This is a genomic window from Streptomyces sp. NPDC051218 (assembly GCF_044455475.1).
GTDB lineage: Bacteria > Actinomycetota > Actinomycetes > Streptomycetales > Streptomycetaceae > Streptomyces.
Genome location: NZ_JBITEU010000005.1, coordinates 115,344 through 171,843 on the forward strand (window position 1 = coordinate 115,344; position 56,500 = coordinate 171,843).

Here is a 56,500-nt window from a genome sequence, read left to right on the forward strand (position 1 = left end):
GTGCCGGGATCGTCCCACCTGGCCCCGGTCGAGCAGCCCGCGGCCGTCACCGACCTTCTCGTACGCCACTTCTCCACCGCCTGGCAGCTCGCGCCCGACGCCACCGGGACGCACGCGGCGATCAGCGCACCGCCGGTCAAGCCGGTGCTCGCGCCGCCGATCCCCGTCTTCCCCGTGGCCGAGATCGGCCCCACGGAGCAGCCCGAGGCCGTGGGCGGCGGACGCCCCGACCCGTACGAGGCGGGGATCAAGGTCCGCCGCGAGGTGCTCGGCGACGCGCACGTGGACCGCGCCCTCGCCGCGGCCGACGACTTCTCCACGGACTTCCAGGAGCTCGTCACGCGCTACGCCTGGGGCGAGGTCTGGAGCAGGCCCGGCCTCGACCGGCGCTCCCGCAGCTGCGTCACCCTCACCGCGCTCGTCGCGGGCGGCCACCTGGACGAGCTGGCCTTCCACACCCGCGCGGCCCTGCGCAACGGCCTCACCCCGCAGGAGATCAAGGAAGTCCTGCTCCAGGCGGCCGTCTACTGCGGCGTCCCCGCGGCCAACTCCGCCTTCAAGGTCGCCCAGGCCGTGATCCGCGAGGAAACCACGCCCCAGGAGTGAGGCGTAGCAGGATGGGGACATGACGACTGCCGCGAAGCGCATCAAGCTCACGAAGAAGACACACGCCTGCGTCCGCCTGGAGCGGAACGGCCGGAGTCTCGTCATCGACCCGGGCGGCTTCAGCGAACAGGACGCGGCGCTCGGCGCCGACGCGATCCTCGTCACGCACGAGCACCCCGACCACTTCGACGAGGACCGGCTGCGCGCGGGCCTCGAGGCCAACCCCGCCGCCGAGATCTGGACCCTGCGCTCCGTCGCGGAGAAGATCTCGGCGGCCTTCCCGGGCCGGGTGCACACCGTCGGGCACGGCGACACCTTCGAGGCCGCCGGGTTCGACGTGCAGGTGCACGGCGAGCTGCACGCCGTGATCCACCCGGACATCCCGCGCATCACGAACGTCGGTTACCTGGTGGACGGTTCGGTCTTCCACCCGGGTGACGCGCTGACCGTCCCGGAGCAGCCGGTGGACACCCTGATGCTGCCGGTGATGGCGCCCTGGAGCAAGATCTCCGAGGTCATCGACTACGTGCGCGAGGTCAAACCCCAGCGCGCCTACGACGTCCACGACGCGCTGCTCACGGACCTGGCCCGGCCGATCTACGACTCGCAGATCGGGTCGCTGGGCGGCACCGAGCACCTGCGGCTCACGCCGGGGGAGTCCGCCGAGCTGTGACCGGCGGCCCCGGGGCTGTCAGTGGCGCCCGGTAGGTTGGGAAGCATGCGCATTGCCACCTGGAACGTGAACTCGATCACCGCTCGGCTGCCCAGGCTCCTCGCCTGGCTGGAGAGCAGCGGTACGGATGTGCTGTGCATCCAGGAGACCAAGACCACCGCGGAGCAGTTCCCCGCCGCCGAGCTGCGCGAGCTCGGCTATGAGTCGGTGGTGAACGCGACGGGCCGGTGGAACGGCGTCGCGCTGGTCTCCCGCGTGGGCATCGACGACGTGACGACCGGACTGCCCGGCGGCCCCGACTACGACGGCATCCAGGAGCCCCGCGCGATCTCCGCCACCTGCGGCCCGGCCCGCGTCTGGTCGGTCTATGTGCCGAACGGCCGCGAGGTGGACCACGCGCACTTCGCGTACAAGCTCCAGTGGTTCGAGGCCCTGAAGGCCGCGGTCGCCGCCGACTCGGCCGGCGACAGGCCGTTCGCGGTCCTCGGTGACTTCAATGTGGCGCCGACCGACGCGGACGTCTGGGACCCGTCCCTCTTCGAGGGTGCCACGCACGTGACGCCCGCCGAGCGCGCGGCGCTCGCGGCGCTGCGCGAGGCAGGCCTCTCGGACGTCGTGCCGCGCCCCCTGAAGTACGACCACCCGTTCACGTACTGGGACTACCGCCAGCTCGGCTTCCCCAAGAACAGGGGCATGCGCATCGACCTGGTGTACGGGAACGAGGCCTTCACCAAGGCCGTGACGGACTCGTACGTGGACCGTGAGGAGCGCAAGGGCAAGGGCGCATCCGATCACGCGCCGGTCGTGGTCGACCTCGACGTGTGACACAGCGGTGAGCGGGTGCGGTGACGGCCGGAAGAGACACCTCCGGCCGCCGCCCGTCCCCTACGGCTCCAGCAACCGCAGATCCACCGACTCCGCGATCGCCGCGAGCCCCGCGTCCCCGGGGTGAAGATGGTCCCCGCTGTCGTACTCCGCCCGGATCCGCGCCGGATTCGCCGGGTCACGCAGCACCGCGTCGAAGTCCAGGACGGCGTCGAAGTCGTCGCCGCCCCGCAGGTAGGCGTTGACCTTCGTCCGCTCGGCATCCGCCGCCGCCGTGCACAGTGATTCGCCCTGGCAGGGCGCGATCGTCGCGGCCACCACCCGCAGGCCCCGCGCGTGCGCCCGCCCGGCGATCTCGCGCATCCCGGTGATGACCTGATCCGCCGACGCGCCCCACCGCACGTCATTGACCCCCTCGAAGACGACGACCGTACGGGCCGACGTCTGGGCGAACACATCCCGGTCCAGGCGGTGCAACGCGCTCACGCCGCCCGTGTCCGTGGAGACCCCGTCGCCGGGGTAGCGGTCCGCGATCACGCGGTTCGCCGAGATCCCCTGGTTCAGCACGCCGAAGCGCGGGACCTCGTCCTGCTGGAGCAGCCGCGTCGCCAGGACGTTGGGCCAGCGGTGGTTCGCGTCCTGCGTCGACTTCACGCCGTCCGTGATGGAGTCGCCGAGCAGCACGACCGATCCGGGGCCGCCCGACACGTCGACGCCCGTGAGCAGCGGCCAGGTCGAGATCGTCGAGGTGTACGCCGCCGGGGAGCCGTCCGCCGCGTGGTCGCCGGGACCGCTCACGTACGAACGCTGAATGGCCTGGCTGTGGACGGGCGCGGTCGTCACCGTCTCGGGGAGGTGGAAGCTCACCAGGAGGTTCGTGTCCTCGGGCACATCGAAGTCGAGCGGGTCGCTGAACGCCTGTGCCCCCGCCGGGAGTTCAGTGCCCTTCTTGCCCCGGAAGGACAGCGGCACGGGCTCACCGCGCGCCCCCGCCCCGGACCCCTGGACCGCCACCGTCGCGCTCCCGATCCGTACCGGAGCCGAGGCGAAGGTGTTGTCGAGCCGGATCCGCACCCGGGGCCCGCCCGTACTGGTGTGGACGACGAGCCGCACGGTCCGGTCGGCCCACGGGCCTACCGCGGTGTACCCGGCCGTCGACGTCGACCAGCTGCCGGTCCACCCCTTCGCCGGCTGCCGCACGGAGAGCGCGAAGACGTGCAGATCCGGGGCGCCCGGGTCCTTGGGCAGGGTCACCGACGTGACATCGCGCCCACGCACCACCGGCACGGTCACGACGTACAGCTTTGCCTTCTCGGCGAGTTGGCCGCCCGGAGTGTTCACGTGCGGCAGCGCGACCGCCTTCGTGGCGAGCGGGCCCGCGCGCCAGTCCGGCGCCGTCAGACGGTACGTCCCCTTCGAACCGTCCCCGTAGCGCACCGTCCCCGTGCCGCTCGCCTCGCCGCCCGTGCCCGCGACCAGGAAGGCCAGGGCGTCCCCGCGCCCGCGCACCCGCACGGACTGCCCGTCGGCGCGTACGTTGTCCCGCTCGCCCGGCTCCGTGCGGGGCAGGGTGAGCCGCGCCCCGTCCACGGCGAGCGAGTGTCCCGGGGTCCAGCCCGCCGCGTCGAGGTCCCGCGCGGAGAGCGAAGCGCCCGAGCCGTCGAAGTCCGCGTCCGCGGGTCGCGCGTCGTCACTGACCGCCCTGTTGTCGAAGAGCCGCTCCAGAGGGAGCGGCCCGGGTCTGTGCGGGGCGGCTTGCGCCGTTGCCACGGGGACGGCACTGGCGAGTACCACCAGTACGGCTGCCGCTCCCCATGAACGTCGGCCTGGACGTTGGCGCATGTAGACCCCCGGGGCTGTAGCTGACGTGACGACAGGTGCGCCATGAAGCTAAGGAGGCCGGGGAGAAGCGTCAATGAGGTGCGCGTGAACATGACCCGAACTCACCGCGATGCCGGTGTCGGGTGCGGCTGAGCGGCTCGCACCGGCAGTTCGCCGACGCGTCGGGGCTACTCGCATGATTCCGTGATCAACTGACGCAAGTTACATTCGTTGGACCGGGGAGCAGAGGCACCCTCACGGAGAGGCCGATCATGAACATCTCCTTCTTCGACAGGTGGCGCAGGCAGTCCGCCGACCGGAGCCCAGGACTCGCCTCGGTGTTCGACGAGGATCCGGCCGGCGTGGCCGAACTCCTTTCCGAATGCGAGCTGCTGCGTTCCCAGGCAGCCACCGCCGGGCTCGAACTCGACGACTCCCCGGCCTCGTTGACGGCGCTCGACCAGCTCCTGCCGCGCTGGCGCGACGATCCCGAACTGCTGCCGTGGCTCGGCAACGACGCGGGTCTGTACCTCGGTTCGGTCATCGTCCGCCGGGTGCCCGGCGCCACCTGGCACGTCTGGCCCGGCGGCAGCCCCGTCGTGTGGCTCCCCTCGGGGCGGGAGATCCAGGTGGTGGAGGCGGGGCTCGACTGGGCGGTGCAGGGCGCTCCGGAGCTGTCCCAGGTCTACGCGGAGGCGTCGGAGTCGTAGCCGCGGGATGACGTAAGTGCAAATACGGTTAATGCCCATAAGAGCGTGTCGTCCAGTAAGTCCCGTTTTCACGTGGATAGTTTGCGCGGACCGACACCGCTGAGAGTGGGCAGGGCAGGGCATGGCCGTCGATCCGCTGATCGAGCTGCGTGATGTGAACAAGTACTACGGGGAGCTGCATGTCCTCCAGGACATCAACCTCACCGTCGGCAAGGGGGAGGTGGTCGTGGTCATCGGCCCGTCAGGGTCGGGGAAATCAACGCTCTGCAGGACGATCAACCGGCTGGAGACGATCCAGTCGGGAGCCATCGCACTGGACGGGCAGCCACTTCCCGAAGAGGGCAAGGCCCTGGCCTCGCTCCGTGCCGACGTAGGCATGGTGTTCCAGTCCTTCAACCTCTTCGCGCACAAGACAGTGCTGCAGAACGTCTCCCTCGCACCGGTCAAGGTGCGGGGCAAGAAGAAGGACGACGCCACGCGGCGCTCCCGCGAGCTCCTGGACCGGGTGGGCCTCGCGACACAAGCCGACAAGTACCCGGCGCAGCTCTCGGGCGGCCAGCAGCAGCGCGTGGCCATCGCACGCGCGCTCGCCATGGAGCCCAAGGTGATGCTCTTCGACGAGCCGACATCGGCCCTCGACCCCGAGATGATCAACGAAGTGCTCGAGGTCATGCAGGGACTCGCCCGTGACGGCATGACCATGGTCGTCGTCACCCACGAGATGGGCTTCGCCCGTTCGGCCGCCAACCGCGTCGTCTTCATGGACGCGGGCCGCATCGTCGAGGACCGGGCCCCCGAGGACTTCTTCAACAACCCGGAGAGCGACCGCGCCAAGGACTTCCTCTCCAAGATCCTCAAGCACTGACGGGGGGACAGGCATGATGCGTACGACACGTCTGCTCGCGGCGCTCGTCCTCGCCGCCTGCGCCGCGACCGCCTGCGGCAAGGAGGGCAGCCCCCCGGTGAAGGGGCCGCAGCCCGACGAACTGCCCAAGTACCAGGTGGCGACGGGCTTCACACTGCCGCAGTCCAGTACCTGGAAGAAGGCCAAGAGGCGCGGTCACCTCGTCGTCGGGGCCAAGGAGGACCAGCCGTTCCTCGGCGAGAAGAACCCCGCCACGGGGCAGTACACCGGCTTCGACATCGAGATCGCCAAGATGATCTCGGCCTCGCTCGGCTTCGACCCGAACTCGATCCGGTTCCGCACGATCGCGTCGGCGAACCGCGAGACCGCCCTGCAGAACGGGCAGATCGACTACTACGTCGGCACCTACACCATCAACGACCTCCGCAAGAAGCTCGTCGGGTTCGCCGGCCCCTACTACATGGCGGGCCAGGGCCTGCTCGTGCGCACCGACGAGGACGACATCAAGGGGCCGCAGGACCTGAACGGCAAGAAGGTCTGCTCGGCGGCAGGATCGACCCCCTACCAGCGCATCCAGAAGGAATACCCGAAGGCGATCCTCGTCGCCTACGACACCTACTCGGTCTGCGTCGACAACCTGCTGACCTACCAGGTGGACGCCGTCACCACCGACGACGCCATCCTGATCGGGTACGCCGCCAAGGTGCCCGACGAGCTCAAGGTGGTCGGCAAGCCGTTCTCGAAGGAGCCCTACGGCATCGGCGTCCCCCGGAGCGACAACGCCCTGCGGTTCGCCGTCGACGACGCCCTCGCGGCCCGGGAGAAGGACGGCGACTGGAAGAAGGCCTACGACGCCACCCTCGGCCTCTCCGGGGTCCCGGCGCCCGAGCCGCCCGCCATCGACCGCTACCCGGCGAGCTGAGGAGGCGTCGTGGACGTACTGACAGACAACTTCTCCACCTTCGGTGAGGGGTTCCTCGGGACCGTCGAACTCACCGTGTACGCCTCCATCCTGGCCCTCGTGCTCGGCTTCGTCATGGCGTCGTTCCGGGTGGCGCCGGTCGGCTCCTTCCGGGTGTTCGGCACGGCCTGGGTGACGGTTCTGCGCAACACCCCGCTCACGCTGCTCTTCTTCGCGGTGCTGCTCGGGCTCCCGCGCTTCGGACTCGTCCTGCCCTTCAAGGTGTTCGCCGTACTCGCACTCGGCTGCTACACCTCCGCCTTCATCTGTGAGGCACTGCGTTCGGGCATCAACACCGTCCCCAAGGGCCAGGGCGAGGCGGCCCGCAGCCTGGGGATGACCTTCGGACAGACGCTGTCCATGGTCGTGCTCCCGCAGGCCTTCCGGTCCGTCATCTCACCGGTCGGCTCCAACCTCATCGCACTGGCGAAGAACTCGGCGATCGCGGGCGCGTTCAGCGTCACCGAGCTGCTCGGCACGTACAAGACGCTCAGCGAGCTCGGCTACAACATCATCTGGACGTTCGTCTGGATCGCCGTCGGCTACCTGATCATCACCCTCGCCATCAGCGCCATCTTCAATGTCCTCGAAAAGCGCTGGGGAGTCGCCCGATGAAAGCCCTCTCCCACGATTCCACCGCCCTCTACGACGTGCCAGGCCCGAAGACCGAGCGCAGACACAAGCTCTACGGACTGCTCTCCACCGTGGTGCTGCTGGCCCTGTTCGGCTGGATCCTCTACCTGCTCTTCGACACCGACCAGTTCACCGAGACGAAGTGGATGCCCTTCGAGTACAAGGGCATCCAGGAACTCCTCCTGAGGGGCCTGGGCAACACCCTCAAGGCCTTCGCCATCTCCGCGGTGCTCGCGCTCGCGCTCGGCGGGCTGCTCGCCATGGGGCGGCTGTCCGAGCACCGGCCCGTGCGCTGGCTGGCCACGCTCCTCGTGGAGTTCTTCCGCGCGATGCCGGTCCTGGTGATGATCTTCTTCGTCTTCGTGGCGCTGAAGGTCCAGGCGCTGCCCGCCCTGGTCACCGGGCTCACGCTCTATAACGGCTCGGTGCTCGCCGAGGTCTTCCGTTCGGGCGTCAACTCCGTGGACCGCGGGCAGCGGGAGTCGGCGTACGCGCTCGGCATGCGCAAGACACAGGTCATGAGTTACGTCCTGGTGCCGCAGGCCCTGCGCGCCATGCTGCCCGCCATCATCAGCCAGTTGGTGGTGGCCCTGAAGGACACCTCGCTCGGCTTCTTGATCACCTATGAGGAGTTCCTCCACGCCGGGAAGCTGATCGCGTCGAACCTCGACTACGATCTACCTTTCATCCCCGTGGTTCTGGTGATCTCGCCGATCTACATCGGGATGTGCATGCTGCTCTCGTGGTTCGCCCAGTGGGTGTCCAAGCGACAGCGGCGCAATCCCAAGACCGAGGCCGCGGAAGTGGCGCCGGCCGAACCAGGGACGCTGCTGCCGGGTCCGCAGTAGCTAAAGGGGCCAGGGCCCGACCCGGCAGCAGCCGGTGATCACTGTTCGCGCAGCGGGACCGACACGTACGACGGGTCGGACGCGGGCGAGGAGAAGGTCAGCTGCGAGCCGGACGGGTTGTGCTCGATGTAGAGCGGGTCGACCGTGTCGACCACCAGGGCGAGCTTGTGTCCTGCCGGGACGTCGTAGGCCGTGGAGAACAACTCCAGGTCCACGCCGAACGGTTGGCCGGGGGTCTTGCCGTGGAAGGTGTACGGCGCGTTGCTGACCAGCTTGCCGAGGCCGAGCGGGCCCACGTCGTAGAGGTACGCGACGAGGGTGCCGCTCTCCTTGGTGCTGGAGAGCGTGGTGTGCAGCTTCGCCGTCCCGCGCACCCGCTGGGCCGTGTCGTACCTCTCCGACTGCCAGACGCCCGCGTAGCGCCGCGGAAGCAGCGGCATGGAGGCCATAGGCGGGATCTTGAGGAACTGGTCCAGGGTGTTCGAGAGCAGCACGGTGCCGCCGTTGGCGCCCGAGTCGACGTTCGTGCGGAGCGTGGTGGAGCCCGCCAGGTCGATCTTCTTCCGCGTCGCCCCGACGGACTTCCAGTCGGGGTAGCCCTCGTAGCCGCCGGTCGAGCGGGACTTGAGCTGGATGGGCTGCTCGGTGTCGACGCCGTTCTGCTCGCCCTTGAGGTAGCGGTCGAACCAGCGCTGGGTCGAGGTCCAGGTGTCGTTGGGCAGCCCGAACAGGCCGGTCAGCTCGGCGGTCGCGTGGTCGCCCGGACGGAATTCGAGGCGCTTGGGGCCCGTCAACTGTTCGTAGAACTCGGCGTATTGGTTGGGCGGGAAGATCGTGTCGCCCCAGGCGTTGCCCAGCATGACGGCCGCGCCGTTCTTGTTGATCTGGTTGATGTAGGTCGCGGGGGAGCGCTTGGCGCCCCACGCGATCATCTCGTCCTCCTTGTCCAGGTTGGACGCGAGGAAGTCCTTGAGCGTCTGCTGGAGTTCGGGGCTCGGGCGGCCCGTGAGGATTCCGGCGCCGCCGAGCAGTCCCGCGGCCTGGCGGTGCTGGGTGCGCCCGCTGTAGATGGAGTCGATGAGGTCGCCCCAGCCGCTGAGGGCGGCCACGGCCTTGATCCGCTTGTCGTGCCCGGCGGCGAGCAGGCTGATGCCCGCGCCGTACGAGACGCCGCCCATGCCCACCTTCGCGGGGTCGGCCGGGGTGTTGGCCAGCGTCCAGTCGATGACCTTGGAGGCGTCCGCGATGTCCTCGGGGCCGCCGGTCTCGATCTCGCCGCCGGACTGCCAGAAGCCGCGCGAGTTGTAACTGACCACGACATAGCCGGAGTCGGCGAGCTTCTGGGCCTGCGCGACGTACTCGATCTGGGGCATGGCCCAGCTGGTGGGCAGCACGATCGCCGGGAATCTCTGCCCCGCCGTCGCGCCCTTGGGGGCGAAGACGTTGGCCTTGAGGATCGTGCCGCCGTCGCCGGGGATGTCGACGAAGCGTACGTCTGTGGCGCTTGCCGCCTGTGGAGCGGCCGCCGGGGCAGCCTGGGCGGCCGGGGCGAGGCCGAAGGCGGCGCCGGCGACGAGAGTCGCCGACACGGCGCCCACGGTGGTCGTACGCAGAGCCTTGCGCGGTTGTCCCACGGGTCACTCCTTACTCGTGCAAGCAAAGTGACCCGACGGTAACCTCGGGGCTTTACCGGGGGTAACCCGTCGGTAAGTTACGCCCCGGTAACGATTGTTGAGTGATCTACTTCAAGGCGGCCGGTCAGCTCAGCGCGCTCTTCGTCTGCCAGTCGGCCCACGAGATGTTCCACTCGCCGTAGCCGTTGCCCGGGTCGGGCACGCCCTTCGAGCCGCTGCCGGAGACCTCGAAGGGGTCGCCGACCCGGACCTGGCCGTAGAGCCAGGAGGCGTCGCCGTCGCTCATGCCGATGCAGCCCGAGCTGTGGTTGGTGTTGCCGAAGTACGAGGCGTTCCAGGGGGCCGCGTGCGCGTACATGCCCGACCAGGTCAGGCGCATCGAGTTGTCGACCATCTTGTCGTAGGCGTCACCGAGGCCGACCGTCTCGGAGCGCATGTTGATCGTGCCCTCCTTGGCCATCAGGACGGACGTGCCGCCCCAGGACGCCTTGTCACCGCCGGGGGTGCCCGCCGACATCGGGACCGTCCTGACGCTCTGTCCGTCGCGCACGAGCGTCGCCTGCTTGCTGTCGAGGTCGACCTTGACCTTCTGGGCCTTGCCGACCGTGAAGCCGGTCGCGTAGTCGCGCACGAACCAGCCGCCGCCGGTGCCCGAGTCGATCCCGCCGAGACGGGCGTCGAGCTTCACCTTCGTGCCGGACTCCCAGTACTCCTTGGGGCGCCAGTCGACGCGGTCCTTGCCGTCGTAGTTCTTGATCCAGCCCCAGGACCCGGTCGTGTCGTTGGAGGTCGTCACCTTCAGGTGCCTCTCGACCTCGGCCTTGTTCTTCACCGGGTGGTCGAAGACGACCGACAGGGGCTGCGCGACGCCGACCGTGGTGTCCTTGCCGGGCGTCAGGGACAGCTTGTTCACCTGCTCCGGGGCGGCCGTCCTGAACGATGTCCGCGCGCTACCACCCTCGTCCGTCGTCGCCTTCACCTTGTACGAGGTGCCGGGCACCGCCTTGCGGTCCGAGGTCCAGGTGGTGCCGCTCGCGCCGACCTTGCCGGCCAGCTTCGCACCCTCGGAGTCGGTGACCTCGACCTGCTTCAGCTTGCCGTCGGCCAGCTTCACCGTGACCGGGGAGCCCGCCTTGGCCTGCTTGCCCCGCAGGTTGACGGATATGTCCGGCTTGGCGGCGGCCGTGTCGGCGGACGCGGGGGTGCTGCCCGAACAGGCGGTCAGGGCGGCGGCCAGCGCCGCGAGGCCCGCGGCCGTGACCGCGGCCCCGGCGTGGCGGGAGCGTGTGGGGCGTCGACGGCTCTGCGAGCTCAGGGGCCTCAAGGGAACGTACCTCCGTGCGAATGTGGAACTGCACGGTGAGAGGGACAAAGGTCCCGGTGGGTTGCCTCTTGCCCCGAATTTCCCGACTAGGTCACAGAGGCGGCCTATGGGACGGGCGTGACGATCGGTGCGCGGTGACCGCTCGCCTACTTGGCGCGATGGGACGTGCGGGGCGGAGTGATCGCGGGCGCCGGGGCCTGGGCGGCGCGGGTGACGTCACCGACGAGCTCGACGACGTCGGGACCGTACGCCTGGGAGTTGACGACCTTCAGGAGCAGGACGAAGGTGTTGGCGCCGTGCTTGCGGGCGAGGCGCTCGTGGTGCCGGGCGAGATAGCGGGTCGCCGCCTGGTTGGTGATCGCGCGCTGGCCGCAGAAGACGAAGACGGGTCTCGCCTCCTGGTCCTGCCCCGCGGTGAGCCGCGCGAGGATCACGTACTCCGTGATGCCGCCCTCCATGCGGTAGCGCTCGCTTCCGATCTGGAAAGCGCCGCGGTCCGGGCCGGGCTCCGGGTCGGTGTTGATGCGCACGCCGGGCAGCAGGGAGTGCATGTGCGCGGCCATGCGGCGGTTGACGGCCGGGGAGCCGACGCAGAACTCCGTGCGCTCGCCGAAGCTCTGCTGGGCGGCGTCGTGCGCGACGAGCTGGGCGTGCGCACCGCAGTCCTTGATCAGAGCGGCCAGTTCGAGCAGCGCGAACACGTCGTGGCGTACGACGGTGAGCTCGGGGCCGCCCGCCTCGCGGTTCACCACGAGCAGCGACTCGGCGTTCTCGGGCAGCCCGAAGAAGGCCTGCTTGCGGCGGAGCTTGCGGCGCCAGAGGTAGGTACGGGCGAGCCAGCCCAGCACGGCGCCCAGGCCGGCCGCGATCAGGCCGAGGACGATGTTGCGCACGTCTTCAGTCATGGGGGCGCATGCTAGCGGGCTCTAGGACCCGTGTTCGAGGGGGTCCTGACGTGGCAGGGGAAGCGAAGTTACGCTGCGCGGACGGTTGTTGACTGGAGGTACGAATGCGTCGTGCTGTCGTACGGAATCTGACGCTATTGGCGGTCGGAGGGGTATTGGTGTCGGTCGGAGCGGCCGTGCCCCCTTCGTCTCCGCGCACCGCTGAAACGGCTTCGAGGACCCCGGAGAAGACACCACTCGCCGTCGGTCATGGCGGCGCCGTCTCCAGCGTCGACCCGGATGCGTCCGCCGCCGGGATCGAGGTCCTGAAGAAGGGCGGCAACGCCGTGGACGCGGCGGTCGCCACGGCGGCGGCCCTCGGCGTGACCGAGCCCTACTCCGCGGGTGTCGGGGGCGGCGGCTACTTCGTCCACTACGACGCCAAGAGCCGCAAGGTCAGCACGATCGACGGGCGCGAGACTGCCCCGCTGACCGCCGACTCCGGCCTCTTCCTGGAGGACGGCAAACCGATCCCCTTCGCGGACGCCGTCACCAGCGGCCTCGGTGTGGGCACACCCGGCACCCCCGCGACCTGGGAGTCCGCGCTCGACAAGTGGGGCAGCAAGCGGCTCGGCACGCTCCTGAAACCCGCCGAGCGGCTCGCGCGCGACGGTTTCACGGTCGACGGGACCTTCCGTTCGCAGACCGAGTCGAACCAGCAGCGGTTCGCCGACTTCCCGGCCTCCGCGAAGCTGTTCCTGCCCGGCGGTGCGCTGCCCGTGGTCGGCTCGACGTTCAAGAACCCCGACCTCGCGAAGACGTACGAGGAGCTGGGGCGCAAGGGTGTCGGTGCGATGTACCGCGGCGGCATCGGCAAGGATGTCGTACGGACCGTGAACAAGCCGCCGGTGGACCCGGCGTCCGGGCGGGTGGCCCGGCCCGGCGACCTGTCGGCGAAGGACCTGAAGGCCTACGCGACAAAGCGGCAGGCGCCGACGAAGACCTCCTACCGGGGCCTCGACGTCTACTCGATGGCTCCCTCGTCCTCCGGCGGCACGACCGTCGGTGAAGCGCTCAACATCCTTGAGCGGACCGACCTTTCGAAGGCGTCGAAGAAGAAGTACCTGCACCGGTTCATCGAGGCGAGCCGGGTCGCCTTCGCCGACCGCGGGCGGTGGGTGGGCGACCCCGCCTTCGAGGACGTACCGACGAAGGAGCTGCTCTCGCAGAAGTTCGCCGACTCGCGGGAGTGCCTGATCCGCGACGACGCGACCCTGAAGAGTCCGCTCGCACCGGGCGACCCGCGTGACCCGGCGTCCTGCAAGTCCGGCGACAAGGCGGCCCCGACCACGTACGAAGGGGAGAACACGACGCACCTCACGGCTGCCGACAAGTGGGGCAACGTCGTCGCCTACACCCTGACCATCGAGTCGACGGGCGGCAGCGGGATCACCGTGCCGGGGCGCGGATTCCTGCTCAACAACGAACTGACCGACTTCTCCTTCGCGCCGGCCGACCCGGCCGTGCACGACCCGAATCTGCCGGGCCCCGGCAAGCGGCCCCGGTCCTCGATCGCGCCGACGATCGTCCTGGAGAAGGGCAAGCCGCTGGTCGCGCTGGGATCGCCCGGCGGTGCCACGATCATCACCACGGTGCTGCAGACCCTGACCGGGTTCGTCGACCGTGGCCTTCCGCTCGTCGACGCGATCGCGGCGCCGCGCGCCAGCCAACGCAACGCCGCGCAGACCGAGTTGGAGCCGGGGCTCTGGGAGAACTCGGTGCGGGCCGATCTGGAGGCGATCGGGCACTCCTTCAAGCAGAACCCGGAGATCGGCGCGGCCACCGGGGTGCAGCGGCTGCCGGGCGGCAAGTGGCTCGCCGCGGCGGAGAAGGTGCGACGTGGTGGCGGATCGGCGATGGTGGTGCGCCCGGAGTAGACGGTAGGGGAGAGCGGGCGGGCCCTCGCGGGCCCGCCCGGTGGATTCAGCGGGCCGCGCAGTTCTGCTCCAGCTCGTTGGCCGCCCAGCGGATCGGCCCCTCCGGGTCGTCGTGCAGGTAGCGCAGCACGGGCAACGCCGCGCGTACCGCAGCGAGTTGAGCGTCACCTCGGCCGCCGCGTGCCTGGTGGACGTCCGCCAGGTCCGCGATCAGGAGGAGCAGCGTGCTGCGGGCACGGTTGTCCGGGTCGGTCATGATCTCGACCAGGAACGGGATCGCCGGGACGGCGGCGGTCGATGCCGCCTCCTTGGAGACGAGGAGGCGGTAGAGGTCGTGGACCGCGTCCATGGCCGTCTTCTTGTCGTCCGACGTCACCTTGCCGATCAGCTCGGGGACCATGTGTCCCGGCCCGCGCGCGGTCCACAGCGAGCCCCAGTCGACACTCTCCAGGCGTAGTTGTAGATCGCGGTGCGGCCACAGCTTGTCCAGGTCGAGGCGGAGCGCGGCGGTGGAGTCGGCGTCGGTCACGCGCAGGATGCCGCCCGCGCCGTCCGTGCTGTCCGCGTCCAGGCCCAGGAACTTGATGCCGGTGCCGAGGCGGAGGTTCGCCACCGCGTCGGACGCCAGGTCCCAGACGCGCACCAGGCCGTCCGCCCAGGCCGCGGCGAGCGCGGGTCCGGTGGGCAGGACCGCCGCGGCGAGTGAGCTCACCGGGGTGCTCCTGCGGGCGAACGGCGCGCGCAGCGGCTTGCGGCGGGTCGACCAGTAGCGGATCACGCCGTGCGCGTCGCCGCTCAGGACCAGGCGGGTGCCGCTCGCGAGCTCCAGGCAGGTCACCGAGGTCACCGGGGCGCGATGCAGGGCGAGGGTGATGGTCTCCGGGTCCTCGTCGTCCGTCTCGCGGACGTGCACGCAGCCTTCCGTGTCACCCGCGACGAGCAGCGTCGGACCCTGGAGCGAGGCCACCGCCCTCAGCGTGCCCGGTGCCTCGACGAGCGAGGCCGCCGCTCCGGCGACGACGGGCGGCTGCGGGTACTCGCGGGTCAGGACCGTCCACCGCCCGCGCGGGTCGGCGTCACCGGCGGAGAGTGAGACGGGGTCCAAGTCCTCCAGCGGCAGCGGCACTTCGGCCGGCGGCCGGATGTCCTTGTCCGTCCACTCAAGGCCCAGCGTGCGGGCCACGTCGAGCAGCGCAGCGCGGGTACGGCCGTTGAGCACGATCTTGAAGTCGGCGCCGGGGCCCCGCCCATGACGTATGACCGCGTCCGGAGCGCCGTACGAGAGTGCGTCGGTGCCCATCTCCTGCCAGGGCAGCAGGCCCAGTTCGCGGTACGAGGCCTCCAGGCGTCGTACGACCTCGGGGTCGGCGTCCACGGTGTCGCGGCCGAAGCGCAGCGTCCAGCCGTAGTGCGCGGGCATCCGCTCGAAGGCGAGCTGCATCAGGAACTCGGAGAGCGAGCGGCTCTGCGGCACCCACTCGCCGCCGACGCTCACGACGACCGGCGGGTCGGGGAGTTCGGCGTCGGCGGCGAGATAGCCCCACTCGTGGGCGTAGTGGTACTCGGACATGAACACGCATACGCGGGTGTCCGCGAGGTGTGTGTCCGCTTCGAGCTCGGAGATCCTGGGCGGCCACTGGGTGTGGACCCAGTACAGGCGGGGGTTGAAGGCGAAGGAGTTGAGCGGGGAGTCCCACCATTCGTTGAGCGCCTGGGGGACCGGCAGGTCCCAGTCGACGCCGTGCTCCTTGTTCTCGCCGCCCCAGCGGGAGTGGCCGGGCTCGCCACCCGGGTCCTCGTAACCCCACTCGCGCTGCACTTCCGCCAGCAACGACCAGCGGGAGCGCCCCTGTTGGCGTGCCAGTCGGTCAGCGAACTGTCCGTAATCCATGATCTCGTGTGTCACCGATGCATCGTACGGATGATCTACGTGACAGATGTCTTCGCGGCGTCACAGGGCGGTGAGGATGCGCGGGCCTTCGTGCGTGATCGCCACCGTGTGTTCCGCGTGGGCCGCGCGGCTACCGTCGTTCGTGCGCAGCGTCCAGCCGTCCGGGGCCGGGTGGTAGTGGTCGGTGCCGCCGCTGATCACCATGGGCTCGATGGCCAGGGCCATGCCGTGCTTCAGGGGCATGCCGCGGCCCGCACGGCCTTCGTTCGGGACGCCCGGGTCCTCGTGCATGCTGCGGCCGATGCCGTGGCCGCCGAAGTCTTCCGGAATGCCATAGCCCGCGTCCCTGCACACCACGCCGATCGCGTGCGCGATGTCGCCGATGCGGTTTCCCACGACGGCCGCGGCGATGCCGGCCTCCAGGGCGCGCTCGGCGGTCTCGATGAGGCGTACGTCCTCGGGGCGTGGCTCGCCGACGGTGAAGCTGATCGCCGAGTCGCCCACCCAGCCGCCGAGTTCGGCGCCGAAGTCCGCGGAGAGCAGGTCGCCGTCCCGCAGGCGATAGCCGGTGGGGATGCCGTGCACGATCGCGTCGTTCACGGACGCGCACAGGACCGCGGGGAACGGCGTGGGGGCGAACGAGGGGCGATAGCCGAGGAAGGGTGAGGTCGCGCCCGCTGTGCGCAGCACGTCGTGCGCCACCTCGTCCAGCTCCAGCAGGGAGACACCGACGTCCGCGGCCTCCCGTACGGCGGTGAGGGCCTGGGCGACGATTCGGCCCGCTTCGCGCATCGCGTCGATAGATGTGTCTGTCTTGAGTTCCACCATGCCAATTACTATACCGGTATGAGAATGGTTTCCGCGCGCGGTCGGGACTAGACTGACCGCATGGTGCGGACCCCCCTGACCCCAGAAGAGCGCGAACGCGGCGAGCGGCTCGGCCGGCTCCTGCGCTCGGCGCGCGGTGAGCGGAGCATGGTGGAGGTGGCCGCGAGCGCCGGTCTCTCCGCCGAGACACTCCGCAAGATCGAGACGGGGCGGGCCCCGACGCCCGCGTTCTTCACCGTGTCGGCGCTGGCGGTGGCGCTCGGCCTCTCGCTGGACGAGGTGGCCCAGGCGTGCGCGATGGTGCCGGTCTAGCCGACGCCGCTACGCCGGTCTGGCCGACCCCGCCGCGCCCGGCGGGGCGGCCGGAAAACTGCGTGTAGTCGTCCCGTAACACGTCTGGTGTTATCTTCCGCACCGGAAGACTCCAGGCTCCATGGGGCGGTGCTGGCTCGGATGGCAGTAGGGCAACTCCCTGAACAGGTACGGGATTTCGCGAGGTACCTGAGAGATCTCCTGGCGCGGCTCGATCCGGGCGCCGGGTGGTGCGGCGTGTTCTGGTCCCGTGACCCCGAGGGGATGCAGGCCTGCCTGGACGGCGCGGAAGTGCCCCCCTGGGATGTGGTGGAGGCGCTGCTGCACGACCTGGCCACGGCGTACGGGGCGCAGGCCGCCGAGCGCGAGACGCGGCGGGCGCGAGCGCTGCACGCGGCTTCGCTCGCCGCGTACGACGCGCGGCCCGGGGGTCATGGGCTGCTCGGTGAGCGCCTCGACATGATGCTCACGGAGCAGCGGTTCGCCGTGGAACGGCAGGCGGAGCTTGGCCGCTCGCTCGCGGTCGCGGCCTCGCAGGTCGAGGTGGAGCAGCTCAACCGCGATCTGGCCTGGGTCCGCGACGACCTCGAGCGTGCGACCGCGCGGTGCGCGGAACTCCGGGAGCGCATCGAGGGGTTGGACCGGGCGGGCCGCCCGCAGTGGGTCGACTTCGGTGCGCCGGTTTCGGACGACTTCGCGGCGGTGGAGGCGGACGACTTCGCGGAGCGGGACCTGGACCTGGACTCGAACCCGGAGCCGGCCCAGGGCGCCGGCGCACCCCGTGTCCCCAGGCAGGGCCGTAAGTCACGCGACCCCTCCCGCCGCACGCGCCGCCCCCGCGGCGCCCGTTTCGCGGGGTTCACCGGGGTGGACGACGGCGAGGGAGCGGAGGGCCCCGGCCCGGTCACCGTACCGGCGACGGCCGTGCAGTCGCCCGCCGCCAACAGCCCGCGCGGTGCGCGGTTCGGGCCTGCCGCCGAGGAGCCGGGCGCCCCCGTGGTCCGAGACATCGCGGAGCCGGACCGTGACGACGCCGGGCGGGCCACCGCCGACGCCGTCGCCGAACTCATCAAGCTCCGTGGCGAGGGCCGCAGCGGCGAGGCGCACGGTGTGCTCGTCGAGGCCGCGGGGTGGCCCGCGTCCCGCCTGCCCGTGTTCGCCGGTGAGCTGCACCGCGCGGGCCTCGGCGCCGACTGGTCGACGCTGCTCTGGGAGGCCGCGTCGCTGCCGCCCGACCGGCTGGTCGCGCTCGCCGACGCCCTCGCCGGAGCGGGCCGCGCCGAGGACTGCCGCAAGCTGCTGCGGCAGGGCGTGTCCCGCCCCGCCCCGGAGATCGCCGAGGCCGTGCTCGCGCTGATCGACGCGGGCCGTGAGCGCGAGGCCCGCGCCCTGCTCGACGCCTACATCCGCGTCCGTACCCCCGAGGACACGGCAGGCTGCGCCCACACCGATCCGTACCGCCTCATCCCGCTGCTGCTCCAGGCGGCCCAGGGGGTGTCGGACGAGAGCCACTGGGATCTCGTGCACGCGCTGCGCGTCGCCGGATTCAGCACCTGACGCGCCCGCTCCGGCTGCGCGTTCAGCGCCGCTTCTCGTCCGGTTGGGTGCGAAACATGATCGACTCTGCCGGTTAACGGCGATGGTCTTGCCCAGCCCGTCGGGGAGGCTTACGTTTTCCTGTCTACGCACCAAGTCTACGGGCGTAGAAGCTCTCTGACGTCCCGTCGAAGGAGCAGCTCATGGCCAACGTCGTACGCGCCGCACTGGTCCAGGCAACCTGGACAGGCGACACCGAATCCATGATTGCCAAGCACGAGGAGCACGCCCGCGAGGCGGCCCGCCAGGGTGCGAAGATCATCGGTTTCCAGGAAGTGTTCAACGCCCCCTACTTCTGCCAGGTGCAGGAGCCCGAGCACTACAGGTGGGCCGAACCCGTGCCGGACGGGCCCACGGTCACGCGGATGCAGGAACTCGCCCGCGAGACCGGCATGGTCGTCGTCGTCCCGGTCTTCGAGGTCGAGCAGTCCGGGTTCTACTTCAACACCGCCGCCGTCATCGACTCCGACGGCTCGTATCTGGGGAAGTACCGCAAGCACCACATCCCGCAGGTCAAAGGGTTCTGGGAGAAGTACTACTTCAAGCCGGGGAACGCCGGCTGGCCCGTCTTCGAGACGGCGGTCGGCAAGGTCGGCGTCTACATCTGCTACGACCGCCACTTCCCCGAGGGCTGGCGGCAGCTCGGCCTGAACGGCGCGCAGATCGTCTACAACCCCTCCGCCACGTCCCGCGGCCTCTCCGCCTACCTCTGGCAGCTGGAACAGCCCGCCGCGGCCGTGGCCAACGAGTACTTCATCGCCGCGATCAATCGCGTGGGCGTCGAGGAGTACGGCGACAACGACTTCTACGGCACGTCGTACTTCGTCGACCCGCGCGGCCAGTTCGTCGGCGAGAGGGCGAGCGACAAGACCGAGGAACTCGTCGTCAGGGACCTGGACTTGGGGCTCATCGAGGAAGTACGCCAGCAGTGGGCGTTCTACCGGGACCGCCGCCCCGACGCGTACGAAGGACTGGTACAGCCGTGAGTGACCTCCACACCCGCCACAAGGCCGTCCTGCCCGAGTGGCTCGCGCTCTACTACGCCGACCCGCTGGAGATCACCCACGGGGATGGCCGCCGCGTCTGGGACGCCGACGGCAGGCAGTACCTCGACTTCTTCGGCGGCATCCTCACCACCATGACCGCCCACGCGCTGCCCGAGGTGACCAAGGCGGTCAGCGAGCAGGCCGGGCGGATCATCCACTCGTCCACGCTCTACCTCAACCGGCCGATGATCGACCTCGCCGAGCGGGTAGCGGGCCTCTCCGGCATCCCGGACGCCCGGGTCTTCTTCACCACGTCGGGCACCGAGGCCAACGACACGGCCCTGCTCCTGGCCACCGCGCACCGCCGCTCGAACCAGATCCTGGCCATGCGCAACAGCTACCACGGCCGCTCCTTCACGTCCGTCGGCATCACCGGCAACAACTCCTGGTCGCCCACCAGCCTCTCGCCGCTCCAGACGCTGTACGTGCACGGCGGCGTCCGCAGCCGCGGGCCGTACGCCGCGCTGAGCGACGCCGAGTTCATCGAGGCCTGCGTCACCGACCTGAAGGACATGCTCGGGCAGGCGCGCGGGGGAGTGGCGGCGCTGATCGCGGAGCCCATCCAGGGGGTCGGCGGCTTCACCTCGCCACCGGACGGGCTCTACGCCGCCTTCCGCGAAGTCCTGTGGGAGCACGGCATCCTGTGGATCTCGGACGAGGTGCAGACCGGCTGGGGGCGCACCGGTGACCACTTCTGGGGCTGGCAGGCACACGCCGAGAACGGGCCACCGGACATCCTGACCTTCGCCAAGGGCATCGGCAACGGCATGTCCATCGGCGGCGTCGTCGCGAGCGCCGAGGTCATGAACTCCCTCGACTCCAACTCCATCTCGACGTTCGGCGGCTCACCGGTCACCATGGCGGCCGGCCTCGCCAACCTCACGTATCTCCTCGAACACGACCTCCAGGGCAACGCGCGCCGCGTCGGCGGTCTGCTCATCGAGCGGCTGCGCGCCATCTGCGCCCAGCTGCCCGTCGTACGCGAGGTGCGCGGCCGGGGCCTGATGATCGGCATCGAACTGGTCAACCCCGCAACGGGCGAGGCCGATCCGCGGACGGCCGGCGCCGTGCTCGAAGCGGCCCGCGAAGGCGGCCTCCTCATCGGCAAGGGCGGCGGCCACGACACCAGCGTCCTGCGCGTCGCCCCGCCGCTCTCGCTGACCGTGGCGGAGGCGGAAGAAGGGGCGGCGATCCTCGAACAGGCCCTGCGGAGCGTCTAGTTCACGTGACTCGATGATGCAGTTCACGTGCCTCGACGCGGTTCACGTGCCCCGTGGTAGTTCACGTGCCTTCCGGAATGAACGTACAAGCATGAGAGGGAGCGCCCCATCATGAGTACCCGCACCCTGATCCGCGGCGGCCTCGTCATCACCGCCGCCGAAGAGACCCACGCCGACGTGCTGATAGAGGACGGCCGCATCGCCGCGCTCGCCGCGCACGGCTCGGGCGCCGCCGAGGCCTGGACCGCGGACCGCGTCATCGACGCCTCCCACAAGTACGTGATCCCGGGCGGAGTCGACGCGCACACGCACATGGACTTCCCCTTCGGCGGCACGTTCTCCTCCGACGACTTCGAGACGGGCACCCGGGCCGCGGCCTGGGGCGGCACCACCACCATCGTGGACTTCGCCGTGCAGACCAAGGGACAGGCGCTGCGCGCCGGCCTGGACGCCTGGTACGCGAAGGCGGACGGCAAGTGCGCGATCGACTACGGCTTCCACATGATCCTCTCGGACGTCAACGAGCGCACCCTGAAGGAGATGGACCACCTCATCGAGGAGGGAGTCAGCTCCTTCAAGCTCTTCACGGCGTACCCCGGAGTCTTCTTCAGCGACGACGGCCAGATCCTGCGCGCGATGCAGCGGGCCGCCGTCAACGGCGGGCTGATCATGACGCACGCGGAGAACGGCCTGGCCATCGACGTCCTGGTGGAGCAGGCCCTCGCGCGCGGCGAGACCGATCCGCGCTACCACGGTGAGGTACGCAAGTCGCTCCTGGAGGCGGAGGCGACGCACCGGGTGATCAAGCTCGCCCAGGTGGCGGGCGCTCCGGTGTACGTGGTGCACGTGTCGGCGCAGGAGGCGGTGGCCGAGCTGGCCAGGGCGCGGGACGAGGGCCTGCCGGTGTTCGGTGAGACCTGCCCGCAGTATCTGTTCCTCTCCACGGACAACCTCGCGGAGCCCGACTTCGAGGGCTCCAAGTACGTCTGCTCGACCCCGCTGCGGCCACGCGAGCACCAGGCGGCGCTCTGGCGCGGCCTGCGCACGAACGACCTCCAGGTGGTCTCCACGGACCACTGCCCGTTCTGCTTCGTGGGGCAGAAGGAACTGGGCCGCGGGGACTTCTCCAAGATCCCGAACGGCCTCCCAGGCGTCGAGAACCGCATGGACCTCCTCCATCAGGCCGTCGTCGACGGGCACATCAGCCGCCGCCGCTGGATCGAGATCGCCTGCGCGAGCCCGGCCCGGATGTTCGGCCTCTACGGCAAGAAGGGCACGATCGCGCCCGGCGCGGACGCGGACGTCGTCATCTACGACCCGACCGCCGAGCAGATCATGTCGGCGCAGACGCACCACATGAACGTGGACTACTCCGCGTACGAGGGCAAACACGTCATGGGACAGGTGGAGACGGTCCTCTCCCGCGGTGAAGTGGTCATCGACCAGCGGAAGTTCACCGGACACGCCGGACACGGCTCGTACGTCCCGCGCGGCACCACCCAGTACCTCGGCTAGGAGAGGCGAAGCACCATGGATTTCGGACTCGTCCTGCAGACCGATCCACCGGCCGGCCAGGTCATCAGCCTCATGAAACGCGCCGAGCGAAACGGGTTCCGCTACGGCTGGACCTTCGACTCCGCCGTGCTGTGGCAGGAACCCTTCGTCATCTACAGCCAGATCCTGGCGAACACGGACCGGCTGATCGTCGGCCCGATGGTCACCAACCCCGGCACCCGCACCTGGGAGGTGACGGCCTCCACGTTCGCCACCCTCAACGACATGTACGGCAACCGCACCGTGTGCGGCATCGGGCGGGGCGACAGCGCGATGCGCGTCGCCGGCCGCACCCCGAACACCCTCGCCCGGATCAGCGAGGCGATGAAGGTCATCCGCGCACTGGCATCGGGCGAGGAGGCGGACCTGGGAGGCACGACGATCCGCTTCCCCTGGATCGGGCCGGACGCCCAACTCCCGGTGTGGATGGCCGCGTACGGCCCCAAGGCGCTGAAGATGGCGGGCGAGGAGGCGGACGGCTTCATCCTCCAGCTCGCCGACCCGTATCTGACGGAGACCATGGTGAAGGCGGTCCGCGAAGCCGCCGCGGCGGCGGGCCGTGACCCGTCCTCGGTCACGATCTGCGTGGCGGCGCCCGCCTATCTCACCGAGGACGACTCACCCGCAGCGTTCGCCCACGCCCGCGAGCAGTGCCGTTGGTTCGGCGGGATGGTCGGCAACCACGTGGCCGACCTGGTCGCCAAGTACGGCGCACACTCGGACCTGGTCCCCGAGGCTCTCACCGAGTACATCAAGGCCCGCGAGGGATACGACTACTCCCACCACGGCCGCGCCGACAACCCCGACACCGCCTTCGTCCCCGACGACATCGTGGACCGCTTCTGCGTCATCGGCACCGCGCGTCAACACATCGCCAAACTGCAGGAGTTGAAGCGTCTTGGCGTCGACCAGTTCGCGCTGTACGCGATGCATGACGCCCGCGAGAGCGTCATCGACGGGTACGGGGAGACGGTCATCCCCGCTCTGACGTGAGCGGACCCTCCCCGAGCAGCCCCACCTCCAGGTCGGCGACGACCCCGTAGTGGTCACTGGCCCAAACGCCGTCCACCGGTTCGTCGAAGGCGAGAAGGGTGCTCCGCACGCGGGCGCAGGCATGTCGGTGCGCGTGCGGGGATCCGACGAGGACGTAGTCGATCCTGCGGCGGTGGCCGGGCTGGCGTACCAGGAGTTCGATGTCCTCGGCAGCACGGGGGTTGTCGGAGGTCCAGGTGTGTCCGGGGCCGGAACCCGCGACTTGCCACGCGTCGTGGAAGTGAGTGCTGCGCCCCGAGAGTGACTGCCGGCCGGTCAGATAGCGGATGCAGGCGGAATCGGGATCCGCGTTGAAGTCACCGGCCATGATCGTGGGCAGGGCCGTGCGGTGCCGGGCGTCCAGATCGCTCAACGCCAGTGCCTGGCGCTCGCGTTGGGCCTCTGCTTCGAGCCGGAACGACAGTGTGGGCGCGATGAACAGCACCTCGTCGAGGCCGGGCAGCGGCACGAGGGCGGCCAGCGTGAGCCACGGGACGTCGGGCGCGTCCGTTCCGCGCTGATCGAGGACTTCGGCGACGCGATGCGGCCACCGCGTCGCGATCGCCGTGCCACCGTACCGGTCCGCGTAGGGCGGAGCCGTGGCGGCGGTCTGCGACTGGTGGGTGCCGTGCAGCCCTGTTCCCTCGACGAGCCGGGGCAGTTGGTCCGGCAGGATCTCCTGGAAGGCGACGAGATCCGGCGCGAGCCTGCGCAGCTCGGCGTTGATCAGTGCCGCCCGCGCGGCGGCGTTGCCGCGGCTGTTCCAAACGTTCAGCGTCACGACACGCACGTTCGTCGCCATCAGGCCCGGGCCTTCCGGACCGCGATGACGTCGAACTCCAGCGTCACCTTAGGGCTGACGAGCACCGAGGTCGCGGCGTTCCAGTTCACGCCCCAATCCTGGCGGTTGACCGTGACGCTGCCCAGGAATCCGACCCGGAAGTCGCCTCTCGAATCCATCTCGGCGGCGGTCAACTCGACGTTCATCGTGATCGGTTGGGTCACGCCACGGATGGTCAGGTCGCCGGTGACCTTGTAAGTGGTCTCGTCGACCGGCTCCACCTCGGTCGATTCGAAGGTGAGGGCGGGATGGCTGTCCGTGTCCAGGAAGGTGCTGCGCAACTGGTCGTCGCGCTGCCGGCGGTGGGTCTGGAGACTCGCCGCCCGGATCGAGAGGCGAGCGCTGGACTTCGACGGCTGGTCACCGCAGAGGTACGCGCTGCCCTCGTACTCCGTGAACTCCCCGCGGACTCTGGTCGACATGGTGTGCCGGGCGATGAAGCCGATGCGGGTGTGGGCGGTGTCGATGACGTAGACGCCGGTCAGCTCGCCGAGGCTGATCGTGGTGGGCATGGGGGCACTCCTCAAGGGGGTGGGTCCTTTAGGGGGTTGGGAGAGGGGTGGTGGTTCGGGCTATCGGGGTGGTGCATTGGCCGGTAGCCCGAACCGCCAACGGGCCGGCTATCCGAGCTGGCCGACCTCGTAGTCGCCGGCGGGCCGCTGGGTGAAGACGTTCAGGCGGTTGAAGGCGTTGATGAGGGAGATGCCCGACACCAATGCGGCGAGCTGGTCCTCGTCGTAGTGCTTGGCGGCGTCCGCCCACGCCTCGTCGGTGACACCCCCTGCAGCGTCCGCGATGCGGGTGCCCTGCTCCGCGAGTTCCAGGGCGGCGCGCTCGGCGTCGGTGAACACCGTGGCCTCACGCCAGGCCGCGACCAGGCTCAGGCGCACCGCGCTCTCCCCGGCGTGCAGGGCCTCCTTGGTGTGGATGTCGACGCAGAAACCGCAGCCGTTGATCTGACTGGCGCGGAGCATGGCCAGTTCACGCGCCGCGGCCGGCAGCGTCGAGCCCGCGAGCGCCTTGCCCGCGGCGGACAGGTGCTTGACGGCCTGGGCCGATACCGGATTGGTGAGGAAGTCGAGACGGGTCTGCATGGTGATCTCCCTTGCCTGTGGGGCCGGTTCATCCCCCTCCGAATGAACCGGCCGTTCGCGGGATCGTGTCGTCCCAGCAGCTCCGACGAGACAGCCCCGCGGAATGTGAGGCGAGGGCCCGACGTCACATTCCGCGGGGCTGTCTCGTCGTACGGGGGACGGCACATTCGGCACAGGGAGCGGCGACACCATGAGGACCCAGTTCGAGCCCGGAGACGGACGGCATGACCCGAGCCTGAGCACGGTCATGAGCGAGCGGCGCCAGCTGATCAATCTCGCGTACCGGCTCCTCGGCTCGCTGGCCGACGCCGAGGACGTCGTACAGGAGGCCTACGTCCGCTGGTACGCCATGACCCCGCAGCAGCGGGAGGCCGTCGAATCCCCCGGTGGCTGGCTGACGAAGGTCGCGGGGCGCATCTGTCTCGACCAGCTCCGCTCGGCGCGTGCCCGGCGCGAGAGCTACGTGGGTGAATGGATCCCGGAGCCGCTGCCCGACCGCACTGAGTGGGCCGGCGGGCGGCCGAGCGGCGCGAACGCCGACCCTGCCGACCGTGTCACGCTCGACGAGTCGGTCAACATGGCCTTCCTCGTCGTGCTCGAATCGATGACCCCGGCCGAGCGCGTCGCGTTCATCCTGCACGACGTCTTCCGCTACTCCTTCGCCGAAGTGGCCGAGATCGTCGGCCGCAGCCCCGCGGCCTGCCGCCAGTTGGCCTCTTCGGCCCGCCGCCGCATGCGCGCCTCGCACGCCCCCGCGGCTGCGACGACCACGGCGTCCCGCCGAGCCGCCGTGGTCAGGGACTTCAAGCACGCCTGGGAAACCCAGGACATCGCCGCGCTCATCGGCCTGCTCGACCCCGACGCCACGGCACTCGCCGACGGCGGCGGCGTGGTCAATGCCGCGCCCCACCCCATCTCGGGAAGCGCGCAGATCGCGGCCTACGTGGTCGCCATCGCGGGCAAGGCGCCCGACCAGACCCTCCTGGAGCGCACGGTCAACGGCCAGCCAGGCCTGGTGATCCAGCAGGACGGCGTCACCACGGCGGTCCTTGCCTTCCACATCGCGAGCGACCGGATCACGCACTTCTGGGCGGTACGGAATCCGGAGAAGCTGGGGGCTTGGACGGTGGGCCGCTGACGTCCATCCGCTCGGCCACGTGATCAGGGTTGTCGGCGCCGCCGCTCGGGGAAACTGGCGTAGAGGCCGGATCTGGAGGGTCTCAAGGACCTGCCGATACCCAGCACCGACACCAGTACCTGACCTGAGTTGACTTGAGTTGACCCGCGTAAGGAGCTTGGGCATGGATTTCGGACGTGCGCCGCAGACCCATCTGCCCGCCTCGTGACCGGCAGCGTCCCCACGGGGCCAGCCGCTGAACCCGGCGCCATATCTCAGACCGTCGCCGACGACGGCCGCGTCGAACTGCGCCCCGGCGCCTATCCGGAGCACAGCCGCTTCGCCAACGACGATCTCAAGCCCATCCCCCTCGCCGAACGCCACTGGAGCACCTACAACTTCGCCGCCCTGTGGGTCGGTATGGCTCACAACATTCCCTCCTGGACGCTCGCTTCGGGTCTGGTCGCGCTCGGCATGGACTGGCGCCAGGCCGTCTTCACCATCGCGGCGGCCAATGTGATCGTGCTGCTGCCGATGCTTCTGACAGGACACGCCGGCCCGAAGTACGGCATCCCGTTCCCCGTCCTGGCCCGCGCCTCCTTCGGGCTGCGCGGCGCGAACCTGCCCGCATTGATCAGGGCGGCCGTGGCATGCGGCTGGTTCGGCATCCAGACCTGGATCGGCGGCCAGGGAATCTACGTCCTGCTCAACAAGGTCTTCGACGGGGCGTGGAGCGACGAGTCCCGGATCGGAGGCTACCCGTGGCCGCTGTGGCTCTGCTTCGTGTTGTTCTGGGTCCTCCAACTGGCCATCATCTACCGGGGAATGGAGGCCTTGCGGCGCTTCGAGAACTGGGCCGCTCCCTTCGTGCTCGTCGGCGCCGTGGTGCTGCTCGTATGGATCGCCGACAAGGCGGGTGGCTTCGGCCCGCTACTCGATCAGCCGTCCACGCTGGGCTGGGGCGGCGACTTCTGGCCGGTGTTCTTCCCCGCCCTGATGGGCATGATCGGCTTCTGGTCCACCCTCTCTCTGAACATCCCTGACTTCACCCGGTTCGGGAAGGGGCAGCGGGCGCAGGTGTGGGGGCAGACGCTCGGGCTGCCGACCACCATGACCGCGTTCGCCCTCATGTCCGTCCTGGTCACCTCCGGTTCACAAGCGGTGTACGGGGAGCCGATCTGGGAGCCCGTCGACCTGGCAGCCAAGGCCGACAACGTCTTCGGACTCCTCTACGCACTGGTGACCGTTCTGGTCGCCACCGTCTCCGTGAACATCGCGGCCAACGTGGTCTCACCCGCGTACGACCTCGCGAACCTCGCCCCGAAGTTCATCAACTTCCGTACGGGCGCACTGATCACCGGTGTCGTGGGTGTGGTCATCTTTCCCTGGAAGCTGATCGAGACGCCTGAGCTCTACATCTTCGTCTGGCTCGGTGTCGTGGGCGGACTGCTCGGCACGGTCGCGGGAATCCTGATCGCCGACTACTGGGTCGTGCGTCGGACAGTCCTCGACCTCGCTGATCTGTACCGCCCCGAAGGGCGCTACTGGTACACGGGCGGGTGGAATCTGCGGGCCGTCGCGGCCTTCGCGGTCGGCGGTGTGCTCGCCGTGGGCGGCTCGCATTCGGCGCCGGGGAAGGGACCCTTTCCTGAGGGCGGGCTGGTCCCCGCGCTGAAGCCACTCGCGGACTACGGTTGGGCGATCGGCCTGGCATCGGCGCTTGTCGTCTACGTGGGGCTGATGGCGGTGGGGAGACGCTCGGGATCCGGGGACCCCGGGGGTTTCGGGGGCTCCGAGGGCTCCGGCGGAGGCCGACCGGGACGGCCCTAAGCCGGACGTACCGCTGTCACCAGCCATACTCCCGCCCGCATCCGTACGCCGTACTCGGTCGCGTGCGGCCGGAAGGCCTTCTCCAGGGAAGCCCGTGTCGCCGCGGTGACCACCCGGCCCGGGGTGCGCGACAAGATGAACTCGACGGCGTCCGAGGGAGTTTGGCCCCACACTGTCTCCACCGGAATGGGAGTCACGGTCACGTCCTCGTAGGCGGTGAGCACCTCGCGGAGGCCGGCCGGCTCCGAGAGCGACGCCATGGCGGTGCGTGCCGCGACGGCGTCGGCCGCGGCCTCGGGTGATCCGTGCTCCGGGCTCTGCTCGGGGCCCTCCTCCTCCGCGAGGAGCTTGGCGAAGAGGCCGAGCGTGCGGGACTCCTCCATGCCCCGGTCGAGGGGTTGCGGACAGACGAACACCAGCCGCCCGCCGGGCCGCAGCGCGTGAGCGATGTTCGTGAACGCGGCGGTGTGATCGGCGAAGAACATCACCCCTCCGCGGCTGATCGCTACGTCATACCCTGCCGCGAGGAAAGGGTGGGTCTGGGCGTCGCCCTGTTCGTAAGCCGCGTTCGTGATGCCGTCGGACGCTGTGTTCGCACGGGCGCGGTCGAGGAGCGGTGCCGAGATGTCGACCCCTACCGCATGTCCGTGTGCGGCGCGGCGGGCCGCGATGCGGGTGGTGGCGCCCGCCCCGCAGCCGATGTCCAGGACATGGTCACCGGCGCCGATGGCTGCGGTTTCGAAGAGGGCGTCATTCACGCCGGAGAGCATCGTGTCGTACCGGTCGTGGTGAGTGGCCCAGTGGGTGCCCACGGGGCCGTTCCAGGCCTTGGCCTGACGGGAGTTGGGGGTTGGTTGGGAGTCGGGGGTCGCCTTCGCCTCTACTGGTTTCGTCTCTGCGGTCATGACGGCTCCTTCGCGTGGTGGGTGGAGTACTGCGCCGCGAGGACGCTCTCGATGCGGTCGACCGCCGTGAAGGCGCCGAACGCGATCAGGTGCACGAGGCAGTGGTCACTGAAAGGTGGCTTCTTCCATGCCGCCACGTCCTCGTCGGTGATGCGGTACGGAGCGAGCGCGGCGAGCAGGGCGAGCCGTGCCCCCGGGCGGGACGCACGGTCGGGCAGGGCCTCCCAGGCCGGTGGCGGATGCGCACCGTCCCACGCGGCCACCTCCGTCCGCACGAGGGCCAGGTCGGCCCCGTCCAGCAAGCCCGCCCCCATCGTCGCCGCGTCGCGCAGCGCGGCGTAGGCCGGGCCGATGGGCGTGCCGCCGGCCCAGGAAGGGCCAGGCTGCGGGTCATCGAGCAGGGACAGCGAATCACCGGGGGTGAAGGAGCGGCGCACCGTCTTCTGGAGGGTGCGGCCGCCGATCGAGCGCACCGCCCGGAAGCGCTGCGCGTTGCACGGCAGTATGGCCTCGGTGATCAGCGACGACGCGACGCGGTTGATGAAATGGAACGTGAGTGCGGTGCCTATGTGGGCCGGGGCATGGGCGCGCGGGAACGGTGGCGAGACCAGCTCCGGCGCCCGCACTGCCCGGGTGGCCTTGCCCCAGGCGAGCAGCCTCGCCTGCGCAGGATCCTCGGGCTGCTCGCCGCGCAGTACCCGCTCGGCGACGCGGTGGTCACCGGTGGCGTGCAGCATCATCGTGTGCGCGTTCACGCAGAACGGGCAGCGGTTGGCGAGCGAGACGCCGACGGCGACCAGTTCGCGGTCGGTTCGGGTGGTGCCGCCGCTGCCGAAGGCGTCGTCGCCGCCGACCAGCAGGGCCTCGCGGAGCAAGGCCCAGGTTGCGGTGAACAGTTCGGGCGCAGGGCTGAGGGTGACGAGCGGCGCCGGCTCCGCGATGCCGAAGTCGTCGGCCATCTGCGCGTAGGCGTCGGCGGTCCTGCCGGTCGCCGACTTCGCGTGAACGGGATCGGTGTATCGGAAAGTTGCCATGGCCCGATGGTTGCTGCGCCGGGTGCCTCGGGTCGTCGTACCGCGGGAGGCAGTTGGGGCTACGTCACCGGGAAAGTGCGGCTGCGCGACTACTCCACGGGGAGTAGTGCGAGATCGGTCTGCTGGGGTGACTCGGTTGTCGGTGGCGGCGTCTATGGTTCTGAACACGGCGGGGGATGCGCCGCGGCGGGAGATGCGAGGGCGTAGGGGTGCGGGGGCGGAGATGAGGGCGGACCGGGCGGGGACGGCGGTGGGTCAGGTGAACGTGCGTGAGCGTGTGCGGGGCCGCGTGCAGCAGGTGTGGGTCGGTGACGCGGTGCTCGCGGTGGTGGTGGGCGTGATCGTCGGGGTCGCGGCCGGCCTGGGAGGCGGGGGAGCGGGCTTCGTCGACTACGCCCTCATAGGAGCCGGTTCGCTGGCCCTCGCCGGGCATCGGAGAGCGCCACGCGCGGTGCTCGCCGTCACCACGGCATGCCTGCTCGGTGAGGTGTTGTACGGGGGCGCGAGCAGTGTCGCGGCGATCCCGGTCGTCGCGGCCGTGCACACGGCCGCACGCGCCGCCCACCGCGGTCACGCTGCCATGGCCGCCGGGGTGTTCCTCGTGGGTTTCGCGGTGGCGGGAGAAGCGTCGGACGACATCGTGCAGTGGACGCTGCTGTTGGCCGGCTGGTTCCTCTGCGCCCTCGTCACGGGCCTCGCCGACAAGAACTGGCAGGCGTATCTGCGCCAGACCGAGCAGCGGGCCCTGGAGGCCGAGCGGACCCGCGAGGAGGCGGCACTGCGCAGGGCGGGCGAGGAGCGGCTGCGGATCGCGCGGGAACTGCACGACTCGCTGACCCACAGCATCTCGATCGTCAAGCTCCAGGCGGGCGTGGCCGTCCACCTCGCCCGCAAGCGGGGCGAGGACATACCGCCCGCGCTGCTCGCCATCCAGGAGGCGAGCGGTGAGGCGATGCGTGAACTCCGCTCCACACTCACCGTGTTGCGCACCGACGAGCCCACGGGAAGCCCGGCGTTGCTCGTCGAACGCGCGCGGGCGGCCGGACTCGCGGTGGAGCTGACGGTGCGGGGCCGGGAGCGGACCCTGGCCGGTGACCTGGAGCGGGCCGCGTACCGGATCGTGCAGGAAGGCCTCACCAACGCGGCGCGGCATGCAGGTGGCTGCGCCAAGGTGGCGGTCGAACTCGAATACGGGGAGCGGGTGTTGGGGGTGCGGGTGGAGGACGACGGGGTGGCCGATGCGGGGCGGCCGCCAGTGGAAGGGATCGGGCTCACGGGGATGCGCGAGCGGGTCGCTTCCCTGGGCGGGGCGTTACGGGCGGGGCCGAGGGTCGAGGGGGGCTTCCTGGTGCGGGCTGAACTGCCGCTTGAGTACGTGGGGTTGGAATCGGAGTCGCCGGCGGGAGAAGTGGGGGAGCCTGCCGGGAAGGAGGGCGTGCCGGGGGAGGCCAGGGTGGCCGCTGACGCCGGGCGCGGACGGTCGGGGGAGGGCGGATGATCCGGGTGGTGCTCATCGACGACCAGGCGTTGATGCGGGCCGGGTTCCGTGCGCTGCTCGAAGCCGAGGACGGCATCGAGGTGGTGGGGGAGGCCGCCGACGGGGAGCGCGGGGTCGCTCTCGTGCGGGAGTGCGTGCCGGATGTGGCACTCATAGATGTACAGATGCCGGTGATGACCGGGATCGAGGCGACGCGCCGGATTGCCGCCGACCCGCGCCTCAGCAGCGTGCGGGTCGTGATCCTCACCAATTACGGCCTCGACGAGTACGTTTTCGACGCCCTGCGTGCCGGGGCCAGCGGGTTTCTGCTCAAGGACACGGAGCCCGCCGACCTGCTGCACGGCATCGAGATCGTCGCGCGCGGGGACTCCCTGCTCTCCCCCTCCGTGACCAGCAGGCTGATCGGGGAGTTCGTGTCGCGGCCGCCGGACCGGGCCACCGCGCCGGGCCTGGAGAACCTCACCCGCCGGGAGCGTGAGGTCACCGCGCTGGCCGCGCGCGGTCTGACGAACGAGGAGATCGCCACGCACATGGTGATCAGCCCGTTCACGGCGAAGACGCATGTGAGTCGGGCCATGACGAAGCTCGGGGCGCGTGATCGCGCCCAGTTGGTCGTCTTCGCCTATGAGTCGGGGCTCGTCGCAGCCCGCGGCGCAGCTCGTGAGGAACAGAAAGGAGGAACCTCTGGCCACGGCATGATCTCCGCGTGACCGTCCTGCCTTTGAGAGTCATCCCGTTCAGCGTCATACCGTCCAGAGCCGTTCCGATCAGGCACGTCGCCGGTCCTCGCGGCCGTGGTGCTGCTCGCCTCCGGATGCGGGATCTCGGACAACACCGCGGCCACATCGGCACGACCGCCTGGGAGCGGAGCCCGATGGACGACGCCGGCCCGTCCAGGCCTACGGCACGCGCGCCGTCCACTCCGGTGAGCTGAACTTCGTCCGGGCGAGTTCGCGCGCCCTGGCCATCTCCTCGTCCGTGGCCTTGCCCGGAGTCAGGCCGTACCGCGTGCGGAAGGAGTCGAGCATCCGCTCGATCACGGCCTCGCGCGGGAGCCCCGTCTGGCGGCGCAGCGGGTCCACGCGCTTCTTCGCGCTCCTCGTGCCCTTGTCCGAGAGCTTCTCGCGGCCGATGCGGAGCACCTCGACCATCTTCTCCGCGTCGATGTCGTACGACATCATCACGTGGTGCAGCACGGCGCCGTCCCCGCCCGCGAGGCGCTTCTGTGCGGCGCCCGCCACCTTGCCCGCGTCGGTGGCGATGTCGTTGAGCGGTTGGTACCACGCCTTGATGCCCATGTCGCCGAGGGCTTCGAGCACCCAGTCGTCCAGATAGGCGTAGCTGTCGGCGAAGGACAGGCCCTGCACGAGGGAGTCGGGGACCGAGAGCGAGTACGTGATGGTGTTGCCCGGCTCGCAGAACATGGCGCCCCCGCCGCTGATCCGGCGCACCACCTCGACGCCGTGCCGCTCGGTGCCCGCCGGGTCCACTTCGTTGCGCAGCGACTGGAAGCTGCCGATGACGATGGCCGGGGACGCCCACTCCCACACCCGCAGCGTCGGCGGGCGGCGCCCGGCGGCGACCTCCTCGGTGAGCACCTCGTCCAGTGCCATCAGCAGGGCGGGGGACTGCGGGGCTTCGTGGATGAGCTGCCAGTCGTAGTCGGTCCAGTCGGTGGCATGCGCGAGGGCACGGCGCACCGCGACGCCCACGCCCTCCGACGTGAGCCCGTACATCACCGTGCCCTCGGGGAGCGCCGCGTCGATGCGGGCGGCGAGGCCCGTCGCGTCGGTGTCGGCGGGGGCGCCCTCCAGGGCGTGGCTGAGGGCGTCGAACGCCTCGTCGGGTTCCAGGAAGAAGTCCCCCGCCACGCGCACGTGCCGCAGCGCCCCGTCCTCGACCTCCAGGTCCACCACGACGAGCTTGCCGCCGGGGACCTTGTACTCACCGTGCACTGTGCTTCCTCCGGGCCTGCCTGAATCGCGAACACCGTCAGCCTGCGATTTCATAACAGGACAACTCGACCCACCAGGGATAGATTCCCGCAGTCGACGAGGAATCCATGAGCCACGCCGAGACGAGCGATCGAGCCACCGAGGGCGCGTCACCGGCCGTCAAGCTGACCCTCGCGACGCTGACGATGATGGTCGTCGGGTCGATGGTCGGCGCCGGGGTCTTCTCGCTGCCCAGGCGGTTCGCCCAGGAGACCGGAGTCGCGGGCGCGCTGATCGCCTGGGCCATCGCCGGTACGGGCATGCTGATGCTCGCGTTCGTCTTCCAGGCCCTCGCCGTGCGCAGGCCGGACCTCGACGCCGGTGTCTACGCCTACGCCAAGGCGGGGTTCGGCGAGTACCTCGGCTTCTTCTCCGCGTTCGGGTACTGGGCCAGCGCGTGCGTCGGCAACGTCACCTACTGGGTGCTCATCATGTCGACCGTCGGCGCCATCTGGCCGGCCCTCGGCGACGGCGACACCCTGCTCGCCGTCGTCCTGTCCTCGGTCGGCCTGTGGGCGTTCTTCCTGCTGATCCGACGTGGGGTCAAGGAAGCGGCGGCGATCAACCGGATCGTCACCGTCGCCAAGATCGTCCCGATCCTCGTCTTCGTGATCCTGGCGCTCTTCTTCTTCGAGCCGTCCGTGTTCGCGGACAACTTCGGCGGCGCCGACTACGCGGGATCGCTCTTCAACCAGGTGCGCGGCACCATGCTGGCCACCGTCTTCGTCTTCCTCGGCGTCGAGGGCGCGAGCGTCTACTCCCGGCACGCCAAGCGCCGCGAGGACGTCGGCCGGGCCACGATCCTGGGCTTCCTCAGCGTCTTCGCCGTCTTCGCCTCCGTCACCATCGTGTCGTACGGAATCATGCCGATGGCGGAGATCGCCGAGCTGCGCCAGCCGTCCATGGCGGGCGTCCTGGAGGAGGCCGTCGGCACCTGGGGCAAGGTCTTCGTCAGCGTCGGACTCATCATCTCCGTGCTCGGCGCCTACCTCGCCTGGACGCTGATGGCCGCGGAAGTGCTCTTCGTCGCCGCGAAGGACGACGACATGCCCCGCTTCCTGCGGAAGGCCACCTCCGAGGACGTGCCGGTCCCCGCGCTCCTGATGACCACCGCGCTGAGTCAGGTGGTCCTGGTCGTCACGATGTTCTCCGACGACGCGTTCAACTTCGCGCTAGACCTGACCAGCGCGCTGAGTTTGATCCCGTTCCTGCTCGCGGCCGGTTTCGCCGTCAGGGTCGGCCTCGGGCACGGGAGTGAGGACGTCGCCGGGCACAGCACCAGTAAGGAACTGGTGATCGCGGTGATCGCCACGCTCTACACGGCGTTCCTGCTGTATGCGGCCGGGCTCAAGTTCGTCCTGGTCTCCTTCATCCTCTACGCCCCCGCGACGCTCCTGTTCATCAAGGCCCGGCGGGAACAGAACCGGCGCGTGTTCTCCCCCGCGAGGCCGTCATCTGCGCCGTCTCGATCGCGGGCGCCGTCGTGGGCGTGATCGCCCTCGCGGTGGGCTGGATCGAACTCTGACCGGCTCCCGACCTCTGTTGCCACCGACCGAAAGGCGCACCGTGACCAGCTTGACCAGCCACGACACCCCCGCCGCACCGACGTTCGGTGTCCACTCCGAGGTCGGCAGGCTGCGCAAGGTACTGGTCTGCGCGCCCGGTCTCGCGCACCGCAGGCTGACCCCCACCAACTCCGGTGACCTGCTCTTCGACGACGTCATGTGGGTGGAGAACGCCCAGCGCGACCACGCCGACTTCGTCATCAAGCTGCAGCAGCGCGGCGTCGAGGTCGTCGAACTGCACGACCTGCTCGCCCGGACCATGGCGCTCCCCGAGGCGAGGACCTGGCTCCTCGACCGGAAGATCACCGCGAACGAGGTCGGCCCCGGGCTCATCGACGGCACGCGCGCCTTCCTGGAGACGCTGGAGCCCCGACAGCTCACCGAGTACCTCATCGGAGGCCTGGCCACCGCGGATCTCCCCGACGAGTTCCGCTCCGGATATCTCGCGCTGGTGCGCGAGTCCACCGGCGTGAGCGAGTATCTGATGCCGCCCCTGCCGAACACCCTCTACACCCGCGACACGACGTGCTGGCTCTACGGAGGCGTCACGCTCAACCCGCTGTACTGGCCCGCCCGGCACGACGAGACGCTCCTGATGAAGGCGATCTACCGCTTCCACCCCGACTTCACCGGCGCCACAGTGTGGTGGGGCGATCCCGAACTGGACTGGGGCCAGGCGACGTTCGAGGGGGGTGACATCATGCCGGTCGGCAACGGCGTCGTCCTGATGGGCATGAGCGAGCGGACCTCGCGCCAAGCCATCACGCAGGTCGCCTCCGCGCTGTTCCAGAACGGCGCGGCCGAGCAGGTCATCGTCGCGGGCATGCCCAAGCTGCGGTCCGCGATGCACCTCGACACCGTCTTCACCTTCGCCGACCGCGACATCGTCACGCTCTACCCGAAGATCATGGACGACGTGCACTCGTTCACGCTGCGCCCCAGCGACAAGGCCGCGGGGGTCGACATCACGGACGAGGGCTCGCGCGCGTTCGTCGACGTGGTCGCCAAGTCGCTCGGCCTGCCCGAGCTACGCGTCATCGAGACCGGCGGGGACGTCTACGCCTCCGAGCGCCAGCAGTGGGACAGCGGCAACAACGCCGTCGCCCTGGAGCCGGGCGTGGTCTTCACCTACGACCGCAACACCCAGACCAACACGCTGCTGCGCAAGGCGGGGGTCGAGGTCATCACCATCGTCGGCGCCGAACTCGGGCGCGGTCGCGGCGGCGGGCACTGCATGACGTGCCCGCTCGTCCGCGACGCCGTGGAGTTCTGAGGCGGCTGACTTCTGAAGCGGCCTCGCCGGTACGGGGGTTCAGTACCGCTGAGCCTTGACCAGCTTCGCGGAGAGCTTCGGCTCCGGGGGCTCGTGGCTGATGGCGTAGCGCTGGGCCCGCTTGCCCGGTTCGAGGTTCTGCGTGCCTACGTAGCGGGTCTCCGCGACCTTGCCAGAGGCGTCGACGAAGTCGACCTGTACGGCGAAGTCCGCCGTCTTGGCCGTCCTGTTGGTGAAGGTCACCACGGAGGCGAGCACACCGCCGGTCTCGGAGCGCGGCTTGCCCGTCATGGAGACGTCGGACATCGCGTTGCCGCGCCCGTCGACATCCTTCAGGGCGGACTCGGCCGCCTGATTGGCGCGTTCCGTGTCGGCGGAGACGGACGCCTCGAACTCGTCCGCGCGCTCCGAGGCGGATGCCTCCGCCTCGGAGGCCGACGCGCGGGCGGACTCGGCGGCCTCCGAGGCCTGCGACTTGAGCGGTGACGCGGTCTTCTCCGAGAAGGACGACGAGTCGGGAGCGGTCGGCCGCTCGCTGACCGTCCTGCTGCTCTCGGAGGAGGGCTCGTCGCTGTCGGAGCCGCACGAGACGAGGGCTGCTGCGGCCGTCACCGTGGCGGCGAGGGTGAGGGCGGCGGACATTCCGGGTCCGCGGTGTCCGCGGCGTCCGTGGTTTCTGCGGCGCCGCTTGCCGCTGAGCGGCATGGGGTTCATTCGGTGCGGTCCTTTCCCTGCTGCCTGTGCTCGTTGCTTGTGCTCGCTGCCGGTGTTCGCTGCCTGTGCGTACGGGGGTGTCAGTACCGCAGCGCGCAGGCGATCCGGCCCCGGTCGGCGAGCGTGCCTTCGGGTACGAAGCGGACCTGCGCGCCGGTGTCCAGGGCCCGCTCCACGATGTCGTCCACGACGTCGTCCACCGCGTCGAGATCGTCGCCGTCCGCCGGGACGAGATGCCCACCCTCGTCGCGCACGGTCGCTTGGTAGCTGTCCTCCACGACGAGGAGACGGACCCGGTCCGTCGTCACGTTCTGCCAGACCTCGTCGAGCCCGGCGGCGTAGTGGCGCCGCCCCTGCGCCAGCTCCAACTCACGTACGACGGACTCGATCTCGTCCTTCTCCCGGGTCGCGAGGAAGGGGCGCGCCGCCTGCCACACCGCGTCCGCGGGGCCGTGCGCGAGGCCGCCGTGCGGTACCCGCGTGGCCTCCTTGGCGACCGTGCCGACGTCGTCGATGAGGGAGAGTGCGTGGGCCTCCCCGGCCACGAACAGGGGGCGCGGATGGGAGTGGAGCACGCGGGCCGCGGCGTGGTCCGCGTCGCGCAGGAACTTGCGGGTGTGCTCGTCGCGGAAGGTGCTCGGCAGGTCGCCGATCCGCTCCTGGCGCTCGGCGTCGGGGTCGTCGAGGCTGCGGGTCAGCGGGAAGCCGTCCGCCGTGTGCTCGACGACGCGCTCCGGGGTGCCGCTCCACAGCGAGACGCGGTCGGCGGAGAGGGCGAGGACCCAGTACGGGCGCTCGGCTGCCTGGGCCGCGACGACGTTGCGCGTCAGGAACGTGTCCGAGAACACCACGCGGGACGGCACCGTCCTGCCGAGCGACCACACCTGGTGCTCCCCGGGAGCGGCGAAGACGGCGAGCCCGTCCTCGGCGTGCACGAGGTCGATCTCCGCCACCGCCCGGTCGAGCTGCGCGGCCACCTCGATCCGCTGCTCCCTGGCCACCGCCGGGTCCGATTTCAGGTGCTCCTTGGCCTCGGCGACGAGATTGCGCAGCCGCACGGGATCCTGCGCGTTGTCCGGCTCCCTGCGGTGCGTCGGCAGCAGGACCGAGACGGCGGGATAGGGGCGGGGCCGGCGCAGCCCGGCCAGTGTGGCCGGGTTGAGGGAGGGGTGCATGGAGTGACCCTTTCGACACCTGCGGGTTTTACACCATTGAATGCACCATATGTCCGTTACGGGGTCACGGCACTTCCCCGAGGGACTGCCCGAGGGGGCGCGCGAGAGGTGGCCCACCGGGTTGCCCGAGGGGCTGTTCGTGCAGGTGAGGCCGCTGGGACGGGGCCAGGGGTCAGGTCACGTGGGATTCATCTCGAATCCATGAGCCGTTCCCCTGGGCCGTACGGATTGTCAGTCCGGCGTGCTCTCATGGATGCATGATCGAAGCGATCGAAGACTTTCTTGTACGTGGCGTTCCCGACGTCGAAGAAGCCCTCCGCAAGGCCGCCGCGGCCGAGGTCATGCCGCGGTTCCGACAGCTCGCCGAGGACGATGTCGTCCAGAAGAGCGGGCCGCACGACCTCGTGACGGTGGCCGACCGCCTCGCCGAGGAGCAGCTGACGGCCGCGCTCACCACGCTGCTCCCGGGCTCCGTGGTCGTGGGAGAAGAAGCGGTGCACGCGGACCCCTCCATATACGAGGCGATACGCACCGACGCGGCGGTGTGGATCGTCGACCCCGTCGACGGCACACGCCAGTTCGTGCACGGCGACCCGGGGTTCTGCATGCTGATCGCCCTGGCATGGCGCGGCGAGGTGCTCGCCTCCTGGACCTACGCCCCGGCGCTCGACGAGATGGCGGTCGCCGTGCGCGGCAAGGGCGCATGGCTCGACGGAGAGCGGCTGGTGGCCGGTTCGCCGGGAGAGGTCCTGGAGGTGGCGACCTCGCACCCGGACTTCACCACGCCCGAGCAGAAGCAGGCGCTGCTCGGCCTGCGCGTGCAGGGTGTCGCGCCGCGGCCGTGCGGTTCGGCGGGGCTCGAGTATCTCGCCATCGCCAAGGGGGAGTTGGACGCGGTCGCCTTCTCCTGGGAGCTCGCCTGGGACCACGCCGCGGGTCTGCTGCTCGTGGCCGAGGCCGGCGGCAGCAATCTGACCGTCGCCGGTGAGCCCTTCCGGATCGAGGGCGGCAACGCGCTGCCGTTCACGGCCGGCCGGGACGCCGCCACGGTCGACAGGGTGGTGGAGCTGCTGTCGGCCGCGCTCTGATCCGCGGGGCCTATCCTGGGCGGCGAAGGCCATCGGCTGACAAAGGAGTCCGAAGGTGCCGTCGATGCTTGACGCCGTCATCGTGGGGGCGGGACCGAACGGTCTGACCGCTGCCGTCGAGCTGGCCCGCCGCGGCCTCTCGGTGGCCGTGTTCGAGGCCAGGGACACCGTGGGCGGCGGGGCGAGGACCGAGGAGCTGACGCTTCCCGGGTTCCGGCACGACCCCTGTTCCGCCGCGCACCCCCTGGGCATCAACTCGCCCGTGTTCCGCACCATGCCCCTCGACCGCTACGGCCTCGAGTGGCTCCAGCCGCGGCTGCCCATGGCGCACCCCTTCTCGGACGGCAGCGCCGCGGTGCTCTCCCGCTCCGTCGCGGAGACCGCCGCCTCGTTCGGGCCGCGCGACGCGGGGGCGTACCGGCGGCTTGTCGACCCCTTCGTCAGCAAGTGGGACGACCTCCTGCGGGACTTCATGGCGTTGCCGTCGACCGCGCTGCCGCGCGACCCCGTGACCCTCGCGCGCTTCGGCCTCGCGGGTCTTCCGCCGTCCACCTGGCTGATGCGGCGCTTCGGCGAGGACCGGGCCCGCGCCCTGTTCTCCGGGCTCGTCGCCCACGTCATCGCGCCGCTGGGCGGGATCGCCACCGGCGCCGTCGGCATGGTCTTCGCGCTGGCCGCGCACGCCCGTGGCTGGCCGGTCGCCCGGGGCGGCTCCCAGTCGATCTCGGACGCGCTCACCGCGTATCTGAAGGACCTCGGCGGCGCGGTCCACACGGACTACGAGGTCAAGCGGCTCGACGACCTGCCGCCGGCGCGCGCGTACGTCTTCGACACCTCGCCCACCGCACTCGCCCGGATCGCGGGCCTCGGGCGCAGCTACGAGCGCTATCGCTACGGCGCGAGCGTCTTCAAGGTCGACTACGCCCTCGACGGGCCCGTCCCGTGGACGGCGGAGGAGGCGCGGTCGGCCGGCACCGTGCAGGTGGGGGGCAGCAGCGCGGAGATCGGCGCCGCGTTGCGCGCCGCGTCACGGGAGAACCGTGCGCCCGACGCGCCGTTCCTGATCACCGTGCAGCCCAGCCTCGTCGACCCGTCCCGCGCGCCCGCGGGCAAGCAGGTCTTCTGGGCGTACGGTCATGTGCCGAACGGCTGGGACGGCGACCTGACCGACGCGATCGAGCGCCAGCTGGAGCGCTTCGCGCCCGGTTTCCGTGACCGCGTCCTCGCCCGTGCCACCGCGGGTCCTGCCGCGCTCGCCGCCCGTAACGCCAACTACGTCGGCGGTGACATCGCCTGCGGCGCGGCCAGCGGCCTCCAACTGCTGCTCCGCCCCAAGATCTCCCTCTTCCCGTACGGGACCGCGCACCCGGCGGTCTTCATCTGCTCGTCCGCGACGCCGCCGGGGCCCGGGGTGCACGGTATGTCGGGGCACAACGCGGCGAAGGCGGTGTGGCGGCGGCTTCGCGTGGCGTGAGGGGCCTTTGGGGCGGCCGCGGGGGGCGTTTTCCGGGGCCCTCCGCATCCGACTGTGGGCGAACGGGCCTCTCCCACCCACCCGCCCGTCACCCCGCATCCGCCCCTGACCGAACAAGCTTTCCCGCCCGCCCGATTGCCCCGCATCCGATCTTGGACGAACGAGCTTTCCCGCCCACCCGCCCGATTGCCCCGCAGCGGCCAACGAACAGCCGCAGTCGGCAGCGCTCGGGAGGGGACGTGTCGGTATGTCTGCCCGGAGCACGGTTCGCGGCGCTCCCTCGCCGAAGTAGCAAGTCGGCCACCGGACGATAGCGAGGACGGACATACCGGCGCGGCCCCGCACCCACAGACGGACCGGCACCTACGTCGGACGTCCATGTCGAATTCTCGCCAGCCACCCCCACCCCCGATCCCCGATCCTTGACGCATGGCGACCACAACCGCGACCACCAGCACCACCCCACCCCCCTCAATGCACACCGACGCCGAGCGCTGCGTCCGAGCCGTGCAGTCGAAGGATGCGCGGTTCGACGGATGGTTCTACACCGCGGTGCTGACCACCCGGATCTACTGCCGCCCCAGTTGCCCCGTCGTCCCCCCGAAGCCCGAGAACATGAGCTTCTACCCGAGCGCGGCAGCCTGTCAGCAGGAGGGGTTCCGGGCCTGCAAGCGGTGCCGGCCCGACAGCAGCCCGGGGTCCCCCGAGTGGAATCAGCGCGCCGACCTCGTGGCCCGCGCGATGCGCCTCATCGCGGACGGAGTCGTCGACCGGGACGGCGTCCCAGGCCTCGCCACCCGCCTCGGCTACAGCACCCGCCAAGTGGAACGCCAGCTCCTCGCGGAACTCGGCGCGGGCCCCCTCGCCCTGGCCAGGGCGCAACGCGCCCAGACCGCCCGCCTCCTCATCGAGACGACCCCCCTGCCCATGGCGGACATCGCCTTCGCCGCGGGCTTCTCCTCGATCCGCACCTTCAACGACACCGTCCGCGAAGTCTTCGCCCTCGCCCCCGGCGAACTGCGGGCCCGCGCTCCCCAGGGCACCGCACAGGCATCCGGCGCCCTCTCGCTGCGCCTCCCCTTCCGCGCCCCGCTCAACCCCGACAACCTCTTCGGCCACCTCATCGCCACCGCCGTACCCGGCGTCGAGGAGTGGCGCGACGGTGCGTACCGCCGCACTCTCCGCCTTCCCTACGGCCACGGAGTCGTCGCCCTCACCCCCACCCCGGACCACATCGCCTGCCGACTCAGCCTCACCGACATGCGCGACCTCACCAACGCCATCAGCCGCTGCCGCCGCATGCTCGACCTGGACGCGGACCCCGTCGCGGTGGACGGCAGGCTCAGCGCCGACCCGCTGCTCGCACCCCTGGTGGCCAAGGCACCGGGGCGCCGCGTGCCGCGCACGGTCGACGAGGCGGAGTTCGCCGTACGCGCGGTACTTGGCCAGCAGGTCTCCACGGCCGCCGCCCGTACCCACGCCGCCCGTCTGGTCACCGCGCACGGCGAGCCGATCGACGACCCCGAGGGCGGCCTCACCCATCTGTTCCCGGCGCCGGAAGCCCTCGCGGCGCTCGACCCCGAGGCACTCGCGCTGCCGCGCAGCCGCCGGGCCACGCTGACCACGCTCGTACGCCATCTCGCCGACGGATCACTCCGGCTCGGCGTGGAGAGCGGCTGGGACGAGGCGCGCGCCCGGCTCACCGAACTGCCCGGCTTCGGCCCCTGGACGGTCGAGGTCATCGCCATGCGGGCACTCGGCGACCCCGATGCCTTCCTGCCCACCGACCTCGGGATCCGCCGCGCGGCGCAGGAACTCGGCCTGCCGCACACCCCGGCGGCGCTCACCGCTCGGGCCGCGGCCTGGCGCCCCTGGCGCGCGTACGCGGTCCAGTACCTGTGGGCCACCGACAGCCACCCCATCAACGCCATCCCGGCTTGAGCGCCGGCCCGAGAGGACAAGTCCCATGCACAGCCAGCGCCACCGCCACCGCCGACACACCCTCATCGACAGTCCCTACGGCCCCCTGACCCTCGTCGCCACCGAGGGCGTCCTCAGCGGTCTCTACATGACAGAGCAGCGCCACCGCCCACCCGAAGAGACCTTCGGCAACCGCGACGCGAGCCCGTTCGGCGAGACGATCGACCAGCTGGAGGCGTACTTCGCGGGCGAGTTGACGCAGTTCGACCTGCCGATGCGCCTCGACGGCACGCCGTTCCAGCGCACCGTCTGGCAGCAGCTTCAGCTCATCCCGTACGGCGAGACCCGTACGTACGGCGAGCTCGCGGCCGTGCTGGGCAAGCCCAACGCCTCACGCGCGGTCGGCCTGGCCAACGGCAAGAACCCGATCGGGGTCATCGTCCCCTGCCACCGGGTGATCGGCGCGGGCGGCTCCCTGACCGGCTACGGCGGCGGGCTCGACCGCAAGCAGCGCCTGCTGGCCTTCGAGGGCGGGGCACCAGCGAGCGAGGAGGCGGCACCGGGGCGTGAGGACGCCCTCTTCTGAACGTGAACGCCGGGACCATCTGACGGGACGGGCCGCTCAACCGACCCGTACCGGCCGCTCAACCGACCCGCAGCCCGTTCTCCAGCTCTACCGGACCCGTCCCCGCGTCGAGCGCATCGAGCCCGGCCCGCACCCGCAGCCCCAACTCGTGGGGCAGGAACCGCGGAAGGTCCTCGCGGGCCACCAGGCGCCAGGAGATCAGCTCCTCCTCCTGAAGCCTGATCGACTTCAGCTGCTCGTCGCCGAGCACCCCGCCGTCGTAGAGGTAGGCGACCAGCGGAGGCCGGGCCGTGCCCTGCACCCAGTCCACCGCGAGCAGCGCCCCCAGCACGACGTCCAGACCGATCTCCTCGGCGGTCTCGCGGCGTGCCCCCTGCCGGGGCGTCTCGCCCTCGTCCGACTCGATGGTGCCGCCGGGCAGGGCCCATCCCTCGCGGTAGTTGGGCTCGACGAGCAGCAACCGCCCCTCGGAGTCCCGGAAGAGCGCGGTGGCCCCGGCGATGACGCGGGGGAGGCCGGCGATGTATGTGGCGTAGTCCTGAATGGTCACGTGCCCAGCGTAGACAGCTCCACGGTCCGTGCCGCGAGTTCGCTGATCCGTGCCCCGTCGAAGCCGAACACCGCGCTGCGCACCCGGTCGTCGAGAGGGTCGCGCCACTGCGCGGGGATCGCCTTGGCGCCGCACAGCACCCCCGCGAAGGACCCGGCGGTCGCGCCGTTCGAGTCGGTGTCGAGGCCGCCGCGCACTGTCAGGGCGATGGTCCGGGTGAAGTCGCCGTCGCCGTAGAGGAGTCCGGCGGTCAGGACGGCCGAGTTCGGCACCGCGTGGATCCAGCCGAGCCCGGAGGTCTCCGACTCCGCGGTGGCCAGCGTCTCCTCCCAGCTGAGTCCGGCCTCGTGGAGCGTGACGACCCGGCGCACCGTACGGGCGAGCCGGCAGCTCGACGGGATCACGCCGAACGCCACGTCGAGAGCGGCGCGCGGGCTCGCGGACGTGAAGGCGGCGGCGATGAGCGCCGCCGCCCACATCGCCGCGTAGACGCCGTTGCCGGTGTGCGAGAGCACGGCGTCACGGCGGGCGAGGGAGGCCGCGCGGCGCGGCGCGCCGGGGTTCGTCCAGCCGAAGATGTCGGCGCGGATGAGGGCGCCGATCCACTCCTGGCAGGCGTTCTCGTACGTCGCGGTGAGCGGCGGCTTGAGCCCGTTCGCGAGGTTCCGGTACGCGGCGCGTTCCGCGGTGAAGGTCTGCAGGTAGGGCAGGCGAAGGAGCCACAGCTCACCGACCTGTTCGGTGCTGAACGTGAACCCGTGCGTCTCCAGGAGGTGCAGGCCGAGGATCGCGTAGTCGACGTCGTCGTCACGGCAGCTGCCGTGCACCCTGCCGCGTACGCACTGCTGCCACTCGGGCCGCAGCTGGAACTCCTCGACCCAGGAAGGGGGTTCGGGCAGGTAGTCGGTGAGCGGCAGCGCGTCGGCCTGCCGCAGATAACGCTCGATGCGCTCACGCGTCCAGTAGTCGCCCCGCTCGATGGGTTTGCCGAGCATGTTGCCCGCGATCCGCCCGAGCCAGCCGCCGAGGACGCGGTCGGCGAGTTCCGTATGCGCTGGGGTCATGTGTCCGGTGTACCGAATCCGGGGCGGTTGTGCGCGGTCCACGTGACGGGTTCGGCGCGGAGCGGGAGACGTTTGTCCGGTTTCCGTCCGGGGCGGCCCGGACGAAGTCGCTGATCGATCATTTCTGCGATCGAGCTGTACTGTTTTGTACTGCTTTACGCTGATTTGAGGGCGGAATGGAGCCCTCCGAAATGCGGGCGGCCATGGGCAGGCGACCCCTCCTCCGGTTATGGTCGCAGCGGCGCGACTGCCTTGACGCGAGCAAGGCCCGGAAAGCAAGGGGATGCAAGGTGGCGGACGCTGCTGGGACGGCGGGGCATGTGCTCATCGCCGCGGACAAGTTCAAGGGCTCACTCACGGCCGTGCAGGTCGCGGAGCGGGTGACGGCCGGGCTCCGCCGTGTCGCCCCGCACGTGGAGGTGGAGGCCCTGCCGGTGGCCGACGGCGGCGACGGCACGGTCGCCGCGGCGGTCGCGGCCGGTTTCGAGCGCCGTGAGGTGCGGGTGACGGGGCCGCTCGGCGACGAGGTCACCGCGGCGTTCGCGCTGCGGGACGGGACCGCCGTGGTGGAGATGGCGGAGGCGTCCGGCCTCCAGCTGCTGCCCGAGGGCGTCTTCGCGCCGCTCACGTCCACGACGTACGGCTCCGGGGAGCTGCTGCGCGCCGCGCTGGACGCGGGCGCGCGGACCATCGTCTTCGGAGTTGGGGGCAGTGCGACGACGGATGGCGGGGCCGGGATGCTGGCCGCGCTCGGCGCGGTCTTCCTGGACGCGGCAGGGGCGCCGGTGGCGCCGGGCGGTGGCCCGCTGGCCTCGCTGGCCACGGCGGATCTCTCCGGGCTCGACAAGCGCTTCGCCTCGGTCGACCTGGTCCTGGCCAGTGACGTGGACAATCCGCTGACGGGACCGAAGGGTGCTCCCGCGGTGTACGGGCCGCAGAAGGGGGCGAGCCCGGAGGACGTCGCCGAGCTGGACTCGGCGCTCGCGCACTTCGCGCGGGTGCTCTCCGAGTCGGTGGGCTCCTCCGCTCTGGAGTACGAGCAGTCGCCCGGGGCCGGGGCGGCGGGTGGTATCGGCTACGGGGCCCTGGTCGGGCTCGGCGCGAGCTTCCGGCCCGGGATCGAGGTCATGCTGGACGTCCTCGGCTTCGCGCCGGCGCTTGCGCGGGCGTCGCTGGTGATCACCGGGGAGGGTTCGCTGGACGAGCAGACCCTCCACGGCAAGGCTCCCGCGGGGGTCGCTTCGGCGGCTCGCGAGGCGGGCGTGGAGGTCGTCGCGGTCTGCGGCCGTCTGGCCCTTCCGGCGGAGGCGCTGGGCAAGGCGGGGATCCGGCGGGCGTACGCGCTGACTGACGTGGAGCCGGATGTCGCGCGGTGCATTGCTGAGGCGGGGCCGATTCTGGAGACGGTGGCGGAGGGGATCGCCCGCGATTTCCTGCGGTAGGCGGGGCGGGGTTTCACCTCGGGCCGGTGGGGCTTCCGCGCCCCTGTCGGGGCCTGAGCGTGATGTCGTCCGTCCGGGGTGGTGGGGGCTGGTCGCGCAGTTCCTCGCGCCCCTTGGCGGGGGCCACGCTGGATAGGTACACCTCGGGCCGGTGGGGCTGGTTGCGCAGTTCCCCGCGCCCCTTACGGGGGCCTGAGCGTGGTGTCGTCCGTCCGGGTCGGTGGGGGCTGGTCGCGCAGTTCCCCGCGCCCCTTGGGGGGTTGAGGTCGGCTTGGTATGCCTCGGGTTGGTGGGGGCTTGGCGCGCCGTTCCTCGCGCCCCTTATGGGGCTGAGCGTGGTGTCGTCCGTCCGGGTCGGTGGGGGCTGGTCGCGCAGTTCCCCGCGCCCCTTGGGGGGTTGAGGTCGGCTTGGTATGCCTTGGGTTGGTGGGGGCTTGGCGCGCCGTTCCTCGCGCCCCTTGCGGGCCCGGGGTGTCCAGCCCGTCCGGCGGTTGAGGACGAGCTCGGTGTAGCCGGTGATTTGCGGGGCCCCGCTGCCGAGGGCTAGGTGGGTGCTCTAGCCCGGCGCCAGCCGGTACGCGTCGAGGGCCAGTGTCATCTCCATCAGGTCCCGTGGGCGCGCCAGCGATCGTGACGTCAGTTGTTCCAGGCGGCGGAGGCGGTTGAACACCGTGTTGCGGTGGCAATACAGCCGCCCCGCGGCCCGCCCCGCCGAACCCTCGCACAGCAGCCACGCGTCAAGCGTTTCGAGTAGCACCGCCCTGTCCGCCGGTTCCAGGGACAGGACCTCCCCGAACACGTCCGATACCAGGCGCCCCGCCAGCTCCGGCTGGCTCACCACCAGAGCCGTCGGCATCCGCTGGTCGAGCCGTACGATCCCGGTCGCGTCCGGTGGGCACGTACGCAGGGCCAATTCGGCGAGGCGTCGCGCGTGGCCCAGTTCGGAGAGTCCCGCCACCACGGGGCTGATGCCGCCCGGACCGGGGCACCGCCCCTCCAGCGCGGCGGCCAGCTCGTCCAGGCCCTCGTCCGCCCCCAGCGCCACCACCCCCACCTCCCGGTCCGTCCGCATCCGCCAGACGAAGCGGAACCCGGCCCGCTGGATCTGCCGGTGGAATGCGGCCCGCCCGTCCCGCCGCTCGGCGCGCAGGACCACCACCGCGTACGGCCCGCGCTCCGGCAGATCGAGCCCCGCCGCCACCTGTGAGGCGAGACCGGGGGCCGACTGGCCCTCCAGGAGCGCGTCCAGCAGCGCCTGCAGCTGCTCGTCGGTGCGCCGCCGCAGCTCCATCTCCGTCGCCCGGTAGGCGTCGGACGCGGCCGCCGCCTGCGCGTCCACCGCCGACCACACCATCGTCGCCGACCGCATCAGGACCGCGAGCTTCTCCGGGTCCTGCCCCACGGTGCCTTCCAGCAGCGAGTCCCAGACCAGGTAGCCCGCGTTGCGGTACGAGTGGACCACCAGATCGAGCGGCATGCCCTGCTGGGCCCGGCGGCGGCCCGCCTCCTCCGCGTACTCCAGATCGCGGCGCGGCGACGCGCGCGGCGCCGAGATCGTCTCGATACCGATCCGCATCGCGTCCTCCGCCTCCCGCCACTGCTGGTCGTACGGCAGCACCCGCGCGTACACCGGCGAGTGCTCGAAGAGCTGCCGCAGATGTTCGTCCACCAGCTCGGGAATGCGCGGCTTCAGCGCCGCGCACGCCTCCTCCAGCACCTTCCAGTCGTGTCCCGTCCGTGGCCTGCGCCCGCTCATGGTGCCCCCGTCGCCGCCGCCCGCCGTGCCTTCGTGCTGCGGAGGATGCCACCGCTCGGCCACCCCTGGCAGGCCCCTGACACGGGGTGTTGTGCCCGTGCACAACGGGCGGCCGGTCCCGCTGGTCACCCGCAGCGATTCGGACACAGGCCGTGGACGGGCGGGCGCGGCGGTGCTGGGCTGAGCGCCACGCGGAGGGCAGCAACAGGACCACGCGGAGGGCAGCAACAGGACAGGGGGTCCCAGGTGGGTGGTTCCGGACTGGTCGTACAGGGCGCGTCGGTCGGCTACGGACCGGTACGCGCACTGCGCCAGGTGTCGCTCGAAGTACCGGACGGCGCCGTCGTCGCCGTGCTCGGCGGCAACGGCGCGGGCAAGTCGACACTCCTGCGTGCCATTTCACGCACCCTCGCCTTTCACCGGGGGGCGCTCACCACCGGCTCCATCCACTTCGGCGGACGGCGCATCGACACTCTGCACGCGGACCGGGTGGTCGCCGCCGGGGTGTCCCAAGTGCCGGAAGGCAGGCGGGTGTTCGCCCGGATGACCGTCGCCGACAATCTGCGGGCGGGCGCGCTCGGCTCCGCGGGGAGCCGGGGCGCGAAGAACAGGGCCCTGGAGCGCGTCCATGAACTCTTCCCGGTGCTCGCCGAGCGCGCGGGCCAGCGCGCCGGGCTCCTCTCCGGCGGCGAACAGCAGATGCTCGCGGTGGCCAGGGCGCTGATGGCCTCACCGAAGCTGCTGCTCCTGGACGAACCCTCCCTGGGGCTCGCCCCGTTGATGGCGGCACGCATCGCCGACACCATCCAGGACATCAACGCCCAGGGCACAGCGGTCCTCCTCGTCGAGCAGAACGCCGCGCTCGCCCTGCGCCTCGCCTCGCGTGCCTACGTCCTGGACGTCGGTGAAGTGGCACTCGCGGGCCCCGCGGACGAGCTGTCCGCGTCCGACGAGGTACGCCGCCGCTACCTCGGCGTGGTCGACGAGACCGCCGCGGCGGACGCCTCGCGCGGTGTCAGCGCGCTGCCGGTGCTGCGCAGATGGGCGGGCCGACGATGACCGACGACCACTCGGCGGCCGAAGCGACACCGCCGGAGCAAGCCGCAGCCACACCACCAGCACAAGTCGAAGCGACACAGCCACAACCGGGCGTACCTGCCCTGGAAGTACGGGAGTTGACCGTGCGCTTCGCGGGCCTCACCGCGCTCGACGCCGTCAGTTTCACCGTGCGGCCCGGCACCGTGCACGCCATCATCGGGCCCAACGGCGCGGGGAAGTCCACCTGCTTCAACGTCCTGTCCGGGGTGTACCGCGCCACCGGCGGCAGTGTCCGCTTCGGTGAGCACGAGCTGACGACGATGCCTCCGCACCGCATCGCCGACCTCGGCGTCGCGCGGATCTTCCAGAACCTCGCTCTGCCGCCGAGCGCGACGGTCGCCGACAGTCTGATGCTCGGCCGCCACCGGCTGACCCGCACGGGGTTTCTCGCCGCGGGACTTCGCCTCCCGTCAGCGGCGCGCGAGGAGCGGGCCCACCGCGAACGGGTGCGGGAGATAGCGGCGTTCGTCGGCGTCGAGCACCAACTGCACGCCCCAGCGGGCTCCTTGCCGTACGGACAGCAGAAACTCGCCGAGCTGGCCCGCGCGCTGTGCATGGAGCCCCGGCTGCTCCTGCTCGACGAGCCCGTCGCCGGCATGACCGCGGACGAACGGCAGCGCACCGCCGCCGTCATCGCGGGCGTACGCGACAGCCTCGGAATCTCGATCGTCCTGGTGGAACACGACATGGGGGTGGTGATGCGGCTCGCGGACGCGGTGACCGTACTGGACTTCGGGCGCCGGATAGCCGACGGCGCCCCGGCCGACGTACAGAACGACCCGGCGGTCGTACGGGCCTACCTGGGAGAGGGGACGACCTCGTGAACACCTTCGTCGAGCTGCTCCTCAACGGCCTCTCGATGGGGTCCGTCTACGCCCTCATCGCCCTCGGCTTCGTCGTCATCTTCCGCGCCACCGAAGTCGTGAACTTCGCGCACGCCTCACTGCTCCTGGCCGGCGGCTACGTCACCGCGTCTCTCCACGACGACATCGGCTTCTGGCCGGCGCTGCTCGTCGGCATCGCGGGCGCCGCCGTCGTCGGCGCGGCCATCGAGTTCCTCGTCATGCGCCGCTACCGGGGCGCCGACCACAGCGTCCTCGCCATCGTCACGATCGGCGTCGACATCCTGCTCACCACCGAGCTCACCCGCCGCCTCGGCACCGACGTGCTCGCCCTCGGCGACCCCTGGGGCGACTCGGTGCTCACCATCGGTTCGGTCTCCATCGCCCATACGCGGATCGCCGCGTTCGTCGCCGCCGCGCTCCTCATCACGGTCTTCCTGCTCGCCTTCCGCTACACCTCCTGGGGCGTGGCCATGCGCGCCGCCGCGGAGAGCCCGGAGACCGCCGCCCTGATGGGTGTGCGCCTGGGCAGGGTCTCGCTCGGCGCCTGGGCGGTGGCCGGAGGCCTGGCCGCCGTGGCGGCGCTCTTCCTCACCGTCTTCCCCACCCCGGGGCTCGAACGGGCCACCTCACTCGCCGCCCTGAAGGCGTTCCCCGCCGCGATCCTCGGCGGCCTCGACTCCACCACCGGCGCCCTCGTCGGGGGACTCGTGGTCGGGGTCACCGAATCACTCGCCACCGGCTATCAGAGCGAACTCACCTTCCTGGGAAGGGGATTGGGCGACCTCGCGCCCTACCTCGTGATGACCGTCATCCTCCTCATCCGGCCCGCCGGACTCTTCGGCACGAAGGAGCTCGCCCGTGTCTGAAGTCCTGGCCCGCGGACGGGAGCTGCGCTCCCGAGGCCGTACGAGGCTGACCAGCCCCCGCACGTACGTCTGGATCGCGGGCGGCGTGCTGCTGCTCGCCCTGCCCTTCTACCTCGACCGGTTCTGGCTCCAGGCGGGTCTGTTCGCCATGGCCGCCGCGATCGGCGCGATCGGCATCAACCTCCTGACCGGCGCCACCGGCCAGCTCTCCATGGGGCACGCCTTCTTCCTCGCGATCGGGGCGTACGGATACTGCGTCTTCGCGGGGGAGGGGGGCGACACCGGCCTGACCGGACTCGGGCTCCCCACGTGGATCGCCGCCGCCCTGGCCGTCGGCGTCGCGGGGATCGCGGGCGGACTCTTCAGCCCCATCGCGGGACGGCTGCGCGGTGCCTACCTCGGCATCGCCACCCTCGCGCTGATCTTCATCGGGCAGCACGTGCTCTTCAACGCCCATGACCTGACCGGCGGTTCCAACGGGCGTGACGTACCGCCCCTGAGCGTCTTCGGCATCACCTTCGACGACAGCGAGCTCGTCGTGGCCGCCGTGCCGTTCGGGGCGTCGGAGAAGCTCTGGTACGCGGGACTCGTCCTCCTGCTCGGCTGCGGGCTCTTCGCCCGCGGCGTGCTGCGCGGGCGCCCCGGCCGCGCCATGAACGCCATCCGCGACCACCGCATCGCCGCCGGTGTCATCGGGGTGCCCGTCGCCCGCTACCGCGCGGGCGTCTTCGTCCTGTCGTCGATGTACGCGGGACTCGCCGGGGTGCTGCTCGCCCTCGTCTTCCAGCGCACCGTGCCGGACTACTTCGGCATGACGCTGTCGCTCGAATACCTCGCCATGATCGTCATCGGTGGCCTCGGCTCGGTGGCGGGCGCGGTGGCCGGTGCCGCCGTGGTGTCCCTGCTGCCGCAGCTCCTGACCCGGTACAGCGACGCGCTGCCCCTGGTCTCGGCCCCCGGCACCGGCGGGATCACACCGGGCGAGGCGTCCCGGTATCTGTACGGCGCCGCCGTCGTGGCGGTGGTGCTGTTCCTGCCCGGCGGCCTGGCCGGCATCGCCGCCCGGCGCTCCAGGCCGACGTCGGGCCCAACCGCACGGGAATCAGGGGAGGAACGATGAGTTCACGCAGGTCGACAAGGGCGAAGAGGGCCACAGCGACGGCGACGGCGCTCGCCGCGCTGCTCGCGGTGGCCGGTTGCAGCTCGAAAGCGGGGGACAGCGAGGGGGAAAAGAAGGACGCGGGCGGGGTCAAGGCCGGTGTCGGGGTCTCCGCCAAGACGATCAACCTCGGTGTGCTCACCGACATGACCGGCGTCTACGCGACCCTCGGCAAGAGCGTCACCCAGGCCCAGCAGCTCTACGTCAAGCAGACCAACGCCGACGGCGGCATCTGCGGCCGCAAGCTGAAGCTGACCGTCCGGGACCACGGCTACGACCCCCAGAAGGCGGTCGCCGCGTACACCGAGCTGGAGCCGGACGTCCTCGGCTTCGCCCAGTTCATCGGCTCGCCGTTCGTCGCCGCGGTCAAGCAGCGGATCGACGGCGACAAGAGCCTCGTACTGCCGCAGGCCTGGTCGGCGAACCTCCTCGGCAGCCCGTACGTCCGGGTCGTCGGCTCCACGTACGACCTGGAGACGATCAACGCGATCGACTTCCTGATGAAGGAGAAGGGCCTCAAGAAAGGCGACAAGCTCGGCCATGTCTACTTCGAGGGCGACTACGGCGAGAACGCGCTGAAGGGCTCGCAGTACATGGCGAAGAAGTCGGGCCTCACCGTCGTGGAGCAGAAGATCAAGGCCACGGACAACGACATGACAGCCCAGGTCGCGGCCCTGAAGAAGGCCGGCGTGAAGGCTGTCGTGATCAGCGCGGGTCCCCGGCAGGCGGCCTCCCTGGTGGGGGTCGCGGCGGCGGGCAAGTTCGACGTGCCGATCATCGGCAACAACTCGGCGTTCGCACCCCAGCTCCTGGGCACGCAGGCGGGCCCTGCCCTGGCCAAGAACTACTACGTGGCCTCACCGACACTCCCCATCGGCGCGGACACCCCCGCGGCGAAGAAGCTGGTCGGCGACTACCAGAAGGCCTACCCGAAGGACGCCCTGGACAACGGCGTGACGGCCGGCTGGACCGCGGCGTCGATCTTCGGCGAGGCCCTGAAGAAGGCCTGTGAGAGCGACGCCCTCACCCGTGAGGGCGTCGACAAGGCGCTCCTGACGATCGACTCCTTCGACACGGGCTTCGGCGTCACCCAGGACTTCAGCGACCCCAAGGCCCCCTCGTCGAAGGAGAGCGTGATCCTACGCCCCGACAAGAGCGTGACGGGCGGCATGAAGGTCGCAAGGGAGCCGGGAGCGGCGCAGGCGGCCGAGGGATACACACCAGGCGCCTGAGAGGTGTTCGAACAGCCAGAAGGGGCCCGAACCAATTGGTTCGGGCCCCTTCTGCAACGTTCAAGCGCCGCTACGGCACCTGCGCCGCCCGTGCCTCACGCCGGTTGTCCCGGAAGTTGTTCACCCTCCGAGCCGTGGCGAAGAGGGGGATCACCGCACCGAGAACGACCTGGAGCGCGCAGCCGGTCTGCAGGAGAAGCAGCCCGCCCGGGGCGTCGAACGCCCAGGCGGCGAGCAGCCCCATGGCCGCGACGATCCACGCCAGCATGGCCACCGCGAGCGGACCCCGCGGCTTGGGGTACTCGACGCGGCTGACCATGAGCCAGGCCGTGCCGGTGATCGCGAGGAGCGTCGCCCAGAAGGGCAGCTCCAGGAGCACGATCGAGACGACCGTGAGCGCGCCGAAGGGCGAGGGCATGCCCTGGAAGGTGCCGTCCTTCACGGTCACGCAGCTGAACCGCGCAAGCCGCAGCACCACCGCCAACAGGACGACGATCGCTCCGACCGCGGCCACTCTCTGGTGCGCGTCGTCGGCGACCATGCCGTAGACGAGCACGAAGTACGCGGGGGCCAGACCGAAGCTGATCAGGTCCGACAGGTTGTCGAGCTCGGCGCCCATCGGCGAGGACCGCAGCTTGCGCGCCACGAGCCCGTCGAAGAGGTCGAACACGGCCGCGCAGAGCATCAGGATCACGGCGGTCGCGGCGGAGTGCCGCGCCATGCCGCTTTCGTTGCTGCCCTGCAGGTGCGGGATGAGGATGCCCGTGGTGGTGAAGTACACCGCCATGAACCCGCACGTGGCGTTACCGAGGGTGAGGGTGTCCGCTATCGAGAGGCGGAGTGAGAGAGGCATCTCCTCGTCGGCCTCGTCCTCGGCCGCCTCGGGAACCCAGCCCGCTTGTGTTTCAGGATCAACCACGGTCAATTCGAGTCACCCCAGCCACGGTCTTCTGACCGACCTCGACGTCCGTCTCGACACCCTCGGGGAGGTAGATGTCGACGCGGGAGCCGAAGCGGATCAGGCCGATCCGTTCACCTTGCTCCACCTTCGTGCCCTGGGGCACGTAAGGAACGATGCGCCGCGCGACCGCGCCCGCGATCTGGATCATCTCGATGTCACCGAGCTCGGTGTCGAAGTGCCAGACAACGCGCTCGTTGTTCTCGCTCTCCTTGTTGAACGCCGGGACGAACCCGCCGGGGATGTGCTCCACGGACGTCACCGTGCCCGCGAGGGGCGCGCGGTTGACGTGGACGTTCAACGGGCTCATGAAGATGGCGACGCGGGTGCGCCCGTCCTTCCACGGCATGATGCTCTGCACCACACCGTCGGCCGGGGAGATGACCCGGCCCTGGGCGATGTCGCGCTCGGGGTCGCGGAAGAACCACAGCATGCCCGCCGCCAGAGCGGTAACGGGTACAGCTACGGCCGCGGCGCCCTTGGAGCGACGCGCACGCACGAGGCTGAGTGCCGCGGTGGCGACAGTCGGCAGGAGCCACGGCGATGCTCCGCGCGCAAGGCGTACGCCAGCGAGGCTGTCGCGTGGTGCAGAGGTTTGGCTGTGGGGCATGGATGACCTTCGTAGCGGATGATGCCGCGCATGAACGGGGGACGGCGGCTTTTTCCGGATGGTATCGGTTGCGAGCCACAACTGGGCAAGCCAGGAAGCGGAGTCGGCGGCCGAAGAGTGCTGACAGGGTGTGACCTTCTTCTCGATGAAAACACCCCAAATCGGGCATCTAGCCCTGGAATCGATACTCTTCGAGCAGTCGCCGCCCAATGATCATTTTCTGGATCTCGGCGGTACCTTCGCCGATCAGCAGCATGGGAGCCTCACGGTACAGGCGCTCGATCTCGTACTCCTTCGAGAAGCCGTAACCGCCATGAATCCGGAACGCGTCCTCTACGACTTCTTTGCAGTATTCGGAAGCGAGGTACTTCGCCATCCCTGCTTCGAGGTCGTTTCGTTCCCCGGAGTCCTTTTTGCGTGCTGCATTCACCATCATCGCATGGGCGGCCTCGACCTTGGTAGCCATCTCGGCCAGCTTGAACTGAATTGCCTGGTGCTGAGCGATCGCCTTGCCGAAAGTGTGACGCTGCTGGGCATATGAGACACCGAGCTCAAATGCACGCTGAGCGACCCCGCAGCCACGCGCCGCGACATTCACGCGGCCGACTTCGACGCCGTCCATCATTTGGTAAAACCCTCGGCCGGTGGTCCCGCCGAGCACGCGATTGGCCGGAATTCGCAGTCCGTCCATGATGAGTTCGGTGGTATCCACCCCCTTGTATCCCATTTTGTCGATCTTGCCCGGAATGGTGAGGCCGGGGCGGACCTCTCCGAAGCCGGGCTCCTTCTCGACGAGGAAGGTCGTCATCGACTTGTGGGGCGCGGTCCCCTCGGGGTGTCCTTCATCACTTCGGCACAGAACGGCCACCAGAGTCGACGTTCCGCCGTTCGTGAGCCACATCTTCTGACCGTTGAGGACGTACTCGTCACCGTCCCGCACGCCCTTGGACGTGATCGCCGACACATCCGAGCCGAGCGCCGGCTCCGACATGGAGAACGCGCCGCGCACCTCGCCGGCCGCCATCCGCGGCAGGAAGGTGTCCTTCTGCTCCTGCGTCCCGTGCTGCTTGAGCATGTAGGCGACGATGAAGTGGGTGTTGATGATGCCGGATACCGACATCCAGCCACGCGCTATCTCTTCGACACACAGCGCGTACGTGAGCAGCGACTCGCCCAGACCGCCGTACTCCTCCGGGATCATGAGCCCGAAGAGGCCCAACTCCTTGAGGCCGTCGACGATCGCCTGCGGGTACTCGTCACGGTGTTCGAGCTCCGTGGCGACCGGGATGATCTCCTTGTCGACGAAGTCCCGGACGGTGGAGAGGATCTCCTGCTGGATGTCCGTGAGACCTGCGGTCTGCGCGAGTCGGCTCATGGCTACTTCTCCTGCGTCTTCTTGGAAGTGTCCAGGAGCTCCGGGCGGCCGGGCTGCTCGCCGCCGCGCTCCTTGATGTACGTCTCGGTGGGGACCATCACCTTGCGGCGGAACACGCAGACCAGCGTGCCGTCCTGCTTGTAGCCCTTGGTCTCCACATGGACGATCCCGCGGTCCGACTTGGACTTCGACGGCGTCTTGTCCAGGACCGTGGTCTCGCCGTAGATCGTGTCGCCG

At 70.3% G+C, this 56,500-nt stretch carries 51 protein-coding genes and 1 pseudogene (2 of these 52 only partly in view); 31 read left to right on the plus strand and 21 right to left on the minus strand.

Features of this window, described 5'->3' with window-relative positions; all coding sequences use genetic code 11:
* The 3 genes in view from pcaC to ACIBCK_RS16890 are tightly spaced (at most 45 nt apart) and all read left to right on the plus strand, a layout consistent with a single transcriptional unit that may run on beyond the window.
* Positions 1–606, plus strand: the final stretch of a protein-coding gene (gene pcaC, locus ACIBCK_RS16880; protein WP_399390899.1) for a 4-carboxymuconolactone decarboxylase. 693 nt of this gene lie to the left of the window's left edge; 606 of the gene's 1,299 nt are visible here — the last part of the coding sequence; its start codon lies off the left edge, out of view; it ends in the stop codon at positions 604–606.
* A 40-nt stretch (positions 607–646) separates the two neighbouring features.
* Positions 647–1,279, plus strand: coding sequence for an MBL fold metallo-hydrolase (locus tag ACIBCK_RS16885; protein ID WP_399391508.1), 633 nt, complete (start codon positions 647–649; stop codon positions 1,277–1,279).
* A 45-nt stretch (positions 1,280–1,324) separates the two neighbouring features.
* Entirely contained in the window at positions 1,325–2,104 is a 780-nt protein-coding gene (locus ACIBCK_RS16890; protein WP_399390901.1) for an exodeoxyribonuclease III, read from the plus strand.
* 60 nt (positions 2,105–2,164) lie between these two features.
* Here ACIBCK_RS16890 and ACIBCK_RS16895 read toward each other — a convergent pair whose 3' ends face one another.
* A complete protein-coding gene (locus ACIBCK_RS16895) occupies positions 2,165–3,946 on the minus strand; it encodes an SGNH/GDSL hydrolase family protein (protein WP_399390903.1) in 1,782 nt (593 codons plus the stop codon).
* 251 nt (positions 3,947–4,197) lie between these two features.
* Here ACIBCK_RS16895 and ACIBCK_RS16900 point away from each other — a divergent pair, with 251 nt between their 5' ends.
* From ACIBCK_RS16900 to ACIBCK_RS16920, 5 genes are all read left to right on the plus strand, one after another.
* Positions 4,198–4,635 (plus strand): DUF6278 family protein, encoded by a 438-nt coding sequence (locus tag ACIBCK_RS16900; protein WP_399390905.1) that lies wholly within the window; start codon positions 4,198–4,200, stop codon positions 4,633–4,635.
* Between the two features lie 121 nt (positions 4,636–4,756).
* Entirely contained in the window at positions 4,757–5,500 is a 744-nt protein-coding gene (locus ACIBCK_RS16905) for an amino acid ABC transporter ATP-binding protein (protein WP_399390906.1), read from the plus strand.
* A gap of 13 nt (positions 5,501–5,513) precedes the next feature.
* Positions 5,514–6,422: a glutamate ABC transporter substrate-binding protein gene (locus ACIBCK_RS16910; RefSeq protein ID WP_399390908.1), complete on the plus strand. Its 909-nt coding sequence runs from the start codon at positions 5,514–5,516 to the stop codon at positions 6,420–6,422.
* Between the two features lie 9 nt (positions 6,423–6,431).
* Entirely contained in the window at positions 6,432–7,076 is a 645-nt protein-coding gene (locus ACIBCK_RS16915) for an amino acid ABC transporter permease (protein ID WP_367046260.1), read from the plus strand.
* Positions 7,073–7,942: an amino acid ABC transporter permease gene (locus ACIBCK_RS16920; RefSeq protein ID WP_367046262.1), complete on the plus strand. Its 870-nt coding sequence runs from the start codon at positions 7,073–7,075 to the stop codon at positions 7,940–7,942. The genes ACIBCK_RS16915 and ACIBCK_RS16920 overlap by 4 nt, the downstream gene beginning before the upstream one ends.
* Before the next feature lie 38 nt (positions 7,943–7,980).
* Here the strand turns inward: ACIBCK_RS16920 and ACIBCK_RS16925 are convergent, their stop codons facing one another.
* The 3 genes from ACIBCK_RS16925 to ACIBCK_RS16935 all read right to left on the minus strand — a co-directional run bounded on the left by ACIBCK_RS16925 (position 7,981) and on the right by ACIBCK_RS16935 (position 11,805).
* A complete protein-coding gene (locus ACIBCK_RS16925; protein ID WP_399390911.1) occupies positions 7,981–9,576 on the minus strand; it encodes a CocE/NonD family hydrolase in 1,596 nt (531 codons plus the stop codon).
* 124 nt (positions 9,577–9,700) lie between these two features.
* Positions 9,701–10,900, minus strand: coding sequence for an Ig-like domain-containing protein (locus ACIBCK_RS16930; protein WP_399390912.1), 1,200 nt, complete (start codon positions 10,898–10,900; stop codon positions 9,701–9,703).
* Positions 10,901–11,046: 146 nt separating this feature from the next.
* Complete coding sequence (locus ACIBCK_RS16935; protein WP_399390914.1) at positions 11,047–11,805, minus strand: hypothetical protein; 759 nt, start codon at positions 11,803–11,805, stop codon at positions 11,047–11,049.
* Positions 11,806–11,909: 104 nt separating this feature from the next.
* Between ACIBCK_RS16935 and ggt the strand changes: the two genes are divergently transcribed.
* The gene (gene ggt, locus ACIBCK_RS16940) at positions 11,910–13,721 is read left to right on the plus strand and encodes a gamma-glutamyltransferase (protein WP_399390916.1); all 1,812 of its coding nucleotides are present in this window, start codon (positions 11,910–11,912) and stop codon (positions 13,719–13,721) included.
* A 46-nt stretch (positions 13,722–13,767) separates the two neighbouring features.
* Here the strand turns inward: ggt and ACIBCK_RS16945 are convergent, their stop codons facing one another.
* Both ACIBCK_RS16945 and map read right to left on the minus strand, forming a co-directional pair.
* On the minus strand, positions 13,768–15,627 hold the full coding sequence (locus tag ACIBCK_RS16945) for a WD40 repeat domain-containing protein (RefSeq protein WP_399390918.1): 1,860 nt from the start codon (positions 15,625–15,627) through the stop codon (positions 13,768–13,770).
* 45 nt (positions 15,628–15,672) lie between these two features.
* The gene (gene map, locus ACIBCK_RS16950) at positions 15,673–16,440 is read right to left on the minus strand and encodes a type I methionyl aminopeptidase (RefSeq protein WP_399390920.1); all 768 of its coding nucleotides are present in this window, start codon (positions 16,438–16,440) and stop codon (positions 15,673–15,675) included.
* Positions 16,441–16,500: 60 nt separating this feature from the next.
* Here map and ACIBCK_RS16955 point away from each other — a divergent pair, with 60 nt between their 5' ends.
* From ACIBCK_RS16955 to ACIBCK_RS16980, 6 genes are all read left to right on the plus strand, one after another.
* A complete protein-coding gene (locus ACIBCK_RS16955) occupies positions 16,501–16,752 on the plus strand; it encodes a helix-turn-helix domain-containing protein (RefSeq protein ID WP_399390921.1) in 252 nt (83 codons plus the stop codon).
* Between the two features lie 237 nt (positions 16,753–16,989).
* Complete coding sequence (locus ACIBCK_RS16960) at positions 16,990–18,309, plus strand: hypothetical protein (RefSeq protein WP_399390923.1); 1,320 nt, start codon at positions 16,990–16,992, stop codon at positions 18,307–18,309.
* Positions 18,310–18,491: 182 nt separating this feature from the next.
* Entirely contained in the window at positions 18,492–19,334 is an 843-nt protein-coding gene (locus tag ACIBCK_RS16965; RefSeq protein WP_399390924.1) for a nitrilase-related carbon-nitrogen hydrolase, read from the plus strand.
* Entirely contained in the window at positions 19,331–20,614 is a 1,284-nt protein-coding gene (locus ACIBCK_RS16970; protein ID WP_399390926.1) for an aspartate aminotransferase family protein, read from the plus strand. Before ACIBCK_RS16965 ends, ACIBCK_RS16970 begins: the two co-directional genes overlap by 4 nt.
* Before the next feature lie 111 nt (positions 20,615–20,725).
* A complete protein-coding gene (gene hydA / locus ACIBCK_RS16975; RefSeq protein WP_399390928.1) occupies positions 20,726–22,129 on the plus strand; it encodes a dihydropyrimidinase in 1,404 nt (467 codons plus the stop codon).
* 15 nt (positions 22,130–22,144) lie between these two features.
* Positions 22,145–23,161: a TIGR03842 family LLM class F420-dependent oxidoreductase gene (locus tag ACIBCK_RS16980; RefSeq protein ID WP_399390930.1), complete on the plus strand. Its 1,017-nt coding sequence runs from the start codon at positions 22,145–22,147 to the stop codon at positions 23,159–23,161.
* Here the strand turns inward: ACIBCK_RS16980 and ACIBCK_RS16985 are convergent.
* The 3 genes from ACIBCK_RS16985 to ACIBCK_RS16995 form a co-directional block, all read right to left on the minus strand.
* Positions 23,142–23,981 (minus strand): endonuclease/exonuclease/phosphatase family protein, encoded by an 840-nt coding sequence (locus ACIBCK_RS16985; protein ID WP_399390932.1) that lies wholly within the window; start codon positions 23,979–23,981, stop codon positions 23,142–23,144. The genes ACIBCK_RS16980 and ACIBCK_RS16985 overlap by 20 nt on opposite strands.
* 20 nt (positions 23,982–24,001) lie before the next feature.
* Positions 24,002–24,553 (minus strand): YceI family protein, encoded by a 552-nt coding sequence (locus ACIBCK_RS16990; protein ID WP_399390934.1) that lies wholly within the window; start codon positions 24,551–24,553, stop codon positions 24,002–24,004.
* A 108-nt stretch (positions 24,554–24,661) separates the two neighbouring features.
* Entirely contained in the window at positions 24,662–25,135 is a 474-nt protein-coding gene (locus ACIBCK_RS16995) for a carboxymuconolactone decarboxylase family protein (protein WP_399390936.1), read from the minus strand.
* Between the two features lie 190 nt (positions 25,136–25,325).
* Here ACIBCK_RS16995 and sigJ point away from each other — a divergent pair, with 190 nt between their 5' ends.
* Positions 25,326–26,273 (plus strand): RNA polymerase sigma factor SigJ, encoded by a 948-nt coding sequence (gene sigJ, locus ACIBCK_RS17000; protein ID WP_399390938.1) that lies wholly within the window; start codon positions 25,326–25,328, stop codon positions 26,271–26,273.
* A gap of 204 nt (positions 26,274–26,477) precedes the next feature.
* Entirely contained in the window at positions 26,478–28,082 is a 1,605-nt protein-coding gene (locus tag ACIBCK_RS17005) for an NCS1 family nucleobase:cation symporter-1 (protein ID WP_399390940.1), read from the plus strand.
* Here the strand turns inward: ACIBCK_RS17005 and ACIBCK_RS17010 are convergent.
* Together ACIBCK_RS17010 and ACIBCK_RS17015 are read right to left on the minus strand one after the other, a co-directional pair.
* Positions 28,079–28,987, minus strand: coding sequence for a class I SAM-dependent methyltransferase (locus tag ACIBCK_RS17010; RefSeq protein WP_399390941.1), 909 nt, complete (start codon positions 28,985–28,987; stop codon positions 28,079–28,081). The genes ACIBCK_RS17005 and ACIBCK_RS17010 overlap by 4 nt on opposite strands.
* Positions 28,984–30,021, minus strand: coding sequence for a carboxymuconolactone decarboxylase family protein (locus tag ACIBCK_RS17015; RefSeq protein WP_399390942.1), 1,038 nt, complete (start codon positions 30,019–30,021; stop codon positions 28,984–28,986). The genes ACIBCK_RS17010 and ACIBCK_RS17015 overlap by 4 nt, the downstream gene beginning before the upstream one ends.
* Before the next feature lie 265 nt (positions 30,022–30,286).
* Between ACIBCK_RS17015 and ACIBCK_RS17020 the strand changes: the two genes are divergently transcribed.
* Positions 30,287–31,519: a sensor histidine kinase gene (locus ACIBCK_RS17020; protein ID WP_399391510.1), complete on the plus strand. Its 1,233-nt coding sequence runs from the start codon at positions 30,287–30,289 to the stop codon at positions 31,517–31,519.
* Positions 31,516–32,229, plus strand: a complete 714-nt coding sequence (locus ACIBCK_RS17025) for a response regulator (RefSeq protein ID WP_399390943.1) — start codon at positions 31,516–31,518, stop codon at positions 32,227–32,229. The genes ACIBCK_RS17020 and ACIBCK_RS17025 overlap by 4 nt, the downstream gene beginning before the upstream one ends.
* Before the next feature lie 189 nt (positions 32,230–32,418).
* On the opposite strand, the gene ACIBCK_RS17030 is transcribed toward ACIBCK_RS17025, so the two are convergent.
* Positions 32,419–33,474, minus strand: a complete 1,056-nt coding sequence (locus ACIBCK_RS17030; protein WP_399390945.1) for a biotin/lipoate A/B protein ligase family protein — start codon at positions 33,472–33,474, stop codon at positions 32,419–32,421.
* Positions 33,475–33,581: 107 nt separating this feature from the next.
* Between ACIBCK_RS17030 and ACIBCK_RS17035 the strand changes: the two are divergent.
* Together ACIBCK_RS17035 and ACIBCK_RS17040 are read left to right on the plus strand one after the other, a co-directional pair.
* Positions 33,582–35,038, plus strand: a pseudogene (locus ACIBCK_RS17035) (basic amino acid/polyamine antiporter).
* Between the two features lie 50 nt (positions 35,039–35,088).
* Complete coding sequence (locus tag ACIBCK_RS17040; protein ID WP_399390946.1) at positions 35,089–36,351, plus strand: arginine deiminase; 1,263 nt, start codon at positions 35,089–35,091, stop codon at positions 36,349–36,351.
* A 39-nt stretch (positions 36,352–36,390) separates the two neighbouring features.
* Here the strand turns inward: ACIBCK_RS17040 and ACIBCK_RS17045 are convergent, their stop codons facing one another.
* Complete coding sequence (locus ACIBCK_RS17045) at positions 36,391–37,065, minus strand: hypothetical protein (RefSeq protein WP_399390947.1); 675 nt, start codon at positions 37,063–37,065, stop codon at positions 36,391–36,393.
* A gap of 80 nt (positions 37,066–37,145) precedes the next feature.
* Entirely contained in the window at positions 37,146–38,240 is a 1,095-nt protein-coding gene (locus ACIBCK_RS17050) for a chemotaxis protein (protein ID WP_399390948.1), read from the minus strand.
* A 257-nt stretch (positions 38,241–38,497) separates the two neighbouring features.
* Between ACIBCK_RS17050 and ACIBCK_RS17055 the strand changes: the two genes are divergently transcribed.
* From ACIBCK_RS17055 to ACIBCK_RS17070, 4 genes are all read left to right on the plus strand, one after another.
* Positions 38,498–39,328, plus strand: a complete 831-nt coding sequence (locus ACIBCK_RS17055) for an inositol monophosphatase family protein (RefSeq protein ID WP_399390950.1) — start codon at positions 38,498–38,500, stop codon at positions 39,326–39,328.
* Between the two features lie 64 nt (positions 39,329–39,392).
* Positions 39,393–40,802: a phytoene desaturase family protein gene (locus tag ACIBCK_RS17060; RefSeq protein WP_399391512.1), complete on the plus strand. Its 1,410-nt coding sequence runs from the start codon at positions 39,393–39,395 to the stop codon at positions 40,800–40,802.
* 474 nt (positions 40,803–41,276) lie between these two features.
* Positions 41,277–42,743 (plus strand): AlkA N-terminal domain-containing protein, encoded by a 1,467-nt coding sequence (locus tag ACIBCK_RS17065; RefSeq protein ID WP_399391514.1) that lies wholly within the window; start codon positions 41,277–41,279, stop codon positions 42,741–42,743.
* A gap of 25 nt (positions 42,744–42,768) precedes the next feature.
* Entirely contained in the window at positions 42,769–43,308 is a 540-nt protein-coding gene (locus tag ACIBCK_RS17070) for a methylated-DNA--[protein]-cysteine S-methyltransferase (RefSeq protein ID WP_399390951.1), read from the plus strand.
* A gap of 58 nt (positions 43,309–43,366) precedes the next feature.
* Here ACIBCK_RS17070 and ACIBCK_RS17075 read toward each other — a convergent pair whose 3' ends face one another.
* Both ACIBCK_RS17075 and ACIBCK_RS17080 read right to left on the minus strand, forming a co-directional pair.
* On the minus strand, positions 43,367–43,858 hold the full coding sequence (locus tag ACIBCK_RS17075) for an NUDIX domain-containing protein (protein ID WP_399390953.1): 492 nt from the start codon (positions 43,856–43,858) through the stop codon (positions 43,367–43,369).
* Positions 43,855–44,922 (minus strand): ADP-ribosylglycohydrolase family protein, encoded by a 1,068-nt coding sequence (locus ACIBCK_RS17080; RefSeq protein ID WP_399390955.1) that lies wholly within the window; start codon positions 44,920–44,922, stop codon positions 43,855–43,857. The genes ACIBCK_RS17075 and ACIBCK_RS17080 overlap by 4 nt, the downstream gene beginning before the upstream one ends.
* A gap of 290 nt (positions 44,923–45,212) precedes the next feature.
* On the opposite strand from ACIBCK_RS17080, the gene ACIBCK_RS17085 reads away from it, so the two are divergent.
* On the plus strand, positions 45,213–46,364 hold the full coding sequence (locus ACIBCK_RS17085; RefSeq protein WP_399390957.1) for a glycerate kinase: 1,152 nt from the start codon (positions 45,213–45,215) through the stop codon (positions 46,362–46,364).
* Positions 46,365–46,920: 556 nt separating this feature from the next.
* On the opposite strand, the gene ACIBCK_RS17090 is transcribed toward ACIBCK_RS17085, so the two are convergent.
* Positions 46,921–48,120 (minus strand): PucR family transcriptional regulator, encoded by a 1,200-nt coding sequence (locus tag ACIBCK_RS17090; RefSeq protein WP_399391516.1) that lies wholly within the window; start codon positions 48,118–48,120, stop codon positions 46,921–46,923.
* A gap of 246 nt (positions 48,121–48,366) precedes the next feature.
* On the opposite strand from ACIBCK_RS17090, the gene ACIBCK_RS17095 reads away from it, so the two are divergent.
* Genes ACIBCK_RS17095 through ACIBCK_RS17115 form a run of 5 tightly spaced genes read left to right on the plus strand, consistent with a single transcriptional unit; the run spans position 48,367 to position 53,320 of the window.
* Positions 48,367–49,179, plus strand: a complete 813-nt coding sequence (locus ACIBCK_RS17095; RefSeq protein WP_399390958.1) for an ABC transporter ATP-binding protein — start codon at positions 48,367–48,369, stop codon at positions 49,177–49,179.
* On the plus strand, positions 49,176–50,042 hold the full coding sequence (locus ACIBCK_RS17100) for an ABC transporter ATP-binding protein (RefSeq protein WP_399390960.1): 867 nt from the start codon (positions 49,176–49,178) through the stop codon (positions 50,040–50,042). Before ACIBCK_RS17095 ends, ACIBCK_RS17100 begins: the two co-directional genes overlap by 4 nt.
* Positions 50,039–50,929 carry a branched-chain amino acid ABC transporter permease gene (locus tag ACIBCK_RS17105; protein WP_367046327.1) on the plus strand — a complete coding sequence of 297 codons (891 nt, stop codon included), beginning with the start codon at positions 50,039–50,041 and terminating at the stop codon, positions 50,927–50,929. Before ACIBCK_RS17100 ends, ACIBCK_RS17105 begins: the two co-directional genes overlap by 4 nt.
* Positions 50,922–52,049 carry a branched-chain amino acid ABC transporter permease gene (locus ACIBCK_RS17110; RefSeq protein ID WP_399390962.1) on the plus strand — a complete coding sequence of 376 codons (1,128 nt, stop codon included), beginning with the start codon at positions 50,922–50,924 and terminating at the stop codon, positions 52,047–52,049. The genes ACIBCK_RS17105 and ACIBCK_RS17110 overlap by 8 nt, the downstream gene beginning before the upstream one ends.
* Entirely contained in the window at positions 52,046–53,320 is a 1,275-nt protein-coding gene (locus ACIBCK_RS17115; protein WP_399390964.1) for an ABC transporter substrate-binding protein, read from the plus strand. The genes ACIBCK_RS17110 and ACIBCK_RS17115 overlap by 4 nt, the downstream gene beginning before the upstream one ends.
* Positions 53,321–53,390: 70 nt before the next feature.
* On the opposite strand, the gene pssA is transcribed toward ACIBCK_RS17115, so the two are convergent.
* The 4 genes from pssA to ACIBCK_RS17135 all read right to left on the minus strand — a co-directional run.
* Complete coding sequence (gene pssA / locus ACIBCK_RS17120) at positions 53,391–54,245, minus strand: CDP-diacylglycerol--serine O-phosphatidyltransferase (protein WP_367046331.1); 855 nt, start codon at positions 54,243–54,245, stop codon at positions 53,391–53,393.
* Positions 54,232–54,888 (minus strand): phosphatidylserine decarboxylase, encoded by a 657-nt coding sequence (locus ACIBCK_RS17125; protein WP_399390967.1) that lies wholly within the window; start codon positions 54,886–54,888, stop codon positions 54,232–54,234. The genes pssA and ACIBCK_RS17125 overlap by 14 nt, the downstream gene beginning before the upstream one ends.
* 169 nt (positions 54,889–55,057) lie before the next feature.
* Positions 55,058–56,263: an acyl-CoA dehydrogenase family protein gene (locus tag ACIBCK_RS17130; protein ID WP_399390969.1), complete on the minus strand. Its 1,206-nt coding sequence runs from the start codon at positions 56,261–56,263 to the stop codon at positions 55,058–55,060.
* A gap of 2 nt (positions 56,264–56,265) precedes the next feature.
* On the minus strand, positions 56,266–56,500 hold the 3' end of the coding sequence (locus ACIBCK_RS17135; RefSeq protein ID WP_399390971.1) for a MaoC family dehydratase. Its footprint extends 293 nt past the window's final position; the window shows 235 of its 528 coding nt (coding positions 294–528); its start codon lies beyond the right edge, outside the window; the stop codon is at positions 56,266–56,268.

What these genes read in the sequence shown, in the direction of transcription:
- ACIBCK_RS16890 (WP_399390901.1), top strand. Translation starts at nt 1,325, where the DNA reads ATGCGCATTGCCACCTGGAACGTGAACTCGATCACCGCTCGGCTGCCC.
- ACIBCK_RS16895 (WP_399390903.1), bottom strand. Translation starts at nt 3,946, where the DNA reads ATGCGCCAACGTCCAGGCCGACGTTCATGGGGAGCGGCAGCCGTACTG.
- ACIBCK_RS16900 (WP_399390905.1), top strand. Translation starts at nt 4,198, where the DNA reads ATGAACATCTCCTTCTTCGACAGGTGGCGCAGGCAGTCCGCCGACCGG.
- ACIBCK_RS16905 (WP_399390906.1), top strand. Translation starts at nt 4,757, where the DNA reads ATGGCCGTCGATCCGCTGATCGAGCTGCGTGATGTGAACAAGTACTAC.
- ACIBCK_RS16910 (WP_399390908.1), top strand. Translation starts at nt 5,514, where the DNA reads ATGATGCGTACGACACGTCTGCTCGCGGCGCTCGTCCTCGCCGCCTGC.
- ACIBCK_RS16920 (WP_367046262.1), top strand. Translation starts at nt 7,073, where the DNA reads ATGAAAGCCCTCTCCCACGATTCCACCGCCCTCTACGACGTGCCAGGC.
- ACIBCK_RS16935 (WP_399390914.1), bottom strand. Translation starts at nt 11,805, where the DNA reads ATGACTGAAGACGTGCGCAACATCGTCCTCGGCCTGATCGCGGCCGGC.
- ggt (WP_399390916.1), top strand. Translation starts at nt 11,910, where the DNA reads ATGCGTCGTGCTGTCGTACGGAATCTGACGCTATTGGCGGTCGGAGGG.
- map (WP_399390920.1), bottom strand. Translation starts at nt 16,440, where the DNA reads ATGGTGGAACTCAAGACAGACACATCTATCGACGCGATGCGCGAAGCG.
- ACIBCK_RS16955 (WP_399390921.1), top strand. Translation starts at nt 16,501, where the DNA reads ATGGTGCGGACCCCCCTGACCCCAGAAGAGCGCGAACGCGGCGAGCGG.
- ACIBCK_RS16965 (WP_399390924.1), top strand. Translation starts at nt 18,492, where the DNA reads ATGGCCAACGTCGTACGCGCCGCACTGGTCCAGGCAACCTGGACAGGC.
- hydA (WP_399390928.1), top strand. Translation starts at nt 20,726, where the DNA reads ATGAGTACCCGCACCCTGATCCGCGGCGGCCTCGTCATCACCGCCGCC.
- ACIBCK_RS16980 (WP_399390930.1), top strand. Translation starts at nt 22,145, where the DNA reads ATGGATTTCGGACTCGTCCTGCAGACCGATCCACCGGCCGGCCAGGTC.
- ACIBCK_RS16990 (WP_399390934.1), bottom strand. Translation starts at nt 24,553, where the DNA reads ATGCCCACCACGATCAGCCTCGGCGAGCTGACCGGCGTCTACGTCATC.
- ACIBCK_RS16995 (WP_399390936.1), bottom strand. Translation starts at nt 25,135, where the DNA reads ATGCAGACCCGTCTCGACTTCCTCACCAATCCGGTATCGGCCCAGGCC.
- sigJ (WP_399390938.1), top strand. Translation starts at nt 25,326, where the DNA reads ATGAGGACCCAGTTCGAGCCCGGAGACGGACGGCATGACCCGAGCCTG.
- ACIBCK_RS17010 (WP_399390941.1), bottom strand. Translation starts at nt 28,987, where the DNA reads ATGACCGCAGAGACGAAACCAGTAGAGGCGAAGGCGACCCCCGACTCC.
- ACIBCK_RS17015 (WP_399390942.1), bottom strand. Translation starts at nt 30,021, where the DNA reads ATGGCAACTTTCCGATACACCGATCCCGTTCACGCGAAGTCGGCGACC.
- ACIBCK_RS17025 (WP_399390943.1), top strand. Translation starts at nt 31,516, where the DNA reads ATGATCCGGGTGGTGCTCATCGACGACCAGGCGTTGATGCGGGCCGGG.
- ACIBCK_RS17045 (WP_399390947.1), bottom strand. Translation starts at nt 37,065, where the DNA reads ATGAACCCCATGCCGCTCAGCGGCAAGCGGCGCCGCAGAAACCACGGA.
- ACIBCK_RS17050 (WP_399390948.1), bottom strand. Translation starts at nt 38,240, where the DNA reads ATGCACCCCTCCCTCAACCCGGCCACACTGGCCGGGCTGCGCCGGCCC.
- ACIBCK_RS17055 (WP_399390950.1), top strand. Translation starts at nt 38,498, where the DNA reads ATGATCGAAGCGATCGAAGACTTTCTTGTACGTGGCGTTCCCGACGTC.
- ACIBCK_RS17060 (WP_399391512.1), top strand. Translation starts at nt 39,393, where the DNA reads ATGCTTGACGCCGTCATCGTGGGGGCGGGACCGAACGGTCTGACCGCT.
- ACIBCK_RS17065 (WP_399391514.1), top strand. Translation starts at nt 41,277, where the DNA reads ATGCACACCGACGCCGAGCGCTGCGTCCGAGCCGTGCAGTCGAAGGAT.
- ACIBCK_RS17070 (WP_399390951.1), top strand. Translation starts at nt 42,769, where the DNA reads ATGCACAGCCAGCGCCACCGCCACCGCCGACACACCCTCATCGACAGT.
- ACIBCK_RS17080 (WP_399390955.1), bottom strand. Translation starts at nt 44,922, where the DNA reads ATGACCCCAGCGCATACGGAACTCGCCGACCGCGTCCTCGGCGGCTGG.
- ACIBCK_RS17090 (WP_399391516.1), bottom strand. Translation starts at nt 48,120, where the DNA reads ATGAGCGGGCGCAGGCCACGGACGGGACACGACTGGAAGGTGCTGGAG.
- ACIBCK_RS17100 (WP_399390960.1), top strand. Translation starts at nt 49,176, where the DNA reads ATGACCGACGACCACTCGGCGGCCGAAGCGACACCGCCGGAGCAAGCC.
- ACIBCK_RS17115 (WP_399390964.1), top strand. Translation starts at nt 52,046, where the DNA reads ATGAGTTCACGCAGGTCGACAAGGGCGAAGAGGGCCACAGCGACGGCG.
- ACIBCK_RS17125 (WP_399390967.1), bottom strand. Translation starts at nt 54,888, where the DNA reads ATGCCCCACAGCCAAACCTCTGCACCACGCGACAGCCTCGCTGGCGTA.
- ACIBCK_RS17130 (WP_399390969.1), bottom strand. Translation starts at nt 56,263, where the DNA reads ATGAGCCGACTCGCGCAGACCGCAGGTCTCACGGACATCCAGCAGGAG.